At 38.9% G+C, this 57,671-nt stretch carries 48 protein-coding genes and 1 pseudogene (2 of these 49 running past the window's edge); 18 read left to right on the top strand and 31 right to left on the bottom strand.

Going from position 1 to position 57,671, the window contains the following annotated elements; translation table 11 throughout:
- The 23 genes from D1093_RS00840 to D1093_RS00730 form a co-directional block, all read right to left on the bottom strand.
- Nucleotides 1–323 carry the start of a TrbJ/VirB5 family protein gene (locus D1093_RS00840; RefSeq protein ID WP_120099989.1) on the bottom strand. 445 nt of this gene lie to the left of the window's left edge, so 323 of the gene's 768 nt are visible here — the first part of the coding sequence; the start codon lies at nucleotides 321–323; the stop codon falls past the left edge of the window.
- Nucleotides 320–463 (bottom strand): TrwH protein, encoded by a 144-nt coding sequence (locus D1093_RS00835; protein WP_120099987.1) that lies wholly within the window; start codon nucleotides 461–463, stop codon nucleotides 320–322. The genes D1093_RS00840 and D1093_RS00835 overlap by 4 nt, the downstream gene beginning before the upstream one ends.
- A 239-nt stretch (nucleotides 464–702) precedes the next feature.
- Nucleotides 703–1,548 carry a TrbL/VirB6 family protein gene (locus D1093_RS00830; RefSeq protein ID WP_012232527.1) on the bottom strand — a complete coding sequence of 282 codons (846 nt, stop codon included), beginning with the start codon at nucleotides 1,546–1,548 and terminating at the stop codon, nucleotides 703–705.
- 182 nt (nucleotides 1,549–1,730) lie between these two features.
- Nucleotides 1,731–2,618 (bottom strand): TrbJ/VirB5 family protein, encoded by an 888-nt coding sequence (locus D1093_RS00825; RefSeq protein ID WP_120099986.1) that lies wholly within the window; start codon nucleotides 2,616–2,618, stop codon nucleotides 1,731–1,733.
- On the bottom strand, nucleotides 2,615–2,740 hold the full coding sequence (locus D1093_RS00820; protein ID WP_375607609.1) for a TrwH protein: 126 nt from the start codon (nucleotides 2,738–2,740) through the stop codon (nucleotides 2,615–2,617). The genes D1093_RS00825 and D1093_RS00820 overlap by 4 nt, the downstream gene beginning before the upstream one ends.
- A gap of 257 nt (nucleotides 2,741–2,997) precedes the next feature.
- Nucleotides 2,998–3,843, bottom strand: a complete 846-nt coding sequence (locus D1093_RS00815) for a TrbL/VirB6 family protein (protein ID WP_120099982.1) — start codon at nucleotides 3,841–3,843, stop codon at nucleotides 2,998–3,000.
- Nucleotides 3,844–4,063: 220 nt separating this feature from the next.
- On the bottom strand, nucleotides 4,064–4,840 hold the full coding sequence (locus D1093_RS00810) for a TrbJ/VirB5 family protein (protein WP_120099996.1): 777 nt from the start codon (nucleotides 4,838–4,840) through the stop codon (nucleotides 4,064–4,066).
- Nucleotides 4,841–5,040: 200 nt separating this feature from the next.
- A complete protein-coding gene (locus D1093_RS00805) occupies nucleotides 5,041–5,886 on the bottom strand; it encodes a TrbL/VirB6 family protein (protein WP_120099995.1) in 846 nt (281 codons plus the stop codon).
- 182 nt (nucleotides 5,887–6,068) lie between these two features.
- Nucleotides 6,069–6,938, bottom strand: a complete 870-nt coding sequence (locus tag D1093_RS00800) for a TrbJ/VirB5 family protein (protein WP_120099979.1) — start codon at nucleotides 6,936–6,938, stop codon at nucleotides 6,069–6,071.
- On the bottom strand, nucleotides 6,935–7,078 hold the full coding sequence (locus tag D1093_RS00795) for a hypothetical protein (protein WP_012232528.1): 144 nt from the start codon (nucleotides 7,076–7,078) through the stop codon (nucleotides 6,935–6,937). Before D1093_RS00795 ends, D1093_RS00800 begins: the two co-directional genes overlap by 4 nt.
- A gap of 239 nt (nucleotides 7,079–7,317) precedes the next feature.
- Nucleotides 7,318–8,163, bottom strand: a complete 846-nt coding sequence (locus D1093_RS00790) for a TrbL/VirB6 family protein (RefSeq protein WP_120099977.1) — start codon at nucleotides 8,161–8,163, stop codon at nucleotides 7,318–7,320.
- Nucleotides 8,164–8,351: 188 nt separating this feature from the next.
- Nucleotides 8,352–9,101: a TrbJ/VirB5 family protein gene (locus tag D1093_RS00785; RefSeq protein WP_120099976.1), complete on the bottom strand. Its 750-nt coding sequence runs from the start codon at nucleotides 9,099–9,101 to the stop codon at nucleotides 8,352–8,354.
- On the bottom strand, nucleotides 9,098–11,569 hold the full coding sequence (locus D1093_RS00780; RefSeq protein WP_120099974.1) for a VirB4 family type IV secretion/conjugal transfer ATPase: 2,472 nt from the start codon (nucleotides 11,567–11,569) through the stop codon (nucleotides 9,098–9,100). Before D1093_RS00780 ends, D1093_RS00785 begins: the two co-directional genes overlap by 4 nt.
- A gap of 2 nt (nucleotides 11,570–11,571) precedes the next feature.
- Entirely contained in the window at nucleotides 11,572–11,880 is a 309-nt protein-coding gene (locus D1093_RS00775; protein WP_120099973.1) for a VirB3 family type IV secretion system protein, read from the bottom strand.
- A gap of 12 nt (nucleotides 11,881–11,892) precedes the next feature.
- Nucleotides 11,893–12,204, bottom strand: a complete 312-nt coding sequence (locus tag D1093_RS00770) for a conjugal transfer protein (protein WP_120099971.1) — start codon at nucleotides 12,202–12,204, stop codon at nucleotides 11,893–11,895.
- Nucleotides 12,205–12,319: 115 nt separating this feature from the next.
- Nucleotides 12,320–12,649, bottom strand: a complete 330-nt coding sequence (trwL, locus tag D1093_RS00765; protein WP_120099969.1) for a VirB2 family type IV secretion system major pilin TrwL — start codon at nucleotides 12,647–12,649, stop codon at nucleotides 12,320–12,322.
- A gap of 132 nt (nucleotides 12,650–12,781) precedes the next feature.
- A complete protein-coding gene (trwL, locus tag D1093_RS00760) occupies nucleotides 12,782–13,105 on the bottom strand; it encodes a VirB2 family type IV secretion system major pilin TrwL (protein WP_120099967.1) in 324 nt (107 codons plus the stop codon).
- A gap of 136 nt (nucleotides 13,106–13,241) precedes the next feature.
- On the bottom strand, nucleotides 13,242–13,565 hold the full coding sequence (gene trwL, locus D1093_RS00755) for a VirB2 family type IV secretion system major pilin TrwL (protein WP_120099965.1): 324 nt from the start codon (nucleotides 13,563–13,565) through the stop codon (nucleotides 13,242–13,244).
- 63 nt (nucleotides 13,566–13,628) lie between these two features.
- Nucleotides 13,629–13,955 (bottom strand): VirB2 family type IV secretion system major pilin TrwL, encoded by a 327-nt coding sequence (trwL, locus tag D1093_RS00750; protein WP_150222244.1) that lies wholly within the window; start codon nucleotides 13,953–13,955, stop codon nucleotides 13,629–13,631.
- Nucleotides 13,956–14,068: 113 nt separating this feature from the next.
- Nucleotides 14,069–14,395 (bottom strand): VirB2 family type IV secretion system major pilin TrwL, encoded by a 327-nt coding sequence (gene trwL, locus D1093_RS00745; protein ID WP_120099962.1) that lies wholly within the window; start codon nucleotides 14,393–14,395, stop codon nucleotides 14,069–14,071.
- Nucleotides 14,358–14,657, bottom strand: coding sequence for a KorA family transcriptional regulator (gene korA / locus D1093_RS00740; RefSeq protein ID WP_120099960.1), 300 nt, complete (start codon nucleotides 14,655–14,657; stop codon nucleotides 14,358–14,360). Before korA ends, trwL (D1093_RS00745) begins: the two co-directional genes overlap by 38 nt.
- 120 nt (nucleotides 14,658–14,777) lie before the next feature.
- The gene (locus D1093_RS00735; protein WP_120099958.1) at nucleotides 14,778–15,419 is read right to left on the bottom strand and encodes a lysozyme family protein; all 642 of its coding nucleotides are present in this window, start codon (nucleotides 15,417–15,419) and stop codon (nucleotides 14,778–14,780) included.
- Nucleotides 15,419–16,030, bottom strand: coding sequence for a hypothetical protein (locus tag D1093_RS00730; RefSeq protein ID WP_120099957.1), 612 nt, complete (start codon nucleotides 16,028–16,030; stop codon nucleotides 15,419–15,421). The genes D1093_RS00735 and D1093_RS00730 overlap by 1 nt, the downstream gene beginning before the upstream one ends.
- A 130-nt stretch (nucleotides 16,031–16,160) precedes the next feature.
- On the opposite strand from D1093_RS00730, the gene D1093_RS00725 reads away from it, so the two are divergent.
- Nucleotides 16,161–16,448, top strand: a complete 288-nt coding sequence (locus tag D1093_RS00725) for an H-NS histone family protein (protein WP_012232510.1) — start codon at nucleotides 16,161–16,163, stop codon at nucleotides 16,446–16,448.
- 1,841 nt (nucleotides 16,449–18,289) lie between these two features.
- On the opposite strand, the gene D1093_RS00720 is transcribed toward D1093_RS00725, so the two are convergent.
- Nucleotides 18,290–19,567, bottom strand: coding sequence for a ubiquinone biosynthesis hydroxylase (locus D1093_RS00720; RefSeq protein ID WP_120099955.1), 1,278 nt, complete (start codon nucleotides 19,565–19,567; stop codon nucleotides 18,290–18,292).
- A gap of 802 nt (nucleotides 19,568–20,369) precedes the next feature.
- On the opposite strand from D1093_RS00720, the gene D1093_RS00715 reads away from it, so the two are divergent.
- From D1093_RS00715 to D1093_RS00675, 9 genes and pseudogenes are all read left to right on the top strand, one after another.
- Nucleotides 20,370–22,811 (top strand): FtsK/SpoIIIE family DNA translocase, encoded by a 2,442-nt coding sequence (locus D1093_RS00715; RefSeq protein WP_120099954.1) that lies wholly within the window; start codon nucleotides 20,370–20,372, stop codon nucleotides 22,809–22,811.
- 684 nt (nucleotides 22,812–23,495) lie between these two features.
- A pseudogene (locus tag D1093_RS10095) lies at nucleotides 23,496–23,769 on the top strand (hypothetical protein); the annotation flags it as partial.
- Nucleotides 23,770–24,313: 544 nt separating this feature from the next.
- A complete protein-coding gene (locus tag D1093_RS10425; protein WP_280178762.1) occupies nucleotides 24,314–24,445 on the top strand; it encodes a hypothetical protein in 132 nt (43 codons plus the stop codon).
- A gap of 374 nt (nucleotides 24,446–24,819) precedes the next feature.
- Nucleotides 24,820–25,428 carry a LolA family protein gene (locus D1093_RS00705; RefSeq protein WP_120099952.1) on the top strand — a complete coding sequence of 203 codons (609 nt, stop codon included), beginning with the start codon at nucleotides 24,820–24,822 and terminating at the stop codon, nucleotides 25,426–25,428.
- A 33-nt stretch (nucleotides 25,429–25,461) separates the two neighbouring features.
- Nucleotides 25,462–26,271 carry an exodeoxyribonuclease III gene (locus tag D1093_RS00700; protein WP_120099950.1) on the top strand — a complete coding sequence of 270 codons (810 nt, stop codon included), beginning with the start codon at nucleotides 25,462–25,464 and terminating at the stop codon, nucleotides 26,269–26,271.
- Between the two features lie 68 nt (nucleotides 26,272–26,339).
- Entirely contained in the window at nucleotides 26,340–27,818 is a 1,479-nt protein-coding gene (locus D1093_RS00695; RefSeq protein WP_120099949.1) for an efflux transporter outer membrane subunit, read from the top strand.
- The gene (locus D1093_RS00690; RefSeq protein ID WP_120099947.1) at nucleotides 27,815–29,038 is read left to right on the top strand and encodes an efflux RND transporter periplasmic adaptor subunit; all 1,224 of its coding nucleotides are present in this window, start codon (nucleotides 27,815–27,817) and stop codon (nucleotides 29,036–29,038) included. Before D1093_RS00695 ends, D1093_RS00690 begins: the two co-directional genes overlap by 4 nt.
- 3 nt (nucleotides 29,039–29,041) lie before the next feature.
- Entirely contained in the window at nucleotides 29,042–31,027 is a 1,986-nt protein-coding gene (locus tag D1093_RS00685) for a MacB family efflux pump subunit (RefSeq protein WP_120099945.1), read from the top strand.
- Nucleotides 31,028–32,257: 1,230 nt separating this feature from the next.
- Nucleotides 32,258–37,216: a DEAD/DEAH box helicase gene (locus D1093_RS00675; protein ID WP_150222242.1), complete on the top strand. Its 4,959-nt coding sequence runs from the start codon at nucleotides 32,258–32,260 to the stop codon at nucleotides 37,214–37,216.
- 1,303 nt (nucleotides 37,217–38,519) lie between these two features.
- On the opposite strand, the gene D1093_RS00670 is transcribed toward D1093_RS00675, so the two are convergent.
- The 5 genes from D1093_RS00670 to D1093_RS00635 form a co-directional block, all read right to left on the bottom strand.
- Nucleotides 38,520–39,185 carry a YdcF family protein gene (locus D1093_RS00670; RefSeq protein WP_120102264.1) on the bottom strand — a complete coding sequence of 222 codons (666 nt, stop codon included), beginning with the start codon at nucleotides 39,183–39,185 and terminating at the stop codon, nucleotides 38,520–38,522.
- 4 nt (nucleotides 39,186–39,189) lie between these two features.
- On the bottom strand, nucleotides 39,190–40,143 hold the full coding sequence (locus D1093_RS00665) for a cell division protein FtsX (RefSeq protein ID WP_120099940.1): 954 nt from the start codon (nucleotides 40,141–40,143) through the stop codon (nucleotides 39,190–39,192).
- The gene (gene ftsE / locus D1093_RS00660) at nucleotides 40,136–40,795 is read right to left on the bottom strand and encodes a cell division ATP-binding protein FtsE (RefSeq protein WP_005774531.1); all 660 of its coding nucleotides are present in this window, start codon (nucleotides 40,793–40,795) and stop codon (nucleotides 40,136–40,138) included. Before ftsE ends, D1093_RS00665 begins: the two co-directional genes overlap by 8 nt.
- 474 nt (nucleotides 40,796–41,269) lie before the next feature.
- A complete protein-coding gene (acs, locus tag D1093_RS00655) occupies nucleotides 41,270–43,213 on the bottom strand; it encodes an acetate--CoA ligase (protein WP_120099938.1) in 1,944 nt (647 codons plus the stop codon).
- 1,120 nt (nucleotides 43,214–44,333) lie between these two features.
- The gene (locus D1093_RS00635) at nucleotides 44,334–44,504 is read right to left on the bottom strand and encodes a hypothetical protein (RefSeq protein ID WP_244614009.1); all 171 of its coding nucleotides are present in this window, start codon (nucleotides 44,502–44,504) and stop codon (nucleotides 44,334–44,336) included.
- Between the two features lie 705 nt (nucleotides 44,505–45,209).
- Here D1093_RS00635 and D1093_RS00630 point away from each other — a divergent pair.
- Entirely contained in the window at nucleotides 45,210–45,389 is a 180-nt protein-coding gene (locus tag D1093_RS00630) for a hypothetical protein (protein WP_120099934.1), read from the top strand.
- Between the two features lie 254 nt (nucleotides 45,390–45,643).
- Here the strand turns inward: D1093_RS00630 and D1093_RS00625 are convergent, their stop codons facing one another.
- Nucleotides 45,644–46,351 carry a YggS family pyridoxal phosphate-dependent enzyme gene (locus D1093_RS00625; protein WP_120099932.1) on the bottom strand — a complete coding sequence of 236 codons (708 nt, stop codon included), beginning with the start codon at nucleotides 46,349–46,351 and terminating at the stop codon, nucleotides 45,644–45,646.
- Between the two features lie 177 nt (nucleotides 46,352–46,528).
- Between D1093_RS00625 and leuS the strand changes: the two genes are divergently transcribed.
- Both leuS and D1093_RS00615 read left to right on the top strand, forming a co-directional pair.
- Nucleotides 46,529–49,183 (top strand): leucine--tRNA ligase, encoded by a 2,655-nt coding sequence (gene leuS, locus D1093_RS00620; RefSeq protein WP_120099928.1) that lies wholly within the window; start codon nucleotides 46,529–46,531, stop codon nucleotides 49,181–49,183.
- Nucleotides 49,170–49,784, top strand: coding sequence for an LPS assembly lipoprotein LptE (locus tag D1093_RS00615; RefSeq protein WP_120099926.1), 615 nt, complete (start codon nucleotides 49,170–49,172; stop codon nucleotides 49,782–49,784). The genes leuS and D1093_RS00615 overlap by 14 nt, the downstream gene beginning before the upstream one ends.
- On the opposite strand, the gene fsa is transcribed toward D1093_RS00615, so the two are convergent.
- Nucleotides 49,781–50,434: a fructose-6-phosphate aldolase gene (gene fsa, locus D1093_RS00610; protein ID WP_120099925.1), complete on the bottom strand. Its 654-nt coding sequence runs from the start codon at nucleotides 50,432–50,434 to the stop codon at nucleotides 49,781–49,783. The genes D1093_RS00615 and fsa overlap by 4 nt on opposite strands.
- Before the next feature lie 720 nt (nucleotides 50,435–51,154).
- On the opposite strand from fsa, the gene D1093_RS00605 reads away from it, so the two are divergent.
- From D1093_RS00605 to D1093_RS00580, 5 genes are all read left to right on the top strand, one after another.
- On the top strand, nucleotides 51,155–53,350 hold the full coding sequence (locus D1093_RS00605; protein ID WP_150222240.1) for a primosomal protein N': 2,196 nt from the start codon (nucleotides 51,155–51,157) through the stop codon (nucleotides 53,348–53,350).
- A gap of 408 nt (nucleotides 53,351–53,758) precedes the next feature.
- Entirely contained in the window at nucleotides 53,759–54,028 is a 270-nt protein-coding gene (locus D1093_RS00595) for a hypothetical protein (RefSeq protein WP_005774935.1), read from the top strand.
- 701 nt (nucleotides 54,029–54,729) lie between these two features.
- Nucleotides 54,730–55,314 (top strand): ATP synthase F1 subunit delta, encoded by a 585-nt coding sequence (gene atpH / locus D1093_RS00590; protein ID WP_120099922.1) that lies wholly within the window; start codon nucleotides 54,730–54,732, stop codon nucleotides 55,312–55,314.
- A complete protein-coding gene (gene atpA, locus D1093_RS00585) occupies nucleotides 55,314–56,849 on the top strand; it encodes a F0F1 ATP synthase subunit alpha (protein WP_005774933.1) in 1,536 nt (511 codons plus the stop codon). The genes atpH and atpA overlap by 1 nt, the downstream gene beginning before the upstream one ends.
- A 20-nt stretch (nucleotides 56,850–56,869) precedes the next feature.
- A protein-coding gene (locus tag D1093_RS00580) for a F0F1 ATP synthase subunit gamma (RefSeq protein WP_005774932.1) crosses the window boundary here: on the top strand, nucleotides 56,870–57,671 show its 5' portion. 125 nt of this gene lie beyond the right edge of the window; 802 of the gene's 927 nt are visible here — the first part of the coding sequence; it begins with the start codon at nucleotides 56,870–56,872; its stop codon lies off the right edge, out of view.

Here is a 57,671-nt window from a genome sequence, read left to right as displayed (position 1 = left end):
TCTATTTGTCTCGGGGTGGTTTTTTGATCCTTTGTTATAGCCTGATAGGCATTTTCTATTTGTGAAAGTTGTTCTTTTTTCAACTCAAGGTCTTTTTTTAACAACGCAATAATTTCCAGATATTTTTCTGATGGAACAGATTGTGTCGGTAGAGAAGATGTTGAGCCTACGGGTGTTTTTGAGGGTGATGAGGATTCGAAAGTTACGTTTGTCTTTGCATTTGCTGGTGTCTTTGCATTTGCTGGTGTCTCTGCATTTGCTGGAATTAAATTCAGCATTCCTCCCAAAATAATCATCCCTATTATAATAAATTGCTTTTTCATCTGTCTCCTCGCTTAATTTCGGCAGGGATTACTTTATTAATAGGCACGCGGTTTCTATCATTAGGTTGTTTTAGCTTTGGTGCTAATGCACAAGCCGATAAAAGATTTGCAATCAAAATTATAAAAACGACCGACTTCACTTTAACACTCCTCTTTTTGACAATTAAAAAGCCCAGCATTTCTTATCATTATTATAATTTTAATAATAAAGTAAAGCATATAATTTGTGATAATTTATCTTTTCTTAATTTCGTATTTTAATTGACGAAAATAATTCAGTTTTAGTGCAAATATTTTTCATTGTAGGCTTGGCTATTTTAGTTATTTTGTCCTATGGATTTAAAGTTTCTGTTACGAGAATCATTTCTTTCTACATTCTCTAGTTTCTATGTCTCCATAGATGTCCAAATGCTATGCCTTTTGCGAGAGAATGGGCCATGCTTGATAGTTTGAGTAACAGCATGATGGATATAATGGACAAGATGAGCGCTCCCCCAAACATGGCTGCTACATTCTGGTTGTAATCGAGTCCCATATCACTCAAATAGTTTGCAAAGATATTCATCATCAGATTAAAGACAGTTGCTAAGAGTAGAAAGAGGATTATATAATTTACGACTTGGATTAACCATTGCTGAAAAAAGCGATAGGTTGGTTGCCACAGTAAGGCAATGATGAAGATAGGGCCCAATCCTACGAGAAGTGTAATAGCGATTTTTGTCAGTATGACGAGACCACCGCCGATTGCCACGACGGAACTTGTTGCCAGCAAGATAAGGATACCTAAGAGGCTGTAAAGCAATCCATTGGCCTCGAAGAAGACGGTTTCCTGGAAAAGACGACCTGCATATTGGAATCCTTTGGTTGCTGCTTTGTCAAGTAAATTCATTAATTGTGTATCAGTGAGTGGATTTGTCATGAGCGCTTTTGAGAACTCATAGGGCATTTGCGTTATCAAATTTGCAATTTCACTTTGATAAAGTCCTGAGGTGAGAGCTATTGAAGTAATAATGCTTATTCGCAGGAAACGGTTTACGAATCCGGAGAGTGGCATATCGATAGCGCCCCGAATGATAAGCCATCCATAGATGATGAAAGCGATGGTGATTCCAATTGAAACGAAAGGTGTAATTGTAGCAATCGCTTTTGAGGAAATACCCGTGACATATGTTTGTGTTATCTGATTAATTTTATTGAAAAGTTGCGTGAACATAGTGAAGTTCATGGCATTCCTCTTTAATGAATTTTCAATTTTTCATCACATGAGAACATAGACACATGCTAAATGCTTCATTTGATTTATACATTCCCTAAGTATTTTCACCACGATATCTGGGCTTTGATAAAATCTCTGCGTTTCTTTGAATTGTGGAGTTAATACTAAACCTTATACATCGGCTTTTGTGTTCACCGTATGATCGGCATCTGGTTTTTTTCATGGTCAAAAAACATCATATCAAGTTCGCGTCTTTTCCTTTTGATAAGTGATTGCTCAGCGTCATGTAAATACGCTACCATTTCCATTTTTATAAATTCATTTTGGATCATAGCTAATGTACCATCGATATGTGCTTGAAGGTCTGCAATGTCTTTCAGTTTTTCTTTTGTTTGAAGCTCATCGAGTAGTCCTCTGAGGTATTGAAAACGACTTTTTACGTTTTCAAAACTTTCCAAACTCACAGCTTTATCTTGAACCGATACAGATTGTAAACGCCTAAAAATAGCTTTGTTGATTTGATCAAAATTCCCAGAAACTTTGTTTTCTTCCTCCAAGACCTCTTGATATGATTGCCTTGAAAGCTTACTATCTTTATAGAGAAATTCTGGCTCTTTAAGAAAAAAACTAGAAAAGTCTATTTGCTTTGGGTTTGTTTTCTGACTCTTTGTTATAGCCTGATAAGCTTTTTCTACTTGTGAAAGTTGTTGTCTTTTCGAGTCAAGTTGTTTTTTTAAGAGCTCAATAATTTCTCCTTTTTTTAAAAGCTGAAGGATTTCCGAATATTCTTCTGGTAGAGCAGGTTGTGGTGGTGGGGCAGGTTGTGGCGGTTGAGCAGGTTGTGACCTTTTAGGTGGTTCTGGCTTTTTTTTTAATCTTGGTCCCTTAGGACGTCTAATTATAGTAACATCTCTATTGTGTGTTGAATCCGACAAGCCTTTATATTCCCGAAATCTACCTCCTTCTATAAAATTTCCTGATCTACCTCCTCCACTCTCAATATGATCTCCTCCTGCATGCGCCAAATCTATCATTCCCAAAAGGGTAATCACCCCTATTATAATAAATTGCTTTTTCATCTGTCTCCTCGCTTGATTTCGGCAGGGATTGTTTTATTAATAGGCACACGGTTTCTATCATTAGGTTGTTTTAGCTTTGGTGCTAATGCACAAGCCGATAAAAGATTTGCAATCAAAATTATAAAAACAACCGACTTTACCTTAACACTCCTCTTTTTGACAATTAAAAAGCCCAGCATTTCTTATCATTATTATAATTTTAATAATAAAGTAAAGCATATAATTTGTGATAATTTATCTTTTCTTAATTTCGTATTTTAATTGACGAAAATAATTCAGTTTTAGTGCAAATATTTTTCATTGTAGGCTTGGCTATTTTAGTTATTTTGTCCTATGGATTTAAAGTTTCTGTTACGAGAATCATTTCTTTCTACATTCTCTAGTTTCTATGTCTCCATAGATGTCCAAATGCTATGCCTTTTGCGAGAGAATGGGCCATGCTTGATAGTTTGAGTAACAGCATGATGGATATAATGGACAAGATGAGCGCTCCCCCAAACATGGCTGCTACATTCTGGTTGTAATCGAGTCCCATATCACTCAAATAGTTTGCAAAGATATTCATCATCAGATTAAAGACAGTTGCTAAGAGTAGAAAGAGGATTATATAATTTACGACTTGGATTAACCATTGCTGAAAAAAGCGATAGGTTGGTTGCCACAGTAAGGCAATGATGAAGATAGGGCCCAATCCTACGAGAAGTGTAATGGCGATTTTTGTCAGTATGACGAGACCACCGCCGATTGCCACTACGGAGCTTGTTGCCAGCAAGATGAGGATACCTAAGAGGCTGTAAAGCAATCCATTGGCCTCGAAGAAGACGGTTTCCTGGAAAAGACGACCTGCATATTGGAATCCTTTGGTTGCTGCTTTGTCAAGTAAATTCATTAATTGTGTATCAGTGAGTGGATTTGTCATGAGCGCTTTTGAGAACTCATAGGGCATTTGCGTTATCAAATTTGCAATTTCACTTTGATAAAGTCCTGTGGTAAGGGCTATTGAAGTAATAATACTTATTCGCAGGAACCGATTTACGAATCCGGAGAGTGGCATATCGATAGCGCCCCGAATGATGAGCCATCCATAGATAATGAAAGCGATGGTGATTCCAATTGAAACGAAAGGTGTAATTGCAGCTATTGCTTTTGAGGAAATATCCGTGACATATGTTTGTGTTATCTGATTAATTTGATTGGAAAGTTGCGCGAACATAGTGAAGTTCATGGCATTCCTCTTTAACGAATTTTCAATTTTTCATCACATGAGAACATAGACACATGCTAAATGCTTCATTTGCATTTATACATTCCCTAAGCATTTTCACCACGATATCTTGACTTTGATAAAATCTCTGTGTTTCTTTGAATTGTGGAGTTAATACTAAACCTTATACATTGGCTTTTGTGTTCATGAAAAAAGCAAATGTTGTAAAGAGCTTTATTTGCTAAAGTCTTACCCTAGGCATATTTGTGAGCTGATAGTTTATTATTTTTCCATACAATTTACGTTTTTGTATGTCGATAAGGAGCTCTTCATTATCGCGTAAATTTCTGACCATTTGTAACTTTGCATATTCATTTTGGAGCATGGATGACATGTTCCTGATGCGTGTTTGCAGCTCAAAAACTTCCGCCAGATTCATTGTTCTATCTATCTCATTTAAGAAATTGATAATTTGCGTAAAGCGGTTCTCTGCGTCTTTGAAAGTTTGCAAGCTTACGGCTTTACTCACAATGCCACTATATTGAAGGCGCTTATTAATTATCCCCCGCATCTTATTAGGCGAAAACGACCAGAAGTTTGCCCTTTGCTCTTCAAGATAAACAGAATATGCAATATCTTTGATATTGGGATAATGATCCACATTTTTGTTATGGTAGTCTTTTAGTTCTGCGTAGACAGGCATATCGTGTAAGAAAAAATCCTCATCCCCTTTTATTCTTAGTTCCGTTACTCTACTTCCTTTTATAGATTGATAGACTTTTTTCGCGTTATCGATCTGCTCTTCGGTTACTTTAATTTTTTCTTTTAACAACTCAATAATTTTTAGATATTCTGTTGAGGAAGCGATTTGGACAGTTGAACCCTGAGCGCCAGAACTCCAACTAAGGTTAGACGTTAGAGTTAAATTTATCATTCCTAAAAGGGTAATCATTCCTATTATAATAAATCGTTTTTTCATTTTAATATTACTCTTTTTGACAATTAAAAAGCCCAGCATTTCTTATCATTATTATAATTTTAATAATAAAGTAAAGCATATAATTTGTGATAATTTATCTTTTCTTGATTTCGTATTTTAATTGACGAAAATAATTCAGTTTTAGTGCAAATATTTTTCATTGTAGGCTTGGCTATTTTAGTTATTTTGTCCTATGGATTTAAAGTTTCTGTTACGAGAATCATTTCTTTCTACATTCTCTAGTTTCTATGTCTCCATAGATGTCCAAATGCTATGCCTTTTGCGAGAGAATGGGCCATGCTTGATAGTTTGAGTAACAGCATGATGGATATAATGGACAAGATGAGCGCTCCCCCAAACATGGCTGCTACATTCTGGTTGTAATCGAGTTTCATATCACTCAAATAGTTTGCAAAGATATTCATCATCAGATTAAAGACAGTCGCTAAGAGTAGAAAGAGGATTATATAATTTACGACTTGGATTAACCATTGCTGAAAAAAGCGATAGGTTGGTTGCCAGAGCAAAGCAATGATGAAGATAGGGCCCAATCCTACGAGAAGTGTAATGGCGATTTTTGTCAGTATGACGAGACCACCGCCGATTGCCACTACGGAGCTTGTTGCCAGCAAGATGAGGATACCTAAGAGGCTGTAAAGCAATCCATTGGCCTCGAAGAAGACGGTTTCCTGGAAAAGACGACCTGCATATTGGAATCCTTTGGTTGCTGCTTTGTCAAGTAAATTCATTAATTGTGTATCAGTGAGTGGATTTGTCATGAGCGCTTTTGAGAACTCATAGGGCATTTGCGTTATCAAATTTGCAATTTCACTTTGATAAAGTCCTGAGGTGAGAGCTATTGAAGTAATAATGCTTATTCGCAGGAAACGGTTTACGAATCCGGAGAGTGGCATATCGATAGCGCCCCGAATGATAAGCCATCCATAGATAATGAAAGCGATGGTGATTCCAATTGAAACGAAAGGTGTAATTGTAGCAATCGCTTTTGAGGAAATATCCGTGACATATGTTTGTGTTATCTGATTAATTTTATTGAAAAGTTGCGTGAACATAGTGAAGTTCATGGCATTCCTCTTTAATGAATTTTCAATTTTTCATCACATGAGAACATAAACACATGCTAAATGCTTCATTTGATTTATACATTCCCTAAGTATTTTCACCACGATATTTGGGCTTTGATAAAATCTCTGCGTTTCTTTGAATTGTGGAGTTAATACTAAACCTTATACATCGGCTTTTGTGTTCACCGTATGATCGGCATCTGGTTTTTTTCATGGTCAAAAAACATCATATCAAGTTCGCGTCTTTTCCTTTTGATAAGTGATTGCTCAGCTTTACGTAAATACGCTACCATTTCCATTTTTATAAATTCATTTTGGATCATAGCTAATGTACCATCGATATGTGCTTGAAGGTCTGCAATGTCTTTTAGTTTTTCTTTTGTTTGAAGCTCATCGAGTAGTCCTCTGAGGTATTGAAAACGACTTTTTACATTTTCAAAACTTTCCAAACTCACAGCTTTATCTTGAACCGATACAGATTGTAAACGCCTAAAAATAGCTTTGCTGATTTGATCAAAATTCCCAGAAACTTTGTTTTCTTCCTCCAAGACCTCTCGATACGATTGCCTTGAAAGCTTACTGTCTGTATAGAGAGATTTTGGCTCTTTAAGAAAAAAACTAGAAAAGTCTATTTGCTTTGGGTTTGTTTTCTGACTCTTTGTTATAACCTGATAAGCTTTTTCTACTTGTGAAAGTTGTTGTCTTTTCGAGTCAAGTTGTTTTTTTAAGAGCTCAATAATTTCTCCTTTTTTTAAAAGCTGAAGGATTTCCGAATATTCTTCTGGTAGAGCAGGTTGTGGTGGTAGAGCAGGTTGTGGTGGTGGGGCAGGTTGTGGCGGTGGGGCAGGTTGTGGCGGTGGAGTAGGTGATGGAGATTGTGCACATTTTTCTAGGATTCCAGTGAGGTCTGCTCCAAATGTATTCTTTTGATATTCTGCAAGTCCCAATTCTAGAAAATTGCATGTATATGTTTGAGGAGAACCCGATGCATGCGCCAAACTCATCATTCCCAAAAGGGCAATCACCCCTATTATAATAAATTGCTTTTTCATCTGTCTCCTCGCTTAATTTCGGCAGGGATTGTTTTATTAATAGGCACACGGTTTCTATCATTAGGTTGTTTTAGCTTTGGTGCTAATGCACAAGCCGATAAAAGATTTGCAATCAAAATTATAAAAACAACCGACTTCACTTTAACACTCCTCTTTTTGACAATTAAAAAGCCCAGCATTTCTTATCATTATTATAATTTTAATAATAAAGTAAAGCATATAATTTGTGATAATTTATCTTTTCTTAATTTCGTATTTTAATTGACGAAAATAATTCAATTTTAGTGCAAATATTTTTCATTGTAGGCTTGGCTATTTTAGTTATTTTGTCCTATGGATTTAAAGTTTCTGTTACGAGAATCATTTCTTTCTACATTCTCTAGTTTCTATGTCTCCATAGATGTCCAAATGCTATGCCTTTTGCGAGAGAATGGGCCATGCTTGATAGTTTGAGTAACAGCATGATGGATATAATGGACAAGATGAGCGCTCCCCCAAACATGGCTGCTACATTCTGGTTGTAATCGAGTTTCATATCACTCAAATAGTTTGCAAAGATATTCATCATCAGATTAAAGACAGTCGCTAAGAGTAGAAAGAGGATTATATAATTTACGACTTGGATTAACCATTGCTGAAAAAAGCGATAGGTTGGTTGCCAGAGCAAAGCAATGATGAAGATAGGGCCCAATCCTACGAGAAGTATAATGGCGATTTTTGTCAGTATAACGAGACCACCGCCGATTGCCACGACGGAACTTGTTGCCAGCAAGATAAGGATACCTAAGAGGCTGTAAAGCAATCCATTGGCCTCGAAGAAGACGGTTTCCTGGAAAAGACGACCTGCATATTGGAATCCTTTGGTTGCTGCTTTGTCAAGTAAATTCATTAATTGTGTATCAGTGAGTGGATTTGTCATGAGCGCTTTTGAGAACTCATAGGGCATTTGCGTTATCAAATTTGCAATTTCACTTTGATAAAGTCCTGAGGTGAGAGCTATTGAAGTAATAATGCTTATTCGCAGGAAACGGTTTACGAATCCGGAGAGTGGCATATCGATAGCGCCCCGAATGATAAGCCATCCATAGATGATGAAAGCGATGGTGATTCCAATTGAAACGAAAGGTGTAATTGTAGCAATCGCTTTTGAGGAAATACCCGTGACATATGTTTGTGTTATCTGATTAATTTTATTGAAAAGTTGCGTGAACATAGTGAAGTTCATGGCATTCCTCTTTAACGAATTTTCAATTTTTTATATGAGTTTTTAACATTTTTCGTTGAATTTTTTAGGATGGAATTAAATTTCATAGACCTTCTCAGTCTATGAGAGAACTGAGTATTATGCATTTACTTTTGTTCTTTACGAGCAACCAAGAAAAGATAATACAAAAAATATTATTATAAAAAGCTTTATCGAATAAATTTTATAGTAGGCATTTTTGTATTTTTACTATTCAGAATTTTTATGTTATGTCTATCTTTCTGCTGTTTGATAAGTGTATATTCAGCGTTGCGTAAATGTGTAACCATTTGTAGTTTTGCTGTTTCATTTTGTAGTTTAGCAAGCATTCCAATGATATGTGCTTGTAACTCGGCAATGCCTTTTAGATCTTTTGTTGTCTTGATTTCGTTCAATAGTTCTTCAATTTGCTGAAAACGATTGCTTGCTTCCTGAAAAGTCTTTAAACTTACAGCTTTATCCGTGATGGCGGCATATTGGATACGCTTGTTGATGAAATCGCTAGATTCATGGATAGAGGCGGGAATTTCTTCTTCTTTTAAAATATTTTCACGTGATGAAGATAGAGTTGAATAAGTATTTTTATTATAGAGTGTCTCTGGATTTTTGAGAAAAAAACTGGTGTTATCTGTTTGATTCATTTTGAGTTTTTCAGTATCGAATTTCTGATTTCCCGTTATAGAATCATGAATTTTTTTCGTTTGTTCAAGTTGTTTTCTGAGTATATCGAGAAGTGGGGTAACTGGGTGTACTTTCTTTTTTGGTACAGTAATTTCAGGCTGTGGTGTGTTTGAATATGAACCTCCAAAAAGTTTATACAACGAGGATGAATCTGGAACCCCTCCAACTATCAAAGCCTTTGCCGGATTCGAAACCCCTAAAGTTATTGCTACTGCTATCGAAATGACCTGTTTCTTCATGTTTCCCTCCTGTCATTTTTGGCGTGCCGTAAAAAAATTGGTAACCATATCGCTGGATCATCACCAACTTCTGCAATAATGCTTTCAGCTAACTCTGCGTTGTCAGGTGTACCTGATAACACCAAGAGCTCGTCACTAAAGTCATGCTCGATAGTTTTTCCATCGCTTGTGACATGGAATTTGCCAAGATTCAGCTCTGCGAGCGCAGATTGATCACCCTGCTTAATAAGGAATTGGCGACTAAATTCACCAAGTCCTTTAACGAGTTCAAATTCAGTATCTGTTAGTTTAAAGCCTTTTGTATAATCTTCATAATTTGCTTTGGGGTTGGCGAGAAAAATATAAGTCGCACATTGTTGAATGAGTGTTTTGGCAATATTACTTTCCAAAGCATCGCTAGGCTCTTGTGTTGCGTAAACAAAAATACCATTTTGTTTACGGATAGTCTTTTGTTTATTTTTTGCCAGATCTTCAAAGTATGGATCTTGTAAGGGTTTCCAGAACTCATCAAAGATATACATAAATCGCTGTCCGCTAATCATACCCTCTGTACGGTAAAGAAGATACATCATCACTGGAGTACGCGTTTCTGGATTATCTAAGAATTCAGTGATATCAAAGCCGTAAATTTGATGGGTTGAAAGATCAAGAGCATCATGGGGATTATCAAATAACCAACCATAATCACCACCTTCACACCATTTGAGTAGACGAGCATGAACAGATGGGTGCGCATTATAATCACTTAAACGCGGATTTGGTAAGAATTGCACCAGAAAAGATAAACGACGCAGCGATGGGTCAATGTTACTACTCATAACAGACATAACAGCTTTATTAATTTCTTCCTCGTCGTGATGTGTGACTTCACCACCTGCTTCTGCCAATTTTTTAACAAATTGTTTCAGAAAAATCAGATTGTCTTGTGTGGGAGGAAGTTGAAATGGATTAAAGCCACTTGATCTCCCGGCCTTAAATGTTAAATACCTCCCCCCCATAGCTCGAATAGCAATTTCCATGCCACGATCTTTATCAAAAACAACAGTCGTTGGTTTAAATTTTTGTGCTTGTGCTAACAAAAAGCCGAGCAACACAGTTTTACCAGATCCGGATTGTCCGATGAGCGCGGTATTACCGAGCAATCGCTTGTCAGTCGAATCTTCTTCAAGTTTGGAGGCATGAAAATTGAAATAAAGCGGTGTTTTACTGGTCGTTTTAAGAATTGTGACCGCTGGTCCCCATGGATTTCCAGTGGGCTTTCCTGACATAAAATTATGAAAAGATGAAAATGATAAAAAATTTAGTGATGTAATTGGGGCAGGGCGGGGCCTCCATTTCCAATTACCAGGAAGTTGTGCCCAATAGCCAGCTTCTATCGCCAAATCCACGGGTTTGGGTAATACCGCAACGTCTAATAATGCTGCACTTGCTTTGGCCATATGGTCGCGAACTTGTTGAATTGTATCACCATATATGGTCAATGTACAATGATGTTCCCCCATGACAAAATGTCCACTGATAAGCTGGTTTAAGGCTTCATCAATCTGTGCAATTTGACTTGTTGCAACATCACGTGCATCAATAAGATTACGCTGATGCCGCTGTAAATAATCTTTAGCAGCATGCCGAGAGAGCACCGAAAAGCTCTGCGTCAATATGAACTCGAAGTCACTTTCCAACAAAGAATTCAGTTGTCCTGGTTTAGTCGTTGCATCGTATTCTTTAATTTCCAACATTCCAAATCGACGTGTTCCACTGGTTGCACGGAGCTCACCAAGAGCACCCCATTTTGAGAAAAATGGTCGATTGATTGACATATAGTCAGCAAAACGGTCATGGCAAATGGGCATAGGGCGATATTCACCGTTGACAAGCATTCCAAGGAATTCAAGTGCAGAAGAATAAACATGTCCATTTTTTTCATAAGCACCAAGAAGCTCTGCACCATAACGTTTTAAAGATTGGCCTAAAGTACGATTGACGTCATTGAGTTCTTTGATACATGAATCTTGTCGCATCTTTTTTTGATCAAGCGTTTCGCGCTCATGTTTAGAAAAGAACGACATAATTTTGTCCGCTATCGGCTGGAAGACGACAGTCAAATACAAATCATTGACCATTAAATTATAACCAGCAAAACTTTGCCGATATTTTTCATCAAGCTGATAGCAAAACATTTGATTAAATGTTGAATCAGGATATTCATAAACACGACGGCGCACGATATGTGTCCAAAATGATAAATTAGCTGATGCAATACCCCGTAGAGTATTATTCAACTCTTTTGTCCATTGAAAAATATCCTCTTCGGAAGCACTTTGATGCGAACGACCGTCAATTTTCCAAATTGACAAATATTCTGCATTCTTCGTAGAGATAATCGTATCTGTAATATGATGGGAATAGGGGAGGAACAGGCTTACAGGTGTCTCTGATGCGAGACGTTTGCTGCTTTCAACAGCTGTCATGTTTATCTCCTTTTACTATAATCAGAGGGACTATAACTTGATGCGCCCCAAAAAGCTTTGTTGCGATTACGAAATTTAGTATCAATCCATAACCACCAGATACGAAATGCTTTATCATCATTTTTAGTAATTTGCACCATAATGAACCATAGCAGTGGCGCTATAATCCACAAAAAGATACTTACTGTCATAGCAATAACAGCAACTCCCATAAGCATAACGATAAATGGCATCATAGGAACACCCCATATCGTTGGAACACGTGTCGCTCCTTTGAAGAGTGGGAATTCTTTTTGTTCTTGTGATTTCATGGGGTGCTCTTGTTACTGGAGGTGAAATAATATGTGGCTAATATAGAAGGCTGCACCAGCAATAATGACGCTGAATGCCCATCGCATAAATGTGGCTCTTGCAATGAGGCGAAATATATAAATAAGCAAAAGAAATAAAAGAATAATGGCTGCAACAATAGGAACAAGTATACTTAATCCATACTGCATACCTGTAAAAACATCTAAGCTCTTTGTTTCCGTTTGAGCATATGCAGATTCAAACATTAAAAACATCATTGAAGTGATAATAATAGAATTAATCTTATTGTATATTTTTACCCGAAATGTATTTAACTGTTTCATATCTCTTATCCCCTTTTAATTAAAGTTGCTATATAATATTCCTTTTTTTAATATGGCTACATGATTACTGGTACACACCTATAATTTACAAAAGTTAAAAACACTATGTATTATACTAGTTTACGGCTTGACCTGCAAATAATAATTGAGCAAGTTGGATTGCTGAACCCGCAATAACAACGCCTACAGACCAACGTACAAATGTATCCTTTCCGATGTAGCGTCCTGCATAACCAATTGCTAAGCATAAAAGTATAACAGCAGCAGCAACAGGAATAATTATATTTAAATCTTTTTTGAGTTTATCTAAAGCTGATTCTGCATGTTTTAAATATGTTGCTGCTTGAGCATACACAGGATGCGTCATAAAAAACACAGTTAAAGCTGCAGAAAATGTAGCAATTTTATTATTATTTTTTGATTGTAAATTAATTAATTTTTGCATATCTCTCTCACTAAGATCCTAAATAATATTTCATATATTTTTAATATAAATGAAACTATTACTGGCTTGTTTACAATTAATGGATAAATTTTACTTATATAAGATATTTCTATTATACTGCCATAGTGAATTTTAACCAGCTGCACCGCTGAATAAAAGATTAGCAAATTGCGCAGCTGATCCTGCAATAACAACGCCTACAGACCAACGTACAAATGTATCCTTTCCGATGTAGCGTCCTGCATAACCAATTGCTAAGCACAACAGTATAACAGCAGCAGCAATAGGAATAATCAGCTTTAAGTCTACAGTGAGCTTATTTAAAGCATCTTCTGCATGTCCTAAATATGTCGCTTTAGCATATACAGGATTATTCATAGAAAGAACAATCAAAGCTGCAGAAAATGTAGCAATTTTATTATTATTTTTTGATTGTAAATTAATTAACTTTTGCATATCTCTCTCTCACTAAGATCCTAAATAATATTTCATATATTTTTAATATAAATGAAACTATCATTGGATTTTTTTTACAATTGACGGATAATTTTTACTTCTATAAGATATTTTTATTATATTGCTATAGTAAATTTTAAGCTGCGCCTTTGAATAAAAGATTAGCAAGTTGGGCTGCTGATCCAGCGATAACAACGCCTACAGACCAACGTACAAATGTATCCTTTCCGATATAGCGTCCTGCATAACCAATTGCTAAGCACAACAGTATAACAGCAGCAGCAATAGGGATAATTATATTTAAGTCTGTCTGGAGTTTATCTAAAGCACCTTTTCCATGTTTTAAATATGTTGCTGCTTGAGCATACACAGGATGCGTCATAAAAAACACAGTTAAAGCTGCAGAAAATGTAGCAATTTTATTATTACTTTTTGATTGGAAATTAATTAATTTTCGCATATCTCTCTCATTAAAATTCTAAATAACGTTTCATATATTTTTACTATATTGCCATAGTAAATTTTAATTAGCAGCGACACCACTGAATAAAAGACTAGCGAGTTGGGCTGCTGATCCAGCGATAACAACGCCTACAGACCAACGTACAAATGTATCCTTTCCGATATAGCGTCCTGCATAACCAATTGCTAAGCACAACAGTATAACAGCAGCAGCAATAGGGATAATTATCTTTAAGTCATCTCGGAGTCTAGTCAAAGCTGTATTCGCATGTTTTAAATATTGTGGGTTAGCATACACAGGATGCGTCATAAAAAATACAGTTAGAGCTGCAGAAAATGCAGCGATTTTATTATTGCTTTTTGATTGTAAGTTAATTAATTTTTTCATATTTCTCTCACTAAGATTTTAAATAATATTTCATATATTTTTAATACAAGTGAAACTATTATTGGCTTTTTTGCAATTAATGGATAATTTTTATTATATTGCCACAGTAAATTTTAAGCTGTGCCTTTGAATAAAAGATTAGCAAGTTGGGCTGCTGACCCAGCGATAACAACGCCTACAGACCAACGTACAAATGTATCCTTTCCGATATAGCGCCCTGCATAACCAATTGCTAAGCACAAAAGTATAACAGCAGCAGCGATAGGAATAATTATCTTTAAGTCTGCTTGAAGTCCAGTCAAAGCTGTATTCGCATGTTGTAAATATTGTGGTGCTGCTTGAGCATATACAGGATTGTTCATAAAAAACACAGCTAAAGCTGCAGAAAACTCAGCAATTTTATTACGAGCTGTTGGGTGAAGAATATTTAATTGTTTCATGTTCCTTATCCTGATGAAGATTAAAACTCCCACAAATGACCCCTCTTTCATGAAGAAACTTAAAGAGATATTTGGGATCAGCCCAAGTCCTTAGTCTTCCTCTTTGTGTAAGTAATGTATATTTATTAGGTTTTCCGGTGATCGGATCATCTGCAACAAACGTAAAATACCATTCCCTTTCTGAGCGCATCACAACTGTAATTTCACGTGCTGCTCTCTGACTAAATGCTATATCAACGCTGTTTTGTTCTATCATTTTCATTTTTCTGCCCTCAATTAGAAGAGATTTTGTCCAATCTTACTAATTAGAGCTTTAATATTTTCTTATCTAGCTTTCATTAATATCATCCTATCAAAATTCTAGTTTTCATTCGTGAAAATATCAATTATCGCTTAGCTGCTCGGTCGATGAAGAAGAATCTTCTGTGGCAAAAGCATCGCGGCTACTACTTTCTTTATGCGCAAACGCATCTTCTAATTCCTCTGAAGAAAGAGGAAGAGAATTTACTTTAGTTGTCTGTTCGGGTTCTTCTTTTTTAAGCCTTACAGGCTCTTGCAAGTTTTTATCTTCTTGTGCAGCAGCTTTTACTCCAATATATGAAGTAATCGTCTGTGTATCGGCATTACTGTTTAAGCCTTTTGTGTTATAAAAACTTAAAGCAGATTGTAATGCCGCTTTTTCAAAAACACACTTTGATACTTTTTGTTTGTAACAACAAGTTAAAGCGCTTTGTACATCTGCAAGATCTCTGCAAAAGCCAAATGCCCCAAAAAAAGAAAACCATTTCATATTTTCAACATCAATTTGCTCAAAGATTGTGTCAAAATTATGTTTATTTTGTTTGAACTGCTCAGTTATTGCAGTTTCTTCTCTAAGTGGAGATAATTGACCGAATAATTTATCATTATTGCTTGTTATATAAACATTATCCCGTGCTCCTTGTTCGATGAGAGCTGAAAATGCTAGATGAGGGGTATTGGATATGTATGCCGCAGCAAACATTGTGAAATCTGGAAAAATCATCAGCAATACACCTTATTATGAAGAATTTTATTGATATAAACGCCAATTTTGTTTGGTGCTTTTTGTCGCTGTCCCTTGATTTTATAAATTTGAAAAACGGAATTGTTTAGCTTAAAATATTCCTTGTAGTTATTTTTTTCTTTTCTGAGAAGATTTCCAGTGTATGTGAATATCCAAGGAATAAGATCAACGTGTGATATAAAATAGGGCAGACTACGCAAACCAATATTATTGGAATGATATAAAAAAATACGACTTTTAAGCAATGATGATCTTTGGAGCTCTGTTGAAGTTACGTGTTTTATATATTCTTCTAGTTGCAAAAAAAATTTTAAAAAACATTTATACCAAGCGAAAATTCGTTTTACTTGAGAGTATCTCTTATTGTGATAATGAACTACATCATCATTATAGAGAGAGGGCTTGTTCTTTGCTGCATATTGCCATAGTTTATAGAATGGTGATTTATATTTACCTTTGACTACTGATTCATGAAAGTCAGAGAGGTGTGAAGGCGTTTGTGCACTGTACTCGCCAGTTCTAATGACTGAACTGAAAAAAGGTACAGTGGTGGTAATTGATATACCAATAAACAGCTTTTTGTACTCCAAAGCACATCTCCGTCAAAGTGATATATTTATCATAATTTTAATTTCGATAATAAATAGACAAAAATTGTCTATAATTGTGTTTAAAATATGGCAAAGGACGATTCTTTTTTTTGCAAGGGGAGTAATTAAGGTGAATGATCTCAAAAATATGAATTTTGATGAACTACAAGAGATGCGTATACAAATCGATATGGAATTGAAAAAACGGCAAGCAAAGGAAAAGCAAAATGCGCGACGAAAAATTCTTGAGATTGCTAATACTCATGGAATTGATATCGCTGATCTTGTGAGCAAAGAGCGCCATTATAGGAATCCTAATAACCAATGGGAATTATGGAATGGGCGTGGACGGAGACCTAAGTGGATTAAAGAGTGGTTGGAGAATGGGTATACACTTGATGAGCTCGAAGTAACATAATACATGTTCGATATTTATAAAGAAAGGGAATATCAAGAGATATAAATGAAAGAAATAGGCTCTTTTTGCTCATTTGATTGTATAAAAATGCTGAATGGATGTGTTAACCTATTAAGGTATCAAAAAAATGGTAAAAAGTGTTGGACAAATGCATCTAAATGCAAAAGGTTTTGTTGTCATAAGTTGGCATTATCATTATGTTTGCCAGTTTGAAATGTTATAATTGCTTTTGGCATTTGAGAGAGGGCACTTTAATTCTTTTTTATAGTTTTAACTAACGTTGCCTTTTTTAGTCTATGCAAGTTAATGGTTTTATTGGTTCTTTACAAAAAAGTTGGAATCAGAAGAATTTATTGTGTCAGGGCCCTCCAAAGGAGCATGCCAATACTATTGCTATATTTACCAGCCGAAATTTTGTGACAGTCCTTGGTATTTTAGATGGTTTTTAAGTCATGTCTTCAAAAGTTTTTACCCGCATGGCTCTGCTCTCGTTTGTGAAGAGTAAGAGATATGATTTTTATTGTCTTAAAAGGGAGCAGGATTTTCAATAAGAGATCTTACGGTTTAGGATTCAGAGTAGCGATAAATTATCATTATAAATCAATTTTTTGTTTGATTCTAACCCAATATATAAAATAATAATTTTATCTATCAATATGATGGATAAATTAACATTCTTATATTTTGGCAATACTGTTCTGTAGAACAAGACTCTGATGTTATGGATTTTGTTGGATCTTTTTTCTGTAAGATTATATATGTGAGGTATTCGTTTTATTTATCGTGTGTACGATTAAAATGAGTGGACGTATGGAAAATGAAAATCTTCTATGGCGGGTAAAGGGTTTAATAGGATTTTTTGACACGTTTTGAAGTGTCGGTGATTAGAATTTATTGATGGGCATTGATGAATAAAGAGCGTATTGAACATACAAGATTGGATCATTTTTTACTTTCATTTGTTTTCTTTTATGCTGTGGAAGTTAAGAGGCAATACACAAGTTTACAATTGTGTGTGATGGTATAGAGTACCAGAATATTTTTGTTATATATCATATTTTTTAAATTGTGGCATTTTTATATACATAGGTTTGTCTGAGAAGCAGCATACCCCAACGGAATACACTCGTGTTGCCAATTTACATGCTTTTTTAAAGAAAGCATTTTCCAATCCAACTAAGCCTATTTTATGACGTTTCTCGTGAATAGCATAACATAAAAGTCTCTATAAATAATATAAAATCCATTTTTCATCATCATTTTTATTTCAATAAGTTTATTTCAATAATAAAGTATAAAAGTCTGCGTCATTATACATTTTGCTAACTTTCAATATTTTGCAATAGGCTTTAGCACAAGGGATGTATCATGAAGGCTTTGCTTCCTTATCTTCAATCATTTTTTATCTATATGCTCGTCTCATTTGTGGCATGTAAAGGGTGATGTTGATTGCTTTAACAGGAAAGAGATTGGAAATGAGGGTATTTTTATGATCTTCAGCTCTCTCATTCAACAAGAGAACGATGAAGTATTCATTGTAAGTTGAAGTTGGTCTGATAAAGAAAGTCTTGTGTATTTTGTTATGCCGTGAAATAGCTTCATTTGAAGTGTGATAAGATTGCTTGCATAATATGTTTTTGCAGTGTTTGGTGAATGTTCTTAAAGTATGGCTTGCTTGTCTTGCTTTATAGTCAGTGAAGTACGGGGAGGGAAGTCAAGGGGGGAAACCTACGCGATAAGAATCCGGATTGTTTACAGACTGGATTTAAGGGGAATTTTTGTTCTTTGAAGGGAGGGAAAGAAGCCAAAGGTTGTAAAAGTAAAAAGGTATGAATTTTTGCTTAAAGCGGGAAGCCGTTTAGGAGACGGGGCGCATTTGGGGTAATGCCAGCAGCTTCTTGGATGAAATATTTTTTTATTTTTGGCGTTTGATTGACGATTCCAAGACCGGTATCGCGAAGCATTCGTAAGAAAAGGTTATCGTTAGAAAAAAGTTTATTAAGCCAATCATTGCTTAAAGCCATACGGACAATTTCAAAACGTCTCCAGCTTTGATAGCGCTCTAAAGCGGTGAGGGAGCCAATATCAAGACCTAATCGTGCTGTTTCAATAATCACTTCAGCAAGGGCAGCGCTATCGCGTAATCCTAAATTGAGTCCTTGTCCTGCAATGGGGTGGATGGTATGGGCAGCATCTCCAACGAGGGCAAAACGGGGCTTAATACATTGGCGTGTTAAAGAAAGGTTTAGGGGAAAAGCTTGACGTTCACCATTCCAAGAGAGTTTTCCTAATCGATGACCAATGCGTCTTTCGAGTTCTGTTGCAAAAATAAATGCGTCAGCTTTGAGGTAATATTGCGCAGTTTTATGATTCTCATTCCATACAATGGCGGATCGGTTCCCTTTGAGCGGGAGAAGAGCAAAAGGGCCAGCGGGTAAAAAATGTTGAATTGCTTGACCATGATGGGGTTTTTCATGTTCAACTGTGCAGATGATTGCTGTTTGTTTATAGGGGTGAGAAAAGTTTTTAAGACCTGCTTTTTGGCGTAATGTTGAGTGGGCACCATTGGCTGCAATAAGCAATTTTGTTTGCCAAAGTTCTTCATTATCTAATGTAACAGTTGTGTGTTGGTTGTCTTGATGAAAATCAATGACACGTGTGTTTGCGATAATAGGGATATTGAGATCTTTGACACGTTTTTTTAAAGTATTGATCAGTTCTCTATGTTCTACCATCGTTGCAAAGGGTTCACCGGGGGTAATGTCGCCTTCAAAGGTTAAAAGAGGGGGTTTAACAGGGTCATTTGTGCTTGTATCTGTGATGATCATGGAGTGAATGGGTTGCGCAGAGGGAGTGATAGAGTCCCAACATTGCAATTGTTTTAACATACGAACAGAAGCAGCAGCAAGGGCAATGGTTCGTATGTTAGAAGCAGGAATATCTTCTTGTGGAGCAGCATCAACGATTTTTATTTTCAGATTAGGGGCTGTTTGCTTGAGTGCTATTGCAAGTGTTAAACCGACAACCGCCCCCCCTGCAATGAGAAGATCACATTGTTTGTTTTTATGAGATTTTATTTTTTTATTGGGTTTTATATCTTTAGGGTGATTAGAATACACAATGTTTCTTCCATTATTTACAGGGCATCTTCCATTATTTACGAGGCTTCCTCCATTGTAAAGCTTGCTTGCTGTTAAAAAGAATATTTTTCTTTCAAATTATCTACACTATTTTAATTTTTACTCTGTTCCTTATTTCATAAAGAAGAGACTTATCTTTGGACGAAATGTCTTTTTGGTGTCAATCTGATGACGGGTGAGTGTTTTAGAGCCCTTATTGTTTTACTTGTGTGACTGACTTTACAGATTTACTCGGTCAGCCTTTTTTGAATGTCCTCTTCCATTCTTTTTACACTTGGTTGATAGAAAAGAAAACTAAAATCAGACAAAAATGAGAATGTATTTTTAAATTTGTATAAATGTCCTTTAAGAGGCGTGTTCTGAAAGGGTACATTGAGGATGATAGATAAGGAAAATAGTGTTCATTTGTGATGGTTAAAACGGTATTAATATTTTACTGTTACCATGGTGTAGCTTAACCTTCCGTTGAGGAGGGCGATAGGGCTTGTGGTAAACTTTATAATCCATGTAAAATTTTACACATGAGGTGTTTTTTTGTTGTTCGTGTGATAATATTTTAGGGTAGGATTGTTTTCGTGCTTTATGTAAGGATTGGCCTTTCAGATGGTGGTCTATGAATGACATGAAGTGGGAAGAGGGCAGAATACACGAGATTAAGAAGTTGGATTGTTGACAGATGATTGTTGATAGATCGGCGCTGAGTGTAAGCTTCGTCCTTTTTTAGGAGAAGGGGGAAGTTATAACGCTTTAAATGTGAAAGCTTTGTATTTGGAATTGATGGATGCACCGAAGTTCTTCTCCTTATGATTCATTGGAAGCGCGAGATTCTCAAGGTTTTCGGCTTGTTGAGATGTTTTTACGGCAGATTGGTGTGTTTATTGGGCTTGGCCTTTTGGGCTTTATTATTTTTTGTGTGTTTGCTTTGGCGACGTGGAATGTTGCTGATCCCTCTTTAACCCATGCGAGTACAAATGAGGTTACAAACCTTATGGGGTGGTTGGGGGCAATTTTTTCTGATTCTATGATGCAGTTTTTTGGCTTAGCAAGTCTTGCTGTTTTGTTGCCACCATTATTTTGGTCTTTTCTCTTGTTGGCACAAAAGAATATCTACAATTTGACTTTGCGCTTTTTTTTGTGGGGGGTATCAACAGTTTGTTTTTTAATGGCTTTTGCCCTTATGACGCCTATTGCTTCTTTTACCTATTGGCCTTTACCTATGGGATTGGGAGGGGTTTTAGGAGATAAAGCTTTAAATGTTGCGTCTTCAATTTTTCCTCTTTTTCTTTCTCCTCTTTACAGGGGGCTCTTCAGTGTTGTTTTTATCCTTTTAGGTTTTTTCATTGCTGCTTTTGCTGGCAATGTGATATGGCGGCGTCGAACAAAGAAAAGAGAAGAAAAAAGCATTCCAAAAACCGAAATCGTTGATCCGGTTTTTGAGATGGAAGAAGATGCAGAATATGCCGTAGAGAATGATCGTGAGAAACATGGTTTTTTTACCACAACTTTTGGTGGTCTTTTACATCTTTTTTATTTTTTACAAGCGCGGTTTTTTCGTTTTTTCTGTTTCAAAAGGCATTCTCAAAGTAAGAGGCAAGGCAAGTCATTTGATCGGATTGAACCAACTTTTTTGGGTGAAAAAGAAAAGTGTGAGGAAAATCAAAATAAAGCCCATGCTTCTTCTATTAAAAGTCGAAAGTCTTTAACAGTTGCTTCAAAGAATGGTTTTGTTCTTCCACTTTTAGATTACCTATCAGTTCCACCACCATCTGTAAGGGATGCAAAACTTTCTCCTGCTGCTTTAAAAGCAAATGCTCAAGAACTTGAAGGGGTTTTGTTGGATTTTGGGGTCAAAGGAAAAATTATCGATGCTTGTCCTGGACCTGTGGTCACTTTATATGAATTTGAACCGGCTGCTGGTATTAAGTCTTCTCGTATCATTAGTTTAGCAGATGATATTGCGCGCTCAATGCGTGCGATTTCTGCGCGTGTTGCTGTGGTTCCAGGGCGCAATGTGATTGGAATAGAATTACCCAATGCAAAGCGGGAGATGGTTTATTTAAGGGAGATTGTGCAAGCCCAGGAATTTGTTGAAAGTAAAGCCAAATTAGGGCTGGCTTTAGGCAAGACAATCGGGGGGGACGCTGTTATTGCGGATTTAGCAAAAATGCCGCATCTTTTGGTGGCTGGGACAACAGGATCGGGAAAGTCTGTTGCTATTAATACAATGATTTTATCATTGCTTTATCGTATGACGCCTGAACAATGTCGTCTCATTATGGTAGATCCGAAAATGCTTGAACTTTCGGTTTATGATGGCATTCCCCATTTGTTAACACCCGTAGTGACAGATCCTAAAAAAGCGGTGACTGCGCTTAAATGGGCTGTTCGTGAAATGGAAGAACGCTACAGTAAAATGTCAAAACTTGGTGTTCGCAATATCGATGGGTTTAATGCACGTCTCAAGGAGTCAGAAGGTCAAGAAGAGACAATGGTGCGTACCATTCAAGTGGGTTTTGATCATGAGACGGGTGAGCCTCTTTATGAGACGGAAACACTTGATTTTAGTCCTATGCCCTATATTGTTGTCATTATCGATGAAATGGCCGATTTGATGATGGTGGCAGGTAAAGATATTGAAGGTGCGGTTCAACGTTTAGCACAAATGGCACGGGCTGCCGGTATCCATGTGATTATGGCGACACAGCGTCCTTCCGTTGATGTTATTACGGGGACGATCAAAGCCAATTTTCCTACACGCATTTCTTTTTCCGTCAGTTCAAAAATTGATAGCCGAACAATTCTGGGCGAACAGGGAGCTGAGCAATTATTGGGACAAGGAGATATGCTCTTTATGATGGGAGGAGGACGTATTCAGCGTGTGCATGGACCTTTTGTTGCTGATGATGAAGTGGAGCAGGTCGTTGCACATCTCAAAGCGCAAGCACGACCTGATTATTTGGAAACAATTACCCAAGAAGTAGAAGAAGATGGTGCTGATGTTTCTTCAGCTTCTCCTTCAGCGGATGATCCCTATAGTCAGGCTGTTGCTATTGTTCTTCGTGATCGTAAGGCTTCAACTTCTTATATTCAACGCCGGTTAGGTATTGGGTATAACCGTGCTGCAACATTGATTGAGAGGATGGAAGAAGAAGGTATTATTAGTCCAGCAAATCATGCAGGAAAACGAGAAATTTTAGTCCCTGCCGAAGAAGAACGCTTTTGAAAAATCTTTATAATTATATTTTATAAAACAGGCGTTTATTCTCTTTCATCGTAGAAAGTTCGCATCATCATACGCAAGCTTTTTCAATTTTGCGATATCCCTTTGTTACTTGAGGCGATTCACAAGAGCTATTCTTTATTTCATATCATTTTACCTACTTACCTATACGTTAATCTTGCCTACACGTTAATCTTGTTTGTAATGTGCAAGAAAATAAATTGAATTGATTCAATATGAGAGCGTATGTGATGAGAGAATCTTACGGTATTCGGTGCTATGATTTCAGTTAAAAATGATAATTTATCATTATAAATCAATATGTTATTAAAATGGTATTATGGGGGGAAAGAAGGTATGCAAGGCTTGATATTTAAGTTTTTTGCTGTTTTCGTCGTTCAATCTTACGGCAAAACCAATTGCGTTATGTGACGTGCTAATCTGATTTTATACAATACATTGATTTATAATGATAATTCACTGTTTTTTTATGGTGAATGAGAGGCACCCATAACGTAAGATTCTCTCATTCCAAACCTGTTTATGTTGAAACAATCAAAACTATTCGCTTGCATGTCACAAGCGGGATGATCGTGTAGATCAAATTTGTATAAGAAAGGAATAAAAATGGCTCTTATGAACACTCTCAAGTGCTAAGGGGTGTCGTAGCATTCTAAGGTTGGCAAAGTGTGTGATGGTGTCGGCTTACTTTTTTACAAACGTAAAGATGGGAGCGCTCAATGGATTTTATACCATTTACGGGCACCGTTTTGAGATGGGTTTTGGTATTTTAAGAGATATGTCTTTAAAATAAGACCGTGAGTGTGTAACTGGATAGCATTCTGTTTTACGGAAGGGGTGTGACCCGATGAAAGAACGCGATAAACAAAAGCGTGAGGCAATAAGCAATCTCCATTATTTCAAAGATATTACTTTGGATACTTTTGAAAGCCGTAAAGCTTAATTAAAAGGAGAGGGGAAAGATGGTAAATGGTTTTCACCTTTACGCCTTTAGAAAGGGCTAGTCTGTCGCGTCCTTAGTTAAGTGAATTATATGGGGTGGGACACCAAGTAAAACTTGCTAAAATTTAAATTGTTTACAGAAGAGATTGGCTGAGAATTTTTATTCTTTTGGATGGGTGCACGGTAAGTCAAAAAAACATTTTTGCCATTGAGTTATTGAAAGGAGTCTTCAAGTTTGCAAGCAATATGTTTAGGATTTAATCTGTTCGTGTCTTGATGATAATCCATTCTGTTTCACGGATTAGGAGGAGGAGAAAATATATTATGCGTTTAGCCAATCAGCAGAAAAGTTAAGAAGTTGAGGTGATTTCGAAAACTCAAGAGCAGACTGATTATTTGGACAATGCCTTGATTTTATAAGAATATCGCATGACTCATTTTGAATAAGAGACCTCAATATCGTAAGATTCTTTCATTTCAAATCTGTTTATATTGCAGCAACAAAAATTATTCGCTTGCACGTTACAAGCGGGGAGAAGCCCGTGTTGATAAAAATGATTAAGAAAGAACTAAAAATGTTTGTTTTTAACAGTTTCAATGGCTCAAGAGCTTGTCGCAACATTCTAGGCTTAGCAAAGTGGTGTGATGGTTCTGGCTTGGAAACGATACCGTAAGAGATTGAAAGAAATAGAGAAGGATTTTTTGCTGACTTTTTCTTCAACGAATGATTTCTATCGTTGAGCTGTTACAGTTTTGCTGCGTGATGGTAAAGTTTCAACTTCTTATATTCAATGCCGTTTGGTATTGGTTATAATTGAGTAGCGACATTGCTTGAAAAGATGAAAGAAGGAGGCAACGTTTGTTCAGAAAATCATAGGGTTAAGAAAAAGTTTTAGCGCTTGTCGAATAAGCATACTTTTAAAAATCTTTTGATAGTGTTTTCAAACAATATCTTTATCTTATAAAGCAGGGTATTTATTCATCATTGATGACTTAATTATAAATGATAATGATAAAGTCAATTTGATATTGTTTGGGAGCATTTTTTATGAAAACGTCTTTTTTATCGCAAAGGAGAGTCTTTGGGTTGGTGGGAATTATTATATTTTGGTGTTTAACTTTTCCTGCTTTTTCGCAAGTATCTCAGAAGGTGGCAAAAGCGCAGAATATTGCCAACCACTTTGCGGCAATCAAAACAATGACGGGTGATTTTATTCAATTTAGTCCGAAGGGAAAAATGTCTCAAGGAACATTTTATCTCGAGCGTCCAGGGAAAATTCGCTTTATTTATAAGAAAATGCCTTTACAAATCATTGCAGATGGTCAATTTGTAGGCATTAACAATCGGGCTTTAAATACTTGGAACTTTTCACAACTTTCACAAACGCCAATGAAGTTTTTGTTGGATGATAAAATTGACGTATCATCCGGGCGTTTGTTGGCATTTCGTGAAGATCCAGGGGCTGTGACGATTGTTCTGCGTGATAAAACGATTGGAGCTGGGCAAATAAGAATGGTGTTTGATTCCAAAAACTTTGCTTTGCGGCAGTGGACAATTGTTGACCAACAAAACTTGGAAACCACAGTGCAGATTATGAATGTGCGAGCAGGCGTTCGTTTCGCTCAGGGAATGTTTACACTTCCCTCAAAAAAATGAAGCAATAGTATCACGTCATTGGGATTGAAGCAGATGCTCTTTCGTATTGCGACTTGGAATATTAACTCTATTCGTTTGCGCCTTGCACAGGTTTTTCAGTATTTGAAGCTCTTTCCGGCCGATGTTTTGTGTCTACAGGAAACAAAATGTCCCGATGCTTTATTTCCAGTGGAGGCTTTTGAAGCAGCAGGATATAAGTATATCGCACTGAGTGGTCAAAAATCTTATAACGGGGTGGCGATTGTTTCTCGTTTTCCTTTTAAAAAGGTGAACAAGCATTTCTTTTGTCAAAACCAAGATTGTCGCTATATTTCAGTGATTGTGGAAACCCATGGTAAATTGATGCGGATTCATAATTTCTATGTCCCCGCTGGAGGCGATATTCCTGATGCTGAGGTGAATGAAAAATTTCGTCATAAGCTTGATTTTTTAGAAGAAATGTCTTCTATTCGTGCTGATCAAGAAGAAAATGTGTCTTCTCTTTTGTTGGGCGATTTGAATATTGCTCCTTTAGCAGAGGATGTTTGGTCTCATCAGAAATTGTTGAAGGTTGTAAGCCATACACCCATTGAAACCGAGCGTTTACAAAAATTGTGTTGTCAGGGCGGATGGGTTGATCTTATGCGGTTGCATATCCCTGTTCCTACACAACTTTATACATGGTGGAGTTATCGTGCGCGCGATTGGGCGTTGACCGATTATGGGCGCCGGCTTGATCATATTTGGTCGTCTCCAGATTTAGCGCCTTTTGTGGCAGATCTTTCGACTTTTCGTGATGCGCGCGGATGGGACCATCCTTCCGATCATATTCCTGTGCAAACAGTATTTGATTTTTCACGCTAATTTTGAAATAACAAGGTAAATAAAGTATTAATATTAGATAATGATTCTGAAAGAATGCGGGAGAGTAGATGCATATCAAAAATCTCAAAAGGGGCGCTTCTCGCGGATTATTTTCTAGTATCTTGCTTTGTTTTCTTTTGTCTGGCTGTATGGTTGGTCCGAATTATCATAAGACACTTTTTTCTGTTCCCTCCAAGTGGGGACAGCAGTCTGCGCAGATATCTCAGCGTTCAATTTCCCTTGCAGGGTGGTGGCGACAGTTAAATGATCCAGTTTTAAATGCGTTAATGGATGAGGCAATTTCTGGAAATAATGATGTTGCGGTTGCCAAAGCTCGGGTTCGTGAAGCACGTGCGAGCTTAGGGCAAGTGGTGGGATCTTTGTTGCCAAGTGCGTCCAATACGATTTCAGGAACGCGTAGCGGCTCTGGACAATCTGAGACGTTGAACCAGTATCGTAGTGGATTTGATGCAAGTTGGGAGCTTGATTTTTTTGGAGGGCATAAGCGAGGCGTTGAAGCGGCACGTTATGGTCTTGAAGCGACCGTGGAAGATATGCGTGCAACGATGGTCGTATTGTTAGGCGATGTAGCAACAAATTACGTTCAAATGCGTGGTTGGCAACAAAAATTATTGATTGTGCGGCAAATTGCTGCAACGCAGCGCAAAACATATGAATTGATGCAGGCAAAATTAACAGCGGGTGATATTTCTGAGCTCGACGTTTCAAATGCACAAGCGCAAATGGCTAATACAGAAGCCGATATCGCTCAGATGGAAGCAAGTTTGGAAATGAGTATGCATCGCCTTTCCGTCTTAACCGGTCATGTGCCTACGGCTTTGAAGGACCTTTTGCAAAAAAATGCCAAACACGTGAAAATTCCACAACCACAATGGCCAATACCAGCAGGAATTCCGGCAGATATTTTGTTGTCACGTCCCGATTTACGACGGGCGGAGCGCCAATATGCACAAGCAACAGCGCGCATTGGTCAACGTGAGGCAGAACGTTATCCGTCACTTACATTAACGGGGAATATTTCAACAGCAGCAACAGCCATAGATCAATTATGGAAAAGCTCAACGATTGGTTGGTCTTTTGGACCTGGTCTTCGTTTCCCCTTCTTTAATGGAGGACGGATTGTTGCCTCTGTTGCGATGGCGCGGGCGCAGCGTGATCAGGCTTTTATTACTTATCGCTCTGCTGTATTGAGGGCTTTGGAAGATGTTGAAAATGCGCTCGTGAGATTAACAAAGGAACATCAGCGTTTACAAAAGCTTGTCATTGCAAATAAAGCTTTTCTGCATTCTTTACACCTTTCACAAAGTCTTTTTGAAAATGGCAATACCAGTTTTCTTGAATTATTAAATACTGATCGTTCCTATTATTCTGCGCAAATGGCACTTAAAGATAGCCGCATTGCTTTAGCTACCCAATATATTGCTCTGATGAAAGCATTGGGTGGTGGATGGGATGGTGTCGTTGATGTGTCACGTCCGGAAGTCGTTGATGGTGTTTCCCATTCACTTACAAAGGTAGGGCAATGAAAAAAAGTTTCATCAAAAATTTCATTACAAAACGCAAAAAGCTTTCATTCTTGCTTATTTCTCTTTTCATTATTATCATTTTGTTGTGGTTACGCTCTGTTTTTTTTGGAACATCTACGCCAACCTATATGACAGCTGTGGTAAAGCGTGGTGATATTGAAGAAAGTGTTTTGGCTTCTGGGATTGTGCGCCCTTATCGATTGGTGGCAGTTGGAGCGCGTACTACAGGGCGGGTGGTATCCATGCGCGTCTTTCCGGGAAGTGTTGTGAAAGAGGGAGATCTCTTGGCAGAAATTGATCCTACAGACCAAGAAAATGATCTTAAAAGAAAAAAAGCAGCCTTAGCGCATTATCATGCAAATTTAATGGAACAAGAAGCTTATCTTGCCCTTGCGCAGAAAAATTTAGCGCGGCAGAAAAAAATGATCGAAACGCGTGCAATTTCAAAAGCTAATTTTGATGATGCCGTGACGCAGGTGAAAATACGTGAAGCGCAAATTGCTCAACTACGTCAACAGATTGTACAAGCCCAAATTGATGTGGAGAGTGCAGAGGTTAATCTTAGTTATACGCGGATAACTGCTCCTTCAGCGGGAACTGTTTTGGCAACAGTCGTTGAAGAAGGTCAAAATGTTAATGCTGTTCAGTCGGCACCAACAATTGTTATTTTAGGTGATTTGTCAAAGATGACCGTTAAAGCACAAATTTCGGAAGCCGATATTCTTAAAGTTCGCGCCGGGCAACCTCTTTATTTTACGGTATTGGGTAATGCAGATCGTCGTTATGAGGGAACGTTAGAAAGAGTTGAACCAGCCCCTGAATCCATTCGTGCTGATGTGAGCATTAACCCTGGTGTCGTAGGTTCTAGCTCTCTCTCATCGGCGGCAATTTATTATAATGGAATCGTGCATGTTGATAATAAAGACAACTTTTTGCGAACTTATATGACTGCTCAGGTGCATATTATTTTAGGACGTGCTCAGAATGTTTTGCTGGTTCCAAGTGATGCTTTGCGTGATGAAACAAAAGAAGGAAAAGCATGGGTTTCAGTGTTGGTCGGGGAAAATAAAGCAGTGGCAAAACAAGTGACTGTAGGGCTTAATAACAAAGTGATGGCAGAGATTGCTTCAGGGCTTGATGAGGGGGATGTGGTTATTACTGGTTCGCGCGATGGTGTGATGCCAGAAATTCCTGATGAACACAGCGAAGATGAGAATTAAGTCATGAAAACAGAAAAAGCAGAGGCTGTTTTCGTTTTAGAAAATATTGTGCGCACATTTCCTGCGGGTGAGACATTTGTTACTGTCTTAAAGGATATCAATTTGACCATTAAGCGTGGGGAAATGGTGGCAATTGTGGGGGCTTCTGGCTCTGGAAAGTCCACACTGATGAATATTTTGGGGTGTCTTGATCGACCAAGTTCTGGGCGTTATTGGATTTCAGGAAAAGAAACAGCTTCTCTTTCTGCTGATGAATTATCAGCTTTACGGCGCAATCATTTTGGATTTATTTTTCAGCGCTATCACTTGTTGAATGAATTAACCGCCCTTGGAAATGTTGAAATTCCAGCTATTTATGCAGGTTATGCACCGGATATGAGAAAAAAACGTGCGGAAGAGCTTTTAACACGTTTAGGTATGAGAGAGAGAATTAATCATCGTCCCAATCAACTCTCAGGAGGGCAACAACAACGGGTGTCTATTGCGCGGGCACTGATGAATAATGCGGAGGTTATTCTTGCCGATGAGCCAACCGGTGCACTCGATAAACAGAGTGGGCAAGAAGTTTTGCGTATTTTGGACGAGCTTCATCAAGAAGGGCGCACCATTATTATCGTAACGCATGATATGCAGGTGGCTAAAAGAGCAGATCGTATTATTGAAATCAGTGATGGGGAAATTATTGCTGATAAGCTCTCAAAAAGTGCAAAAACAAAAACGAGTGTTCAACCTCTTCAGGAACAAGAAAATATAAAAGATCCAAAAACATTGGGGTTTTTTCGTTCTTTTGTTGAACGTTTTCGTGAAGCATTTGTCATGGCATTATTGGCTATGAATGCACACCGGATGCGGACTTTTTTAACAATGCTTGGGGTGATTATCGGTATTGGGGCGATTATTGCCATGGTTGCTTTGGGAAATGGTACTCGGGAAAAAATACTGGATAATTTTAAAAGTTTGGGGTCTAATACATTAACCATTTTGCCTGGAAAAAGCCTCTCTGATCCACAAGCAGAGAAAATAACCAGTTTGGTGGAAGCAGATGCAGAAGCCCTTTCTAAATTACCCTATATTTCTGGTGTAACACCTCAGATTTCAGCAAGTTCTATGGTTCGTTTTGGTGCAGTTGAAGTCAATGCTGTCATTTCTGGGGTAGGAGAACAATATTTTCAAACACAGGGACTTAAAGCGGTTCAAGGGCAGCTGTTTGATCAAAAAAGTGTGCATGAGCGGGCGGTTGATCTCGTTATCGAAAAGGAAGCACTTTCGGTGCTTTTCCCTCATAGTCATGGGAGCCCCATAGGGAAAATTGTTCATTTGGGTAATGTTCCTGCGCGCATTATTGGTGTGGTAGATCCACAACATATGGGAGGAGGGTCTTCAAATACGTTGCAGGTTTATTTGCCCTATACAACTTTACAAACACGTTTTCTTGGTACAACTCAAGTTCGGGCTATTACTGTGAAGATTGCTGATCATATTGATTCAAATTTAGCCGAGAATATGGTGAAGCGTTTCCTTATTATGCGTCATGGTGGAGAGGATTTTTTCATTAGAAGTTCTCAGTTCTTTCGTGATCGTATCATGGAAAGCACACATATTTTAACGCTTTTAGTGTCTTCTATTGCTGCAATTTCACTCATTGTAGGGGGGATTGGAGTGATGAATATCATGTTGGTTACGGTTTCTGAACGGATCAATGAAATTGGGGTGCGTATGGCTGTTGGCGCACGCCAAAGTGATATTCTTCAGCAATTTCTCATTGAAGCAATTTTGGTTTGTGTCATTGGTGGTGGATTGGGAGTCCTCTTTGGGCTTTCTATCGGTGGTTTGTTTTTGCTGTTTAAGGCACCTATTCACCTCGTCTATACGATGGATTCAATCATTCTATCTCTTACTTTTTCCACCCTCATCGGGGTATGTTTTGGCTTTTCGCCAGCGCGACAAGCTTCACGGCTTGATCCTGTTGTTGCACTCTCGCGTGATTAAGTGTTCATCACCCTAAGGCATGTTTGTTGTTATGATGGAGCGTTTTTGAAGAAAAATATGATCAGGAAAAAGTTTGATTATCTGCTGCTCTCTCCTAGAAAACACTTCATTTGTTAAGGAAACAATATCATTGAGACTCATGAGTTTTATAGCTCACCGCTCTCTTTATGTTTGATCAGGAGCAAATTGGAACCATCATACACTGCTCTGCAATATTTTTACAGCCGTTGGCATAAGAAGAATGGAGATTTGAAACTCTTCATAAGAGACATTTGCCGTTTTTTCATGCGCGTAATTTCGCTTTCTTTAGACTATTTGTTTAAGATATCGCTTTTTTCTTCTCCATCTTCTCATTTTGGGGGCTGAGATAAAACAAGCCATTTTGGTTTTCTGCGACAAGGATGCTATCGGTGTTTTCGTAAGGGGATGATTGTAAGACGCAACTGCGTAAAATGAGGCTTTGATCTCATGATTTTGGGGAGGGAGGCAAAAAAAATTGAGAGGTGGCAAGCCTTTCATTTTGAATGATGTGTGAATGAAAAGGGCTTTCATTTATTGAAAAAGCATAATCTCATAATTAGCAGGAGCGAGACGGAATAAGAGGGTATCGTAAAACCAAGCTGCAGATAAGCTGCCGAAAAAAAAGACAATCGCAACAATGACTATTATTGTGTTTTCTGATGTTGTTTCTCCTAGCCCTCCTAGTATACTCCCCACAATAAAAAAAAGTAACAAGAAAGCTGATCCGAACGCTAGAAAGTTTAATACAGCAAGAATCGGACCACGAAAGAACAAAAGAAAAAGAAAGATGAAAAAAATTAATATGTTGAATATTGTACGCGTTATCGTTCTTAGAATGTGTCGTTTTGTGTGGGGCGTTTCTTTCCTAGGTTCTTGTGTGTTTACAGATGTCGTGTCCATTTCCCCCCTCTCATTTTTTTAAGCTCAATCCTAAAATTATTGCGCCACTTTATTGTGTCTTTTACAAAAGACAATAAAATATTTTTAAAATCATCACACTTTCCTTTTATTTCCATAAGAGAGGAGACATGCAATCAATTTATCATATAGTTTGGGAGGAGGCAAAGAGGTTTTCTCATATCATGTCGTCAAGGATAGAAAGAACATCTTAAAATTAAGAGATTTTAAACCTTTTGGGGGAGACATAAGAGGCATTGACGAATTGGTCTAGATTCGATAATTGAGGGTATTTAAAATTGGGGGGGAAGCATGACGACGCTACAATCGCTTTTACAGTCTTATCGTGAGGAAGCACGTACCGAACGAGATAAGGGCACGTATTTTGAGCGTTTTGTTCTTGCTTATCTGACCCATGACCCTCTCCAGTCTCAGTGTTATGAAAAGGTTCAAACTTTTAAAGATTGGGCGCATGAAAATGGCTGGGATGGTCGTGATACTGGGATTGATTTGGTGGCAAAGCTTCGTCATGAAGATGGTTTTGCAGCAATCCAATGTAAATTTTATGATGAATCCTATCGGATTAAAAAAGCAGATATTGATAGTTTTATTTCAGCATCAGGGAAAGAACCGTTTAAGCGGCGTGTGATCATCGATAGCACCATAAAGGCTTGGACTGACAATGCTGAAACAATGATACAGGGGCAAAAAATTCCTGTTACACGGATTAATCTTTCCGATTTGCAAAAAAGTCCAATCCGTTGGGAGATTTTTGCAGCCAAAGGCACAATTGCGCTGGAGGGTAAAAAGAAACTCCGTCCCCATCAGGGGGAGGCATTGCGTTTTGTGCGTGCGGGGCTTGCTCAGGCTGATCGGGGTAAGCTCATTATGGCTTGTGGAACCGGTAAGACATTTACTAGTCTTAAGATTGCTGAGGATTTAGCCGGTCAAGGCAAGTTTGTTTTGTTTCTTGTGCCCTCCTTGGCACTGATGTCACAGACGGTGCGTGAATGGACGACGGATGCAGAAATTGATTTACGTTCCTTTGCGGTTTGTTCTGATACACAAGTGGGAAAGCGTCGTAAAAATAGTGATGATGTTGCAGAAATTGATGTGTGTGATCTTGCTTTTCCAGCGACAACCGATGCAGAAAAACTAACGGAACAAGCGGGAAAGAGTGTTGCAGATGAGATGAGTGTGGTGTTTGCAACTTATCAATCCATTCAGGTGATTGCGGATGCGCAGAAAAATCATGGTTTTCCCACCTTTGATCTTATCATTTGTGATGAGGCGCACCGTACAACAGGGGCAACACTGGTTGGCGAGGATGAATCCAATTTTGTGAAGGTGCATTCCAACGATATCATTCGTGCTAAAAAGCGTCTTTATATGACAGCGACACCCCGTATTTTTGGGGATAACGCAAAAAGTCGTGCGAATGAAGCCAATGCCGTTCTTGCTTCAATGGATGATGAAAAGCTTTTTGGCAAAACACTTTTTTATCGGGGCTTTTCATGGGCTGTACAGCATGACCTTTTAACGGACTATAAGGTTATTGTCTTAGCAATGGACGAAAAATTGGTCAGTTCCGCTGTTCAAAAACGCCTTAGTGATCGCGAGTCAGGGCTTGTTCTTGATGATGCAACAAAAATTATCGGTTGTTATAAGGCTTTGACAAAACAAGATATGAAGGCTGATGTTGGGGCTGATCCATATCCGATGCATCGTGCTTTGGCTTTTTGTAAAGATATTCGCAGTTCTAAACTGGTTCGTGATGAATTTTCTGCGGTTGTTGAGGAATATCTTAAGTATACTCAAGGGAATGTGGAAAGCGAGAATTTTCTGCAGTGTGAAGTTGAACATGTTGATGGCAAGTTTAATGCGAAGGACCGTAGTGCACTGCTTGATTGGTTGAAAGCAGAGAGTGGGGGTGATGTTTGTCGTATTTTGACCAATGCACGTTGTTTGTCTGAGGGGGTGGATGTTCCAGCTCTTGATGCCATTATGTTTTTAAATCCACGCAAGAGTCAGATTGATGTTGTGCAAGCGGTTGGACGGGTGATGCGTCGCTCTGAGGGCAAAAAGATGGGATATGTCATTTTGCCAATAGGTATTCCTTTTGATATTCCTGCGGAACAGGCTTTAAACAACAATGATAAATATCGGGTTGTTTGGCAAATTTTAAATGCTTTGCGCGCACATGATGATCGTTTTGATGCGACGATTAATAAGGCATCCTTGGGGCAAGATATCAGCAATGTGATTGAGATTATTGGGGTAACGCAAAGCACTGAGTTACAGGCTGTTACAGCTGTTGTTGATACTCTTCCTGTTCGCTCAAAACCTGCACATTCAGGCATTGGAAGCCCTGAGCATGATTTTCTTTTTACGGATGGACAAGGGGAGCTTTCTTTCCCTATGGATGAACTTTCGCGTGCCATCATGGCAAAGATTGTCAAAAAATGTGGGACACGGGATTATTGGGAGGATTGGGCGAGCAATATTGCGGAGATTGCCAAGAACCATATTGCGCGCTTAACAGGTATTCTCGCGGTACCAAACACGGTGACGCGTCAAGCTTTTGATCGGTTTTTAGCGGAACTGCGTGATGACTTAAACGATACGATTACAGAGGCTGATGCAATTGAGATGTTGGCACAACATATCATTACGCGTCCTGTCTTTCAGGTGTTGTTTGAAGGCTATCAATTTACGCGTGAGAACCCTGTCTCGCGTGCTATGCAACGGATGCTTGATGTGCTTGATGAGGCAAATCTTGATAAGGAATCCAAAGATCTTGAGAAATTTTATGCCAGTGTAAAATTACGCGCTAGTGGTATTACCGATCCAAAAGCCAAGCAGAGGTTGATTGTAGAGCTTTACGATAAATTTTTTCGTTATGCTTTTCCACGCACGGTCGAAAAATTAGGGATTGTTTATACGCCCGTTGAGGTGGTGGATTTTATTTTGAACTCTGTCAATGATGTCTTGCAAAATGAATTTGGGCAAACGCTTGGCTCATCAGGTGTTCACATCATGGATCCGTTTACGGGAACGGGGACTTTTATCACACGGCTTTTACAATCAGGCTTGATCACACCAGAAGAAATGAAGCACAAATTTTGTCATGAAATCCATGCCAATGAAATCGTTCTACTCGCTTATTACATCGCAGCCATTAATATTGAGACAACTTACCATGGTCTGATGGGGGGCGATTATGTTCCCTTTGAGGGAATTTGTCTGACCGATACATTTCAGCTTTATGAGCAAGATAAAGATCTGATGAGCGATTTGCTGATGGATAATAGCACCCGCAGGTCACGTCAGAAGGAACTGGATATTCGGGTTATCGTTGCTAACCCCCCTTATTCTTCTGGACAGAAAAGCGAAAATGACAATGCTCAAAATATTGGCTATCCAAAATTGGATTGTCGCATTCGTGAAACTTATGCCGCTCAGTCCAAAGCGAGTAATGTTAATGGACTTTATGATAGTTATATCAGAGCCCTTCGCTGGGCAAGTGATCGCATAAAGAGCAGTGGTGTTATTGGTTTTGTGACAAATTCAGGTTTTATCAATGGATATTCTATGAATGGCTTACGAAAAGAATTGAATGAAGAATTTTCGAGTATTTATGTTCTTAATTTACGGGGTGATATTCGTAAAAATATGATGAGTAAAGGACGTGCTCAGGAAGGGCAAAATGTTTTCGGAAGTGGAAGCATGACAGGAATTGCTGTGACACTGTTTGTTAAAAATCCAAATGTTTCTGAGCCTTGTAAAATTTATTATTATGATATTGGTGATAATCTCACGACAAAAGAGAAACTCTCTGAACTTCAGCAATTATGCAGCGTTGGTGGTATCAAGCATGAATATGGCTGGCAGATGATTACACCAGATGAACATGGCGATTGGCTGAATCAGCGCAACAGTGATTTTGAAAAATTTCTAGCCTTAGGTGATAAGAAAGGCGGTGATAAAAAGCTCTTTGAAAATTTTTCTCGTGGTATACAAACTGGTCGTGATGCTTGGGCATATAATTCAAGCCGTGAAGCTTTAGCAAAAAATATGCGCAATATGATTGCTTTCTATAACAGTGAAGTAGAACGTTTTAATACTGCGCATCTACATTCTGATCGTAAAACACGTATAGGTGCTGTGAATGATTTTGTTAACACAGATGCCAAAAAGATCAGTTGGAGTAGTAGTCTTAAAGAAAAATTAATAAGGGGAAAGTTTGCTGAATTTAAAAGTGATTGCTTAATTCAAAGCCTTTATCGTCCTTTTGTACGACAGTGGCTTTATTATAATCGTACTTTCAATGAGAGAGTATACCAAATGCCGTGTATTTTTCCTTTAGAAAAAGCGGTTAAAAATAGGGTGATACAAGTTACAGGTATAGGAGCAAGCAGTGGTTTTTCTGTTCTGATGACTAAGGTTTTGCCCGGTTTGGATGCAATGGAAAAAGGTCAATGTTTTCCACGGTATCTTTATGAAGATTCTGACTCTTTAGGAGATAAAGAGAAAGATCAAGTTCATTTGTTTGCAAATTTTGCAGAGGAAGGTAAAAAATCTGGTTGGCAGCGGCGTGATGCACTTACCGATGAGGGATTGGCGTATTTTAAAGCAGCTTATCCTGGTGAAGTGATTACAAAGGATGATTTGTTTTATTATGTCTATGGAATCTTGCACTCTGAAGATTACCGTGTGCGTTATGCACATAATCTGTCTAAAGAATTGCCACGAATCCCAACGGTCAAAAGAGTAGAGGATTTTTGGGCTTTTGTGACAGCGGGGCGAAAGCTTGGTGATTTGCATATGAATTATGAGGAGGTTGAACCCTATCCTGTGACCTATAAACAGGGAGATCCAAAAACTTGGGTGATTTCTGATGCGGAGAGTTTTTATCGTGTTCAAGCGATGAAATTTGCGGGTAAGCGCGGTGCTGTTGATAAAAGCACCGTGGTTTATAATGCGCATATTACGATGCAGAATATCCCTCTTGAAGCGTATGATTATATTGTTAATGGGAGGCCTGCTCTTGAATGGGTGATGGAGCGGCAGGTTGTCAAAACGGATAAAGCGAGTGGGATTGTGAATGATGCTAATCGTTATGCCGTTGAGACAGTGGGTAATCCAGCTTATCCCTTAGAATTGTTTCAACGGGTTATTACGGTCAGTTTAGAAACGATGAAAATTGTGCGCAGTCTTCCAAAATTAGAAGTGCGAGAAACTGAAAAGGTTAAGTTATCTATTGTGCGGTAAAAAAGTGTCGAGTCATAACAAGCTGGTACTCTCATACATTTTGCGAGTTCGTGGGTGTTGCGATAAGCTCTTGGCATTTAAGATGGTTCAGAAGAGGCATGTCTTTCTTGTATCGTTTTACGCTACACGACTCTTTTTCCTTGAGATGTGCAAGCAAATGGGATTCAACAGAGTGAGAGAATCTTACGCTATTCAAGATTTTTATTTAAGATGAAAAACACTTATCTTTATCAATCAATATGTTGGTGGCAATAAAACACCCTACGCAATAAGGTCGCTAAAATTATGACGCATGAGCTTTAGCGACAGGGGTGAATATTTTGGGGCAGGGTTTGCTTGTCGAGCCTTGTAGGTGTGGAGCATATAAATGGGGAAGTCCAGAGAAAGTGGATTTTTTACAAACCGTTGTTGATCGGCATTTTCGTTCTTTGAGTGGTTGGAAGGAACTCATAACTCTTATGAAATCTATCTTTTGAGTGAGGGTAATCAGAAGTGAGCCGGTGGAACGCGTTAGATAAAAAGCTGGATGTTATTGTTTACAGATTTGTGGGAGTTAAAGTGTCCTTTGAGATGTGGGGAGGAAACCAAACAAAAAGTAATCGTAGAGAGAGAAATGATTTAAAAAAAAGAGTGCAATGAAGAGCGTGGGATGTTTGTGGTGGTGTGCGTTTTGAGCTTATTGTATCTGTGATCTAAAATGCTCTTATGAAGATGCGTTATAGAATGAAGAGATTGTTAGTAATCTATTGATTTATAATGATTGTTTAACGTTCTCTCTGTTGAATGAGAAATCTAAGGATCATCAATTTTCTTACTTTTAAGCCTTTAAAATGACTGCCTTGCAGGTGATACGAGGTTGGTTTGTGAATCCAGTCAAAGGCGTAATGCATGCCCCTTACTCATTATCCGAAGTGGTTTTTAAGAGCTATCGTCATGTTGGGGGATGGCAAAATGTAGGATAGGGTGATTTGCATTTTTTATGAAACGTAAAGATGGTGGTATAAAGAGATTTTTATGACAAGTTTGATCTTATAGCTATCTGGGGAGTTTTATTTACAAGAGCTGTTTTTATATTAGCATGGTATATATATGTGTGGGATAATGTTTGGAATGTAAGAGATGTCTCGGGGTGAATGTGCAAGACAGTGACACGTTTCTTGGGGCGTTTTGCTTTGTTTGAGGGGGAAGCTCTGCGAGCTTTTATAGCGGTAACTCGTGTGGAAAAGAGTATGGAGAGAAGGGGATGACGCAGTTAGAAGGTGGCAAGGTTTAAAGCCACAAGAATAAAGATCGGGGAGAAAGGTCAGAAGGCGGTTCTGATATAGACTTGCAGTGTTTTAATATATTGAAATATGAGAATGCGAGCTTGCTTGATCTGTTGTATTGTGCTTTCAGCTTTGCTCTTTTTCACAGGATAAGCAATGAAATGGATATCAGGCATGAGATATTTAAGTTCACGCATCGAGCGCCATATGTGGTAATCATGGGTGACGATATAGAGGGTTTTATAGTGATGCTTTTTGATCCAAGCAGCGCTTTCTTCTGCGTTTCCTCTGGTGTTAATTGCTTGATGCCCAATGTCAATACAACAGGAGATAAGCTGTGGGCTAATATGCATATTATGCATAAACCCCTTTAGATTGGTTGAGGCGTTTACGCCACTGATGAGAAGTCGTGAACCAAGCCCTTTTTGTAAGAGATGAAGTCCTGTCTCTATTCGGTGTTCTCCGCCTGTAAGCACAATGATGGCATCTGCTTTGGGAAGAGGCGTTGGGGGAGAAAGCCGTTCGGTTTTTTCAGAAAAAATAATAAAACCACCCCAAAAAATGAAAACAATGACGGCAAGAGTAAGGGTTGTTGGTGGAAAATAGCGAAATAAACGGCGGGGAGACCAACTATAGTGGAGCCGTTTTGGAAAAGAGCGGTCTAAATTATTTTGAGTCAATGAGTTGGAGCTGTTGTGAGTCATAAAATTAAAATAAACCGTTTTCACATTGATCGATTTTTTTCAGTTGCGCTAAAATAGTCATGCGGTTTGTCAAAGTGGTGAGAAAAGAAACGAAAATAATCAGGAGAATAATTTTTCCATAAGGAATGGAATTTATGGAAATATGTCCAAATAAAGCGGTTACTTGGCTGGCTTCTGCTCTTCCTAAGTTATAATTTGTCCACAGACAAAAGGACGAAAACAGAAATATACTTGTGAGACCACCATATAAAGCACCGCGCAGCGCATTTTTAAAAAAATGCCAGTCAAATTGACGGGCAATGAAAAGGGTTTCAGTACCAAGAAAATATAACACATTGATAATATGGGCATTTTCTGCCAATGCATTGCGGGTGGCAAAAACAATGGTGAGGATTAGAGAACCTAGAACCAATGCTAAAATTGAAAAACCAATGAAAACAGAAGTGTATGCCATGGTCGTAAAACGATGGACCCAAACACGGTGATCATCAAATTGACCGCCTGGAATTTGAGTTTTAATGGCATGATTAATGGCGGCAAAATTGATTGTCTCATCTTCTTTTAAGGTGACAATGATAAGGCGGGGAAGGGGCAATTCGTTCACATTAAAACCTGTTCCAAGCCATGGTTCGAGTAACTTTTCGGTGGCGTTTTGGTCAACAATTTTTGCATCTTGTACACCAGAAAATGTTTTAACCAATGTTACTGCCTCATGAAGTGCTTTGTTGATATCAACATTATCAACGGGGCGTATTTGTATTGTTGCTTCATAGCTAATTTGATTGCTCCAATTTTTGGCAGAACGCTGGACTAAATCAACACCAATTAAGGTGAGGCTTGAGAGAAATGTCATAATAGCAATGATGGCAACCAGTGCTTGTCCAGAGATGTTGCTACTGGGAATAATCGCTGTTGTGTTTTTTTTATTGTTGGTAAAAATGGAGAAAAATTTATTCATGAATCGTCATCCGTCCGTTATGGAGAAGCATACGCCGTGCTGCAACTTGTTCCATTAAGGCGATATCATGAGTGGCAATGATAACAGCCGTTCCAAAACGGTTTAATTCAATAAACAAACGTAGCAGGCGTTTCGCTAAGGGTGGATCGACATTTCCTGTTGGTTCATCGGCAAGCAAAATTTCAGGTTGATCAATAAGCGCGCGTGCAATGGCGACTCTTTGTTTTTCCCCACCGGAAAGAACCGGTGGTAAAACATGAATATGATCGCCAAGACCTACCCAACAGAGAAGATCTTCTACTTCACTGCGATAGGTTGCTTCTTCTTGTCCTTTAATACGTAAAGGCAAGGAAACATTTTCATAGGTGGTCATGTGGTCAAGGAGACGAAAATCTTGAAAAACCACACCGATACGTTGTCGTAGTGCAGGGAGCTCTTGTCGTCTGAGTAAAGCTGTGTCTGTTCCAAATAAATCAATATGACCACGCGTTGGTTTGAGTGCTAAAAACATCAGACGCATCAATGATGTCTTACCCGCCCCAGAGGCTCCCGTGAGAAATTGAAATGATCCAGCAGGAATATGAAAGCTAATATCGCGAAGGATCTCTGGGCCCATTCCATAGCGCAGACCGACATTTTCAAAATGAATCACTTTTTATTCTTACTCCTGATTTTATCTTGTAGCATTTATTCTAAAAATTTTTGCCGTTTCATGGCGTTAGGCTTTTGTTGTAAGCTTGTTCATTTTAGATTTCATGGTTTCTTTCTGCGTCTTTGTTATCGATCAATATTTTTGCTCAAAAATATTATCATTTATACTTGCTCTTTCTCCCTTTATTTATGATTTTAGCAGGAATTTCAAAGTGATTCTAGCATAAACATCAGAATTATCTTTTCTTCTTGCTCAGAGACTTTTTTGCATTGAGGGGGCATGAAGCCATTAAAAAGGCACTTTAGAAAAGCTCTGTTGCTCTTTTGATCTTATTTTCTTATTCACATGCATATTCCCATTAAGAGCATATTCCAATTAGGAAGTTTTTCTGCTTATCGGTGGTTTTCATAATAATGCCGAAATATTTGAGGAAAAAATAAAAACCACCGTATGGTTGTATTTTGTCGTGTTTCTTTAATCTTGTCGATTGGCAATCAGATCTTCAACAACTTGTGGTTCGGCAAGGGTTGAAATATCGCCTAAATTATCAAAATTATTTTCAGCAATTTTGCGTAAAATGCGTCTCATAATTTTTCCTGATCGCGTTTTGGGAAGCTGCGGAGCAAACTGAATTTTATCCAATATAGCAATGGAACCTATTTCCTTTCTGACATGCTTGATAAGGTCTTTTTGCAATTCTTCACTTGGCGTTGTTCCCTCCATGAGGGTGACAAAACTGTAGATTCCCTGTCCTTTAATGGGGTGAGGGTAACCAACAACAGCGGCTTCTGATACAGCAGGGTGTAAAACGAGGGCCGATTCAATTTCTGCTGTTCCTAATCTGTGCCCTGAGACATTGAGAATGTCATCAACGCGTCCTGTAATCCAATAATAGCCATCACTATCGCGTCTACAGCCATCACCTGTAAAATATTTCCCTTTATAGGTGGAAAAATAGGTTTCGATAAAGCGCTCATGATCCTTATAGAGCGTGCGCATTTGTCCTGGCCATGAGTCAATAATACAAAGATTGCCTTCTGCTTCTCCTTCCAGAATATTTCCTTGCTCGTCTATGATTTGCAGTTGAACCCCAAAGAAAGGACGTGTGGCGGAGCCTGCTTTAAGAGGCGTGGCACCGGGGAGGGGGGTGATCATATGTCCCCCTGTTTCTGTTTGCCACCATGTATCGAGAATCGGACAACGGTCATTTCCAATTGTGTGATAAAACCATTCCCATGCTTCTGGATTAATTGGTTCACCTACCGTTCCTAAGAGCCGTAAGGATGTTCTTTTTGAGCGTTCAACAAATGAATTTCCCGCACCCATTAAGGCGCGGATAGCGGTTGGTGCTGTATAGAGCGTATTGACTTGGTGTTTGTCGACAATTTCCCAAAATCTTCCCTTATCAGGAAAGGTTGGCGTGCCTTCAAACATTAAAGTGGTGGCTTTGTTGCATAGAGGTCCATAAACCAAGTAAGAATGCCCTGTAATCCAACCAATATCGGCTGTACACCAGTAAATTTCACCAGGGTGATAATCAAAAACATATTTGTGGGTTATTGCGGCATAAACAAGATAGCCCCCTGTGGTATGTAAAACACCTTTGGGTTTGCCGGTTGAGCCTGAAGTATAAAGAATAAAAAGCGGATCTTCAGCATTCATTGGTTCTGCTGGACAGTCTGTTTTTGCATGAGCGATTTCTTCGTGGTACCAAAAATCACGCCCCTCTATCCAATCAATTGGTCCGCAAGTCCGTCGTATAACCATAACTTGATCGACACGCACATTTTGGCGGGCGGCTATTTCAATAGCATGGTCAACATTGTCTTTTAAGTTAATTCGTTTGCCACCCCGCAAGCCGTGATCAGCAGTAATAATGAAGGTCGATTCACAATCAACAATGCGTCCTGCTATGGCTTCAGCAGAAAAGCCTGCAAAAATAACCGAATGAACAGCACCAATGCGGGCACAAGCGAGCATGGCATAGGCTGCTTCGGGAATCATAGGAAGATAAATGGTTACTTTATCGCCTTTTTTGACACCGTGGTTTTTTAAGATATTGGCAAAACGACAAACATGTTCATAAAGTTCGTTATAGGTTATTTTTTTATCATGATAGGGGTTATCGCCTTCCCAAATGAGCGCAATTTGATCGCCATGGGTTTTCAGATGACGATCAATGCAATTATAGGCTACATTTGTTATCCCATCCTCGTACCATTTAATTGATACACCATCGTTAAAAGAAGTATTTTTTACTTTTGTAAAAGGTTTAAACCATTCAATACATTGACCATGTTTTGCCCAGAAGCTTTCTGGATCATTGATGCTTTCCTGATACCATTTTTGATAAGTTTCCTCATCGAGCAAAGTATTTTTTTTGATCTCTTCTGATATCGGATAAATTTTTTCAGTCATGTTTCCCTCTTTTAATTTATCTTAGGGGAAAATCAGTCCACTGTATTTTTAGGCAAAACTTCCCCGTAAGCTTTTCATTATGAGGGTAGACTAAATGACAAAGATTGGAATAGTCAATTTTTAAAATCTGAAACTCTTGTCTTCAAGTGAGTATTTTATGCTCATTTAGGATACTCAAATGCAACAGAGCCTTGTCGTACAGAGCTTTTTATAAAAGCATAAAGATATTAAAAAAATACCATATAAAAGAGACAGATGAAGGTATTTTATTGATTATCGCTTGGAATGTTTTTTATTTTGTATTGCCTTATTCAAATAAGAATAAGTTCATTAATAATTAAATAACCCAAAATATCTACATAAACTATCAGAAATAATGAACAGAATTACTGTATATAATGTTGATTTTATAGCTACTTTCCAACTGTAACCACCAATTTTTTTAAAACCAATAGCATATATAGGGATGAATACAATGAGAATGCAAAACAGTCTTATGAGTTCATAACGAATGTTCATTATAAAATATTTCTCACAACTTGATATAAACCAATATAGTTAAATAAAAGACTAACCATAAAGAACATAATGCTTATTAATAATGCGTTTTTTAGAGAATCTTTCCAACTATAATAAATAAATCTATAATAAAACATATATAAAAAGCCAAAGAAAAACGTTGCTATAAGCGATTCAATGATTTTATAAGCAAAATCTGACATTATAAATGATAATTTCTCATTAAATAGCACCATCGATATTTTATTCAGTGTAATCGGAACTCATCCGATAAATATTAATATAAACCAAAGTATCTACACAAACTATCAGAAATAAAAAATAGAATTCCCACAAATAATCCTGTCATTATGGATTGTTTCCAACTCCAACCACCGAATGTTTTAACAAAAGTAGCATATATAGGGATAAATACAATGAGTATTAAGAGCAATCTTGCAATTTTATAAAGAATATCCATTATAAAAAGATCCTGATTATAATATTTTATATAGTAGATACCTCTGAAAATTATTTTGTCCATAGATATTTGGTATATTCTCTCGAATATATTTACAAAACTACTAATTTCAGAGATATCTTTGTCGCTATTCTCTATAAATTAGAACCAACACTCATGAGCTTTCTGTACGAACCCCAAACCAAAACCTCCGAGGAAACCAGTCGTAAAGCCTGTAACTCCACCCATAAGTGCACCTGGACCAGATATAGCTCCCATTGCTACTCCGGTTATCCCTCCTGCAACTGCCAAGTCAAAACCCTGTGCATTCATGTGATTTATAAAATCACTAGGTCTACATGCATTTCCATAAATGATAGGTGTTGAGTCATTTATCGTATAAGTTAAACCTGAAAAAATTTCTCATTTTAATCCTCCTAATATTATCTACATTAAAATAGTATCACAATGATACATTTAAAATTGCTATCACCAATTTTAGAAAAGTATCAAGTATAATTTTAAAAATTACAATAAAAATGACTGTATAAATAGTAAATATATTATGTATATGAATTTTTTTCTTAAAAAATAATAATATTATAAAATATAAGAAATTACACCATATTTTTTCTTAATTTAAGTTTAAAATTAGAAAAATTGCGTATATGAAAAGTTGGTGTTTTTTTCTTTGTTTATGAGAACGATAAAGAAATATCGTTATTGAAATCAGTTTCATTGCCTTTGTTTTGCCTGCATGTATTATGCGCATATGCATGGGATTCGTTCTTTTATTTTTCAGGCGGATATTGACCGCATGTTACGCTTTGTAGAGCATAGAAAGCCTCTATGCTATCCTTGAACCTTATAGATTGCTGTCATGTTGTTTAGCGCGGTTCTTGGTGCTCTATTGGGCATTTGAGATGTTTATTTTGCTCAAGTGATTTATATGAAAGAGTTTTGTTACTGTATTATGCAGCTATAAGCCTCTTTTGCTTGCTTTACGTCATTGGCAGATGGGGAAATTGTTTATACATATTGGATAAATTAACAGAATTCGAGGTTTTTAATGGAAGTCATTGCGATAAGCGTGCTGAATATTCTTTTATTTATTTCGCGACAGTTTTTCCATTTATGCGCAACGCCCCTATTTTTATTATTTTGCTTTTATATTTAGGATTTTTTGTGTGTGGTACTTTTGCTGGAGGTGGTGATTAGAGAGGGAAGAAGAAGAGCCAAGGTGCGAGAATATGAAAGCCAAGGGCTGTTTTGAAGTCATTGTACGGGTTGAGGGTGTGCTGGTGAGAAGTTTAGGAAGAGCATTTTTGTTCATTTTGCTCATAGGGAGAATGAGAGACGGGAATGTTTTCTGTTAGAGTTGCTCTTTTAGTGAGAGGAATATTTTTTTCATTTCTGTTGTTTTGGGCTTGTTCGTAGAGTTTTCAATGGGGATGTATCTTGGGGAAGTTGCTTTACACGGGGCGTTTGCCAAATAAAGCAGAGCCAATGCGAAGGACATTGGAGCCAAATTGTAGAGCTGTTTTAAAATCATTAGACATGCCCATGGAAAGCTTTGGAAGACCAGCTTGTTTTGCTAATTTTGCTAATAGGGCGAAATAGGGACCGGGGTTCTCTTTGAGAGGGGGGATGGCCATCAGACCGATAATATCAAGTCCATAGTTGTTTTTGCATCGAGAAACAAAAGGGATCATGTCTTGCGGCGAGATGCCAGTTTTTTGTGGCTCTAAGCCAATATTGATCTGAACATAGCAGGGGAGATGCTTTTTTTGTTTTTGCATTTCTTCTGCCAAAATTTTAGCTATTTTTTCACGATCAACCGTTTGAATGACATCAAAAATTTTAACAGCTTCAGCAGCTTTATTGGATTGTAGGGGACCGATGAGGTGAAGTTTAATATTTTTAAATTGTTGACGTAACCCGAGCCATTTTTGTGCTGCTTCTTGCACACGATTTTCTGCAAATTGAGAGTGACCAGCTTGCAAAAGAGGGTAGATATCAGCGGCAGAAACAGTTTTTGAAACAGCAATCAGTTCAACTTCTTCCACAGGGCGTTGGAGTTCTTGGCATGTTGCTGCAATGTCTTTTTGAAGGTTGTGTAATGCCTCGATAGAAGAGTTATGTGGGGAGGAGGGGCTATGAGGGGGCATGTGTGTATTCATGTTTTTATGCTTTATCGTGTTTGTTTAAATTTTGTTCAAGTTTTATTCAAGAGGGTGGTTATTTTTATAAAATACTTCGGGAAATATTGCACGAAAATGTTGACGATGAGGTTAATCCATGGTCAAGCATAATAAAACAAGTTTTTGGTTCAGTTTTATCAAAAGAGTATCATGGGAATGACATTTGAGCATTATAAGATAGGTGAACGCTATAATCCACGTGCGAGAGAAAAAAAATGGCAAGAAATTTGGGATGAAAGGAAAATTTTTCAGACTGTAGGGGAAAATGGTCGTAAAAAATATTATGTTTTAGAGATGTTTCCTTATCCGTCAGGCCGTATTCACATGGGGCATGTGCGCAATTATGCCATGGGAGATGTGGTGGCACGCTATAAACGCGCAAAGGGCTTTAATGTGCTTCATCCTATGGGCTGGGATGCTTTTGGAATGCCGGCTGAAAATGCTGCTTTGCAAAGTAAAGTGCATCCTAAAACGTGGACTTATGAAAATATCGCCGTCATGCGTGGGCAATTAAAGCAATTAGGGCTTTCACTCGATTGGACACGGGAATTTGCAACGTGTGATGTGGACTATTACCACCGCCAACAAATGCTGTTTCTTGATTTTTATCAAAAGGGGTTGGTGGCGCGTAAAGTGGCGAAGGTCAATTGGGATCCCGTTGATCATACCGTTTTGGCCAATGAACAGGTTGTGGATGGACGGGGTTGGCGTTCGGGTGCGTTGGTTGAACAGCGGGAATTAACCCAGTGGTTTTTCAAAATTAGCGATTTTAGTGAAGATTTACTCGCAGGACTTGAAGAACTGGATCAATGGCCAGAAAAAGTGCGCACGATGCAAAAAAATTGGATCGGAAAATCCCAAGGTTTGTTGATTCGTTGGGCTTTAAAGGCAACAGCTGATGATGCAAGGGATGCTCATGATGTTTGTCAGTCCTTTAATGAGGTTGTTTGTTATTCAACGCGTCCTGATACCCTGTTTGGTGCTTCTTTTTTAGCTCTGTCTGTTGATCATCCCATTGCGCAAGCTCTTGCAAAAAAGGATAAGGAGCTAGAGGCTTTTGTTGAGAGTTGTCGGAGTGGTGGAACGACAACAGCAGCACTTGAAACAGCGGAAAAACTAGGGGTTCGCACATCGCTTGTGGCGGTGCATCCTTTTGATGAAACAGTGCATATCCCCGTTTATATCGCTAATTTTGTGCTGATGGACTATGGTACCGGGGCTATTTTTGGTTGTCCAGCTCATGATCAGAGAGATTTCGATTTTGCGCGTAAATATGACCTTCCGATAAAACCAGTGGTTTTGCCAAAAGGAGAGCAAGCGGACAATTTTGTCATTACTAAAACACCTTATGTGGGTGATGGGGTGATGATTAACTCCAGCTTTTTGAATGGTTTGACACCCCAACAAGCCTTTGAAGAAGCCGCCAAAAGGCTTGAGGGGCAAGTGCTCAATGGGCAACCGCAGGGAGAAAAAACAGTGCAATTTCGATTGCGTGATTGGGGAATTTCGCGTCAACGTTATTGGGGGTGCCCCATTCCGATGATCCATTGTAAAACGTGTGGTGTTGTTCCTGTACCCCGTTCTGATTTGCCGGTTGTATTGCCTGATGATGTTACTTTTGATCAACCGGGCAATCCTCTTGTGCGGCATGAAAGGTGGCAAGCTGTTGCTTGTCCTTCCTGCGGTCAATCTGCCAAACGCGAAACGGATACCATGGATACTTTTGTGGATTCTTCTTGGTATTATGCACGCTTTACGGCTCCTTTTGCCGCAGAACCTGTTGAAAAACAAGCAATCGCTGAATGGTTGCCTGTGCAACAATATATTGGTGGAATTGAGCATGCGATTCTCCATCTTCTTTATGCGCGCTTTTTTATGCGTGCTATGAAACTGGTTGGTCATGTGAGTGTGGATGAGCCTTTTAAGGGGTTGTTTACGCAAGGGATGGTGGTGCATGAAACCTATCGCGATGATCAAGGGTGGGTTTCTCCAGCAGAGATTTCGATTGTTGAAAAAGATGGAAAACGGTGTGCTTATAAATTAACCGATCAAAGCGAAGTGACGATTGGTTTGATTGAGAAAATGTCAAAATCAAAAAAGAATGTTGTTGATCCTGATGATATTATTGCCTCCTATGGCGCTGATACGGTACGCTGGTTTGTGTTGTCTGATTCTCCGCCGGAAAGAGATGTCATTTGGACAGAATCGGGTGTTGAAGGTGCGCATCGCTTTGTCCAGCGTGTTTGGCGCCATGTGGCTTTGAGTGCCCCTATTTTAAGGGATATCGCCCCTTGTGCAGGGCATCAGGGAGCGGCTTTGGAATTCTCAAAGGTTGTACATCGCACGCTTCACGCTGTCGAAGATGATTTAGAAAAATTTGCTTTTAATCGAGCTATTGCACGTCTTTATGAATTCTTGAATATTATGGCACCTTTGCTTAATAAAGTGGCAGATGTTGAGGATGAAATGAAAGCGGCTTTGCGTCAAGCTATGGATTTTTTTCTTGCCATGATTGCACCGATCATGCCCCATTTAGCTGAAGAATGCCATGCTGCTTTAGGGGAGGAAACTTTAATGTCTGAACTTGCTTGGCCTGTTTATAATCCCGCCTTAATCGTTGAAGAAAGCTATACCTTGCCGGTGCAAATTAATGGTAAAAAACGCGGTGAGGTCACCGTTGCTGCAACAGCGAGTGAGACGATGATTAAAGAAGCGGTTTTGGCTTTAGATTTCGTCCAGGCGCAGCTGGGTGAAAAACCTATGAAAAAAATTATTATTGTTCCACAAAGGATTGTGAATGTCGTTCTTTAAAAGTTTTCTGCTTGTTGTTTTAGCGGGTGTCTTCACACTGTTGTATGGGTGCAAAATTGAACCGCTTTACCGTCAAGAGTCGCAGAGTTTAAGAGTAATGAATTCTGCTGTTTATGAGGGGTCTTATGCGCATCAGAATTCTATTTCTGAGCAAGCTTCTTTGGGGCTTTCAGCAAAGCTTAGCTCTATTGTTGTGGAAGAGCCTTCGGATCGTTTTGGACAAATGGTGCGCAATCATCTGCTGTTTCTATTGTATGGAAAGGGTGGTAAACCTTCTCAACCGGCTTATCGATTGGCATTGCAGATATCCGTCTTGACAAGAGAATCGATGCAGATAGAGGTCGATTTTGAGAAAAAGAGAAAGGGACGTCCTTCTGTTGGAACTGTTATGAGCAAAGCTTCCTATACCTTGCAGGATATGAAAAATAGGCCTGTTGCAAAAGGAACAGCAATAATGAATGCATCTTTTGAGCGACTTCGTCAAGAATATGCAACGATGCAAGCAGAAGAAGATGCAAAAAAGCGTGTGGCAGAAGAGCTGGCTGAACAGATTTTTTTGTTACTTTCTAGAGATCTTTCCAATAAAACTTCTAGTCCTTAGGCAATATTTTGTCCTGTTTTTTGCCAATCGTTGAGAAATATTTGTAACCCTTTATCTGTAAGGGGATGGTTGACGAGGGCTTTTAAGATTGCGGGTGGAACTGTTGCAACATCAGCACCGCTTAGGGCTGCTTCTTTGACATGGTTAACGGTGCGGATTGAAGCGGCTAAGATTTGTGTTTCGAAGTTATAGTTATCATAAATTGTGCGAATTTCATGAAGGAGTTCACTTCCATTGAGTTCGCAATCATCGAGTCTCCCAATAAAAGGCGAAACAAATGTTGCACCTGCTTTGGCTGCAAGTAAGGCTTGATTGGCAGAAAAACAAAGGGTGAGATTTGTTTTTAGTCCTTCTGCTGTCAGAGCTTTACAAGCTTTTAATCCATCCAGTGTTAAAGGAAGCTTGATGCAAATATTATCGGCAATCTTTGCTAAAACAGCCGCTTCTTTCATGATGTTTTCAAATTCTGTTGCGGCAACTTCAGCAGAAACAGGCCCGCTAACGAGAGAACAAATTTCTTTTGTCACTTCAAGAATATTGCGTCCTGATTTGAGGATAAGAGAGGGATTGGTGGTCACACCATCAACAAGGCTTAAATTCTGTAATTCTCGTATTTCTTCAATATTGGCGCTGTCCACAAAAAATTTCATCTCTAACCTCTTCCTTTTAGCTTTTCATATTTTATCTTGCTCTTTTGTTATGCGCTATTGTTGACTACAAAAGCAAGAGCAAGAATTTAATATAAAGAATAAGAATGCTATGGTGTTTATCATGCCCGCTTTCTGGAAAGGAAGATCGCGGGTCAGTAAATGGGCTTTTGTGTCATAAATTACCCTTGAAGAAGTTATGTGTTTTACGCATGAAGTTTTTCCTATGTTCAGAGAATTTATTTATAACGAAAAAATTCTCGTATTAAGCGTTTTTATTACAATATGTAAAAATAATTTATCTTTATAAATCAATCTATTGAGAATAAGTTGAGCGTTGAGCTGGAAAAAAAATAAAAATGTGTATGTTGGCATGAGGTTACACTATGGGATTGCAAAGGAGTGCAGTGATAATGTTGTGTGGAATGCTTAATTGTGATGGATTTTAATTGGCACTGGAGAATGGTGCTGTTTTTTTGTTAGAGAGGATGACGTTGTATTGATTGTTGGTGTTTTGGTGATGGAATGCGTCTTAAAAAGAATTTTGGGGAGAAGCTTGTTGTGAAAATGGGAGTGATTGAGGTCCGCCATGAATTTTACCTGCAATGAATTTTATAAGAGTGTTTAAAGATAAGGGGTAGACTTGTTGGTGTTCAAGAGGATCGTAGACAAAAGGATTGTAGATAAGGGGGGGGTGGATTGGTTAAAAGGGTGAATTCAAACATGATAGAGGAAAAGGTTGTCTCTGTTTTGGTTCCTCTTCCTGTTGCGTATGCTTATAGTTATAAAGTTCCGTCTTCTATGGAAGTGGAAATTGGTTCTTTTGTTCGGGTTCCGGTGATGGGGCGTGAGCTTTGCGGTTTTGTGGTGGATGTTGGGGAGAAGACAAAAGATGGGCAAAGAACTGCTTCGGTGGCGCGTGAAAAATTACGTTCTCTCTTACATGTTTTTGATTGTCCGCCATTAAAGGCAGAGATGATTGCATTTTTGCGGTTTGTTAGCCGTTATACCATGACACCTTTTGGTCTTGTTGCACGATTGGTTTTGTCTGTACCGGCTGCTTTAGAGCCAGAAGCGCAAATGCTGGGACTGCGCTATTGTGGGGGAGATGTGGAACGTCTTACACCAGCCCGCTTACGGGTTTTGGAATTGGTGCGCAATGAGAAGATCTGGACACGTTCTGGTCTTGCGCATGCGGCTGGAACATCTGTGTCTGTTGTTGAAGGTTTAAAAGCGCTAGGCGTTTTTGAAGATGTTAAAATTCCTGCTCCTGATCTTGTGGGTATGCCCGATCCTGATTTTTGTCCTCCTCAGTTGCAGGGCGCACAAAATGAGGCTGCCACATTGTTGCGGGAAGGGGTTTTGTCTTCTCAGTTTCAAGTTTTTTTGCTCGATGGTGTGACGGGCTCTGGAAAGACAGAAGTTTATTTTGAAGCGGTTGCTCAAGCTTTCAAAGGGGGTAGCCAAGTTTTAATTTTATTGCCGGAAATTGCTTTAACACAGCAGTTTTTAGATCGTTTTTATGCACGCTTTGGCGCTGCGGCAGCAGAATGGCATTCCGATTTGACACCGCGTCGTAGAGAACGTGTCTGGCGACAAGTTGCAGAAGGGCGGGTGCGTGTTGTTGCGGGAGCTCGTTCGGCACTTTTTCTTCCCTTTCATGCGCTTGGCTTGATTGTTGTCGATGAAGAGCATGATAGTGCTTATAAACAAGAAGAGCGCATTTTTTATCACGCGCGTGATATGGCTGTTGCTCGGGGTTCTTTTGAGCATTTTCCTGTTATTTTGTCCTCAGCCACACCGTCGATTGAAAGCCAAGCCAATGTTTTAAAAGGGCGTTATCAAAAGGTGCATTTACCCTCCCGTTTTAAAGAAGTTGCCCTTCCACAGTTGCGGGTCATTGATATGCGCCAAGGAGGAGTGCAAAAGGGGCGCTTTATTTCCTTTGCCCTTGAAAGGGCTTTAAAACAAACGCTTGAAAAAGGCGAGCAGGCGCTGCTTTTTCTTAATCGTCGTGGTTATGCGCCTTTAACTTTATGCCGAGTTTGCGGACATCGTTTTCATTGTCGCGATTGTTCAAGTTGGTTGGTCGAACATCGTGCGCAAGGGCAATTAAAATGTCATCATTGTGGCTATCATCAATCCCTTCCAGAAGCCTGTCCTGAATGTGGAACATTAGACCATCTTGTGGCTTGTGGACCGGGTGTGGAAAGAATTGCAGAAGAAACACAAGGGCTTTTTCCGCAGGCACGATCATTGATTCTTTCAACAGATCTCAAAGGGGGGATTGGGCAGTTGCGAAGCGAATTGCAAGCCATTGCCAAAGGTGATGTGGATATTATTATTGGGACACAGTTGGTCGCTAAAGGACATCATTTTCCCAAGCTCTCTTTGGTGGGGGTTATTGATGCTGATCTTGGTCTTGCCAATGGTGATTTACGCGCCAGTGAACGAACCTTCCAGCTTCTCTCTCAAGTGACTGGAAGAGCAGGGCGGGTAGGATTGGAAAGTTTAGGATTATTGCAAACCTATCAACCCGATCATTCGGTCATAAAAGCTTTACTTTCATGCCAACCAGAAGATTTTTACACACGGGAGATTGCAGTACGTCAATATTATCATTTACCTCCCTATGGGCGACTTGCCTCTTTGATTGTATCGGCACAACAGCGCCAAGCTGCAGAACATTATGCGCGAGCACTCCGTCAAGCCGCACCGCGGGAGAAAAATATCTCAGTTATGGGACCCGCAGAGGCGCCTTTGGCTCTGGTTCGGGGGCGTTATCGTTTTCGGCTTTTATTGCAAGGTCAGCGCTCTTTTGATATACAAGGGTTTATTCGGGCAATGCTGAGCAATGCCCCCAAAATGCCCAGTTCTGTTCGGGTTCAAATTGATATCGATCCGCAAAGCTTTTTTTAAAAATCAAATTTCTCTTTCAAGTAATTGGAAGAAGAGGGGGGATTGGATTGGAAAGTTTAGATTATTGCAAATCGATTAATCCGATCCATCCGGTCATAAAAGCTTTACTTTCATGCCAACCAGAAGATTTTTACACACGGGAGATTGCAGCACGCCAATATTATCATTTGTCTCCTTATGGGCGGTTTGCTTCTTTGATTGTGTCGCACAACAGCACCAAGCCGCAGAATGTTATGCGCGTGTATTACATCAAGCTCGTGCACCGGGGGGAAATATCTTGCTTAATAAATCAACAGAGACATCACCCTTATTCGTACAACATATTGATTTATTAAGAGTTTTAACTTCTACACGTTACAGGTGAGGCGCTTGTGTGGTGTGGAATTGTGCAAGAAAGGCATGCCTCTTATGAACTGTTTCAAGTGTCAAGGGTTTATCGCAACATTGAGGCAATGGGTGAGAGCCGTTGGTTTGCTTCTGATCAAACGTAAAGATGGGGGCTCAATGGCGGTTTATCGCCTTCATGGGTGCTGTCGCGAAATGGAGATTCTCCATTTCTTACAGTTTTGTTCCTTTCGTTCTTTAATGGAAGCAGATTTTTCATGCAAAGCAGAGCATTCCCAATCGAGTATTCCCAAAAAAGAATATCATTATGGTTACTTTCATCTAATTGTTTGAGCAAATATTTCTCAGAGTGTTGGTATTCATTTTATGATGTTGCTCATCAATAATGTAAATGCTTTGTATAAATGAAAAAGCCGTTAAGGCTTTCTATCTTTAGGGTATCGGGTGGTACCATTATTGAGCTTTGAGAAACTGTGGATACATGAGAAGTGTTTTTGGGCAGTTTTTTTGCAAGAAAATATACTTGATGAAATATTTTAAAAAGTAGAGGGCATTTAAAGCGAAAGGATCATTTTTGTTAATTTTAAGGAGATATCTATTATTATTTTTTGCTTGTTCATTTGAAATAATAGATTTTTAAAGTAGTAGTCGCTTCTCGCAAAACTTTTGTAGGATAAGAGGAGTAATCTTCAAAGAAAAACTGTTTTGGGAGGGCAAGAGCGCTTGAAGCACAATAATTGAAGCACAATAGAGAGCGTGAAAATCGCTTATAACAATGTCAAAAAGAGGCATAAAAAAACCGTGATGCCATCTTGGAGATCTAAAAAAATCCTTTTCAAAAATATTTTGAATATTTTATTTAAAATTTTTAAAAAGCAGCGATTTGTGGTGTTGCGAGTCGGCTATGTCTATGCTAGAAACCGAATGGTTTTCGTTCGAGGTTTTAAGAAGAAGATTCTTAAGAGTGAGAATGTCTGTTTCATTATCATCTGATAACTATCAGAGAGTCGCTCAAGAGAAAGAGGCGGTATTTCGTGTCGGATTCATTTTCTCTCATACCGCTGCCGTTGGTAGATCAACGTTATGCGCAAGCGCTTTTTAATTGCGTTCAAGAAGCAGGAAACGTTGAAAAAATTGAAAAGGCAGTGGAAGATTTTTTGTTTGTCTTAGAGCAAAATGAAGATTTAAAACACTTCGTGCTCAGTCCGTTCTTTTCAGTCAAAGAGCAAATTAAGGTGATGCAATCTGTTTGTGAAAACATTAAATTTGCTGATAAAGAAGCAGGGCAGATTGTTAGTAATTTTTTACGCGTTATCGCAGCAAATCGTAGGCTTAGTGCTGTATTTGGTATTCTCCATGCTTTTCAGCGTTGTGTTGCACGCGCTCGGAAGCAACTTACTGCGCAAATTGTTTCTGCGCGCCCGTTGAGTTCTCAACAAAAACAAGAATTGTGTGAGACTTTGGAAGGTGTCATTGGGGGAAAAGTTTTGCTACATATCATTGTGAATCCAACAATTCTTGGTGGATTAATCATTCGTGTCGGGGCGTCTCAAATTGATACGTCTCTTCTCACAAAATTGTCTTCGCTTAGGCTTGCATTGAAAAAAGAGGTCAGCTGATGGATATTAGACCATCTGAAATTTCAAAAATTCTGAAAGAGCAAATCAAAAACTTTGACCAAAAGGCTGAGGTTTCAGAAATTGGTTGGGTTCTCTCTGTGGGGGATGGTATCGCTCGCGTTTATGGTTTGGATAATGTTCAAGCTGGGGAAATGGTTGCTTTTCCAAATGGTGTGCGCGGGATGGCGCTCAATTTGGAAGTTGATAATGTCGGTGTGGTCATTTTTGGCTCAGACCGCGATATTCGTGAAGGGGATTGTGTAAAGCGATTGGGCGCTATTGTCGATGTCCCTGTGGGACCCGCTTTGCTTGGCCGTGTGGTTGATGCTCTTGGAAATCCTATAGATGGTAAGGGACCACTTAAGGAAACAGAGCGTCGTCGTGTTGATGTTAAGGCACCAGGGATTATTCCGCGTCAGTCTGTGCATGAGCCTATGTCAACCGGATTAAAAGCTATTGATGCGCTCATCCCTATTGGGCGGGGGCAGCGTGAGTTGGTGATTGGTGATCGCCAAACAGGAAAAACCGCGATTTTGCTCGATACATTTTTAAATCAAAAACCGTTCCATGAAAAAGGGGCTGGACGAGAGCAGGATAAAGTTTATTGTATTTATGTGGCTATCGGTCAAAAACGTTCGACGGTGGCACAATTCGTTAAAGTTTTAGAAGAACGTGGAGCACTGGAATATTCTATTATTGTTGCGGCAACCGCTTCTGATCCTGCGCCCTTGCAATTTATAGCACCTCTTGCAGGATGCGCGATGGGCGAATATTTCCGCGATAATGGGCAACATGCTTTGATCGGTTATGATGACTTGTCAAAACAAGCAGTGGCTTATCGTCAAATGTCTCTTTTGCTGCGTCGTCCACCGGGGCGTGAAGCTTATCCAGGAGATGTTTTCTATCTTCATTCACGTCTTTTAGAACGGGCGGCAAAATTGAATGCGGAAAATGGATCAGGGTCGTTGACAGCTTTGCCGGTCATTGAAACGCAAGCAAATGACGTTTCGGCTTATATTCCGACAAATGTGATTTCGATTACCGATGGGCAAATTTTCTTGGAAACCAATTTGTTCTATCAGGGTATCCGTCCTGCTGTAAACGTTGGTCTTTCTGTATCGCGTGTTGGTTCGGCTGCACAAATTAAAGCCATGAAGCAGGTTGCTGGATCGATTAAAGGGGAATTGGCGCAATATCGTGAAATGGCCGCTTTTGCGCAGTTTGGTTCTGATTTGGATGCATCAACCCAGCGGCTTTTAAATCGGGGAGCACGCTTGACAGAGCTCTTAAAACAGCCACAATTTTCTCCCCTTAAAACAGAAGAACAGGTGGTGGTTATTTTCGCAGGGGTGAATGGCTATCTTGATTCTCTAGCGGTTTCTGATGTTGCGCGGTTTGAGCAGGGGCTTCTGGTACTTTTGCGGAGTGATTATCAAGATCTTTTAAAAGCAATTGCTGAGCAAAAGCAGATAACAGATGAGCTAAAAGATAAGTTGATAACTGTTCTCAACACTTATGCAAAAAATTTTTCGTGATGAATTGATGGAATGCTTGAATGGCCTCACTAAAGGATCTTAGAGACCGTATCGCTTCGGTTAAAGCAACACAGAAAATTACCAAAGCTATGCAGATGGTTGCAGCAGCGCGGTTGCATCGTGCACAAGAGGCAGCCCAATCAGCACGTCCTTATGCGAAGAGGATGGCTGATATTTTAACCAGTGTTGCTGGGGATGTGGATGGTGTTGATGCACCGGCTCTTATGCGGGGCACGGGGCACGATGATGTGCATCTCTTGGTTGTCTGTACGGCTGAGCGCGGTTTATGTGGTGCTTTTAATGTGCAAATCGCTCGTCGTGCTCGTGAGCAAATTAAAGCGCTGTTGACCGCTGGTAAAATTGTGAAAATTATCACTGTGGGCAAAAAAGGTGCGGATATCTTATCGCGTGATTACAAAAGTTTGATGATTGATCACATCGATTTACATGCTGTAAAGCGAATCGGTTTTGCAGAGGCGCTGGTGATTAGTCAACGCATTGTTGATTTGTTCAATGAAGGCGCTTTTGATGTTTGTACATTGTTTTATTCTGAATTTGTTTCCGTGATTAATCAACGTCCAACAGCTTTTGGCTTGATCCCAATGGGGGCTCCAAAAGCAGCTGTTGAGGCAACAGATGTTGTGGAACAAAAAGAGACAAGCAGAGATTCGCAATCAATTGTTCATGAGGCGATTGTTTATGAGTATGAGCCTGATGCTGCTTCTCTTTTAGAGGCGCTGGTGCCCCGCAATCTTTCAGTGCAAATCTTTCGGGCTTTACTCGAAAATGTTGCTGGTGAAATGGGCGCAAAGATGACCGCTA

Source organism: Bartonella kosoyi (assembly GCF_003606325.2).
In the GTDB taxonomy this organism is placed as follows: Bacteria; Pseudomonadota; Alphaproteobacteria; order Rhizobiales; family Rhizobiaceae; genus Bartonella; species Bartonella kosoyi.
Note: the sequence above shows the minus strand (reverse complement) of the source record. Positions and strands in the feature narration are given on the sequence as shown.

Excerpts from the sequence above, each read along its gene's own strand:
- D1093_RS00815 (WP_120099982.1), bottom strand. The coding sequence starts at position 3,843 with ATGAACTTCACTATGTTCGCGCAACTTTCCAATCAAATTAATCAGATA.
- D1093_RS00595 (WP_005774935.1), top strand. The coding sequence starts at position 53,759 with ATGAACTGTTTCAAGTGTCAAGGGTTTATCGCAACATTGAGGCAATGG.
- D1093_RS00715 (WP_120099954.1), top strand. The coding sequence starts at position 20,370 with ATGCACCGAAGTTCTTCTCCTTATGATTCATTGGAAGCGCGAGATTCT.
- D1093_RS00695 (WP_120099949.1), top strand. The coding sequence starts at position 26,340 with ATGCATATCAAAAATCTCAAAAGGGGCGCTTCTCGCGGATTATTTTCT.
- trwL (WP_150222244.1), bottom strand. The coding sequence starts at position 13,955 with ATGAAAAAATTAATTAACTTACAATCAAAAAGCAATAATAAAATCGCT.
- D1093_RS00735 (WP_120099958.1), bottom strand. The coding sequence starts at position 15,419 with ATGATTTTTCCAGATTTCACAATGTTTGCTGCGGCATACATATCCAAT.
- D1093_RS00705 (WP_120099952.1), top strand. The coding sequence starts at position 24,820 with ATGAAAACGTCTTTTTTATCGCAAAGGAGAGTCTTTGGGTTGGTGGGA.
- D1093_RS00700 (WP_120099950.1), top strand. The coding sequence starts at position 25,462 with ATGCTCTTTCGTATTGCGACTTGGAATATTAACTCTATTCGTTTGCGC.
- trwL (WP_120099967.1), bottom strand. The coding sequence starts at position 13,105 with ATGCAAAAGTTAATTAATTTACAATCAAAAAATAATAATAAAATTGCT.
- D1093_RS00625 (WP_120099932.1), bottom strand. The coding sequence starts at position 46,351 with ATGAATACACACATGCCCCCTCATAGCCCCTCCTCCCCACATAACTCT.
- D1093_RS00615 (WP_120099926.1), top strand. The coding sequence starts at position 49,170 with ATGTCGTTCTTTAAAAGTTTTCTGCTTGTTGTTTTAGCGGGTGTCTTC.
- D1093_RS00785 (WP_120099976.1), bottom strand. The coding sequence starts at position 9,101 with ATGAAGAAACAGGTCATTTCGATAGCAGTAGCAATAACTTTAGGGGTT.
- fsa (WP_120099925.1), bottom strand. The coding sequence starts at position 50,434 with ATGAAATTTTTTGTGGACAGCGCCAATATTGAAGAAATACGAGAATTA.
- leuS (WP_120099928.1), top strand. The coding sequence starts at position 46,529 with ATGACATTTGAGCATTATAAGATAGGTGAACGCTATAATCCACGTGCG.
- acs (WP_120099938.1), bottom strand. The coding sequence starts at position 43,213 with ATGACTGAAAAAATTTATCCGATATCAGAAGAGATCAAAAAAAATACT.
- D1093_RS00670 (WP_120102264.1), bottom strand. The coding sequence starts at position 39,185 with ATGACTCACAACAGCTCCAACTCATTGACTCAAAATAATTTAGACCGC.
- trwL (WP_120099965.1), bottom strand. The coding sequence starts at position 13,565 with ATGCGAAAATTAATTAATTTCCAATCAAAAAGTAATAATAAAATTGCT.
- D1093_RS00805 (WP_120099995.1), bottom strand. The coding sequence starts at position 5,886 with ATGAACTTCACTATGTTCACGCAACTTTTCAATAAAATTAATCAGATA.
- D1093_RS00825 (WP_120099986.1), bottom strand. The coding sequence starts at position 2,618 with ATGAAAAAGCAATTTATTATAATAGGGGTGATTACCCTTTTGGGAATG.
- trwL (WP_120099969.1), bottom strand. The coding sequence starts at position 12,649 with ATGCAAAAATTAATTAATTTACAATCAAAAAATAATAATAAAATTGCT.
- D1093_RS00790 (WP_120099977.1), bottom strand. The coding sequence starts at position 8,163 with ATGAACTTCACTATGTTCACGCAACTTTTCAATAAAATTAATCAGATA.
- D1093_RS00810 (WP_120099996.1), bottom strand. The coding sequence starts at position 4,840 with ATGCTGGGCTTTTTAATTGTCAAAAAGAGTAATATTAAAATGAAAAAA.
- D1093_RS00675 (WP_150222242.1), top strand. The coding sequence starts at position 32,258 with ATGACGACGCTACAATCGCTTTTACAGTCTTATCGTGAGGAAGCACGT.
- D1093_RS00665 (WP_120099940.1), bottom strand. The coding sequence starts at position 40,143 with ATGAATAAATTTTTCTCCATTTTTACCAACAATAAAAAAAACACAACA.
- D1093_RS00775 (WP_120099973.1), bottom strand. The coding sequence starts at position 11,880 with ATGAAATCACAAGAACAAAAAGAATTCCCACTCTTCAAAGGAGCGACA.
- D1093_RS00635 (WP_244614009.1), bottom strand. The coding sequence starts at position 44,504 with ATGAATGCACAGGGTTTTGACTTGGCAGTTGCAGGAGGGATAACCGGA.
- D1093_RS00830 (WP_012232527.1), bottom strand. The coding sequence starts at position 1,548 with ATGAACTTCACTATGTTCACGCAACTTTTCAATAAAATTAATCAGATA.
- trwL (WP_120099962.1), bottom strand. The coding sequence starts at position 14,395 with ATGAAACAATTAAATATTCTTCACCCAACAGCTCGTAATAAAATTGCT.
- atpA (WP_005774933.1), top strand. The coding sequence starts at position 55,314 with ATGGATATTAGACCATCTGAAATTTCAAAAATTCTGAAAGAGCAAATC.
- D1093_RS00685 (WP_120099945.1), top strand. The coding sequence starts at position 29,042 with ATGAAAACAGAAAAAGCAGAGGCTGTTTTCGTTTTAGAAAATATTGTG.
- D1093_RS00800 (WP_120099979.1), bottom strand. The coding sequence starts at position 6,938 with ATGAAAAAGCAATTTATTATAATAGGGGTGATTGCCCTTTTGGGAATG.
- korA (WP_120099960.1), bottom strand. The coding sequence starts at position 14,657 with ATGAAAATGATAGAACAAAACAGCGTTGATATAGCATTTAGTCAGAGA.
- D1093_RS00770 (WP_120099971.1), bottom strand. The coding sequence starts at position 12,204 with ATGAAACAGTTAAATACATTTCGGGTAAAAATATACAATAAGATTAAT.
- D1093_RS00690 (WP_120099947.1), top strand. The coding sequence starts at position 27,815 with ATGAAAAAAAGTTTCATCAAAAATTTCATTACAAAACGCAAAAAGCTT.
- D1093_RS00605 (WP_150222240.1), top strand. The coding sequence starts at position 51,155 with ATGATAGAGGAAAAGGTTGTCTCTGTTTTGGTTCCTCTTCCTGTTGCG.
- D1093_RS00780 (WP_120099974.1), bottom strand. The coding sequence starts at position 11,569 with ATGACAGCTGTTGAAAGCAGCAAACGTCTCGCATCAGAGACACCTGTA.